The organism is Paralcaligenes ginsengisoli (assembly GCF_054781135.1).
Genome location: NZ_BAAGUZ010000032.1, coordinates 1 through 56789, shown reverse-complemented (window position 1 = coordinate 56789; position 56789 = coordinate 1). Strand labels below are relative to the sequence as shown.

At 57.0% G+C, this 56789-nt stretch carries 54 protein-coding genes and 1 tRNA gene (1 of these 55 running past the window's edge); 21 read left to right on the top strand and 34 right to left on the bottom strand.

Translation table 11 applies throughout. The features are described 5' to 3' along the window. Together ACYVIS_RS16165 and ACYVIS_RS16160 are read left to right on the top strand one after the other, a co-directional pair. Positions 1-5, top strand: the end of a protein-coding gene (locus ACYVIS_RS16165) for a Bug family tripartite tricarboxylate transporter substrate binding protein (RefSeq protein WP_232742721.1). It extends 949 nt beyond the left edge of the window; only the last 5 of its 954 coding nucleotides appear in the window; its start codon lies beyond the left edge, outside the window; it ends in the stop codon at positions 3-5. A 12-nt stretch (positions 6-17) separates the two neighbouring features. After that, positions 18-1019, top strand: coding sequence for an NAD(P)H-quinone oxidoreductase (locus ACYVIS_RS16160; protein WP_460874425.1), 1002 nt, complete (start codon positions 18-20; stop codon positions 1017-1019). Between the two features lie 103 nt (positions 1020-1122). Here ACYVIS_RS16160 and ACYVIS_RS16155 read toward each other — a convergent pair whose 3' ends face one another. Continuing rightward, positions 1123-2136, bottom strand: coding sequence for a class 1 fructose-bisphosphatase (locus tag ACYVIS_RS16155; RefSeq protein WP_460874424.1), 1014 nt, complete (start codon positions 2134-2136; stop codon positions 1123-1125). A 15-nt stretch (positions 2137-2151) separates the two neighbouring features. Continuing rightward, a complete protein-coding gene (gene pepN, locus ACYVIS_RS16150; RefSeq protein WP_232742724.1) occupies positions 2152-4845 on the bottom strand; it encodes an aminopeptidase N in 2694 nt (897 codons plus the stop codon). Positions 4846-5049: 204 nt separating this feature from the next. Between pepN and ACYVIS_RS16145 the strand changes: the two genes are divergently transcribed. Then, entirely contained in the window at positions 5050-5700 is a 651-nt protein-coding gene (locus ACYVIS_RS16145; protein ID WP_232742725.1) for a DUF4136 domain-containing protein, read from the top strand. A gap of 10 nt (positions 5701-5710) precedes the next feature. Here ACYVIS_RS16145 and ACYVIS_RS16140 read toward each other — a convergent pair whose 3' ends face one another. Then, on the bottom strand, positions 5711-6070 hold the full coding sequence (locus tag ACYVIS_RS16140) for an H-NS histone family protein (protein WP_232742726.1): 360 nt from the start codon (positions 6068-6070) through the stop codon (positions 5711-5713). Positions 6071-6435: 365 nt separating this feature from the next. Between ACYVIS_RS16140 and ACYVIS_RS16135 the strand changes: the two genes are divergently transcribed. The 9 genes from ACYVIS_RS16135 (at position 6436) to ACYVIS_RS16095 (ending at position 17612) form a co-directional block, all read left to right on the top strand. Continuing rightward, positions 6436-7248 (top strand): carbon-nitrogen hydrolase family protein, encoded by an 813-nt coding sequence (locus ACYVIS_RS16135; protein ID WP_232742727.1) that lies wholly within the window; start codon positions 6436-6438, stop codon positions 7246-7248. A gap of 31 nt (positions 7249-7279) precedes the next feature. Further along, positions 7280-8737 carry a metalloprotease TldD gene (tldD, locus tag ACYVIS_RS16130; protein ID WP_232742728.1) on the top strand — a complete coding sequence of 486 codons (1458 nt, stop codon included), beginning with the start codon at positions 7280-7282 and terminating at the stop codon, positions 8735-8737. A 254-nt stretch (positions 8738-8991) separates the two neighbouring features. Next, the gene (aroG, locus tag ACYVIS_RS16125) at positions 8992-10071 is read left to right on the top strand and encodes a 3-deoxy-7-phosphoheptulonate synthase AroG (RefSeq protein WP_232742729.1); all 1080 of its coding nucleotides are present in this window, start codon (positions 8992-8994) and stop codon (positions 10069-10071) included. Between the two features lie 45 nt (positions 10072-10116). Continuing rightward, positions 10117-11529: an FAD-binding oxidoreductase gene (locus ACYVIS_RS16120; RefSeq protein WP_460874423.1), complete on the top strand. Its 1413-nt coding sequence runs from the start codon at positions 10117-10119 to the stop codon at positions 11527-11529. A 211-nt stretch (positions 11530-11740) separates the two neighbouring features. Then, the gene (locus ACYVIS_RS16115; RefSeq protein ID WP_460874430.1) at positions 11741-13177 is read left to right on the top strand and encodes an FAD-linked oxidase C-terminal domain-containing protein; all 1437 of its coding nucleotides are present in this window, start codon (positions 11741-11743) and stop codon (positions 13175-13177) included. A 9-nt stretch (positions 13178-13186) separates the two neighbouring features. After that, complete coding sequence (glcE, locus tag ACYVIS_RS16110; RefSeq protein ID WP_460874422.1) at positions 13187-14287, top strand: glycolate oxidase subunit GlcE; 1101 nt, start codon at positions 13187-13189, stop codon at positions 14285-14287. Between the two features lie 9 nt (positions 14288-14296). After that, entirely contained in the window at positions 14297-15538 is a 1242-nt protein-coding gene (gene glcF / locus ACYVIS_RS16105) for a glycolate oxidase subunit GlcF (protein ID WP_232742732.1), read from the top strand. A gap of 42 nt (positions 15539-15580) precedes the next feature. After that, positions 15581-16708: a tRNA 2-thiouridine(34) synthase MnmA gene (mnmA, locus tag ACYVIS_RS16100; protein WP_460874421.1), complete on the top strand. Its 1128-nt coding sequence runs from the start codon at positions 15581-15583 to the stop codon at positions 16706-16708. Positions 16709-16796: 88 nt separating this feature from the next. After that, entirely contained in the window at positions 16797-17612 is an 816-nt protein-coding gene (locus tag ACYVIS_RS16095; protein WP_460874420.1) for a sulfite exporter TauE/SafE family protein, read from the top strand. A 36-nt stretch (positions 17613-17648) separates the two neighbouring features. Here ACYVIS_RS16095 and ACYVIS_RS16090 read toward each other — a convergent pair whose 3' ends face one another. Next, complete coding sequence (locus ACYVIS_RS16090) at positions 17649-18263, bottom strand: glutathione S-transferase N-terminal domain-containing protein (protein WP_232742735.1); 615 nt, start codon at positions 18261-18263, stop codon at positions 17649-17651. 206 nt (positions 18264-18469) lie between these two features. Here ACYVIS_RS16090 and purB point away from each other — a divergent pair, with 206 nt between their 5' ends. Beyond that, positions 18470-19846: an adenylosuccinate lyase gene (gene purB / locus ACYVIS_RS16085; RefSeq protein WP_460874429.1), complete on the top strand. Its 1377-nt coding sequence runs from the start codon at positions 18470-18472 to the stop codon at positions 19844-19846. On the opposite strand, the gene ACYVIS_RS16080 is transcribed toward purB, so the two are convergent. Genes ACYVIS_RS16080 through ACYVIS_RS16070 form a run of 3 tightly spaced genes read right to left on the bottom strand, consistent with a single transcriptional unit; the run spans position 19847 to position 23223 of the window. Then, positions 19847-20482 carry a malonic semialdehyde reductase gene (locus tag ACYVIS_RS16080; protein WP_232742736.1) on the bottom strand — a complete coding sequence of 212 codons (636 nt, stop codon included), beginning with the start codon at positions 20480-20482 and terminating at the stop codon, positions 19847-19849. It lies immediately after the preceding gene. Position 20483: 1 nt separating this feature from the next. Then, positions 20484-22199 carry an N-acyl-D-amino-acid deacylase family protein gene (locus ACYVIS_RS16075; protein WP_232742737.1) on the bottom strand — a complete coding sequence of 572 codons (1716 nt, stop codon included), beginning with the start codon at positions 22197-22199 and terminating at the stop codon, positions 20484-20486. A 19-nt stretch (positions 22200-22218) separates the two neighbouring features. Beyond that, complete coding sequence (locus tag ACYVIS_RS16070; RefSeq protein ID WP_232742738.1) at positions 22219-23223, bottom strand: Bug family tripartite tricarboxylate transporter substrate binding protein; 1005 nt, start codon at positions 23221-23223, stop codon at positions 22219-22221. Positions 23224-23389: 166 nt separating this feature from the next. Between ACYVIS_RS16070 and ACYVIS_RS16065 the strand changes: the two genes are divergently transcribed. The 3 genes from ACYVIS_RS16065 (at position 23390) to ACYVIS_RS16055 (ending at position 25034) form a co-directional block, all read left to right on the top strand. Further along, positions 23390-24376, top strand: a complete 987-nt coding sequence (locus ACYVIS_RS16065; RefSeq protein ID WP_232742739.1) for a LysR family transcriptional regulator — start codon at positions 23390-23392, stop codon at positions 24374-24376. Positions 24377-24416: 40 nt separating this feature from the next. After that, positions 24417-24869: a c-type cytochrome gene (locus ACYVIS_RS16060; RefSeq protein ID WP_232742740.1), complete on the top strand. Its 453-nt coding sequence runs from the start codon at positions 24417-24419 to the stop codon at positions 24867-24869. Positions 24870-24958: 89 nt separating this feature from the next. Beyond that, a tRNA-Lys gene (locus tag ACYVIS_RS16055) sits at positions 24959-25034 on the top strand. A 232-nt stretch (positions 25035-25266) separates the two neighbouring features. On the opposite strand, the gene ACYVIS_RS16050 is transcribed toward ACYVIS_RS16055, so the two are convergent. Next, on the bottom strand, positions 25267-25689 hold the full coding sequence (locus ACYVIS_RS16050) for a RidA family protein (protein WP_232742741.1): 423 nt from the start codon (positions 25687-25689) through the stop codon (positions 25267-25269). Positions 25690-25725: 36 nt separating this feature from the next. Between ACYVIS_RS16050 and ACYVIS_RS16045 the strand changes: the two genes are divergently transcribed. Together ACYVIS_RS16045 and ACYVIS_RS16040 are read left to right on the top strand one after the other, a co-directional pair. After that, positions 25726-25839 (top strand): diguanylate cyclase domain-containing protein, encoded by a 114-nt coding sequence (locus ACYVIS_RS16045; protein ID WP_370635923.1) that lies wholly within the window; start codon positions 25726-25728, stop codon positions 25837-25839. Between the two features lie 127 nt (positions 25840-25966). Beyond that, entirely contained in the window at positions 25967-26131 is a 165-nt protein-coding gene (locus tag ACYVIS_RS16040) for a hypothetical protein (protein WP_232742742.1), read from the top strand. A gap of 101 nt (positions 26132-26232) precedes the next feature. Here the strand turns inward: ACYVIS_RS16040 and ACYVIS_RS16035 are convergent, their stop codons facing one another. Genes ACYVIS_RS16035 through ACYVIS_RS15995 form a run of 9 tightly spaced genes read right to left on the bottom strand, consistent with a single transcriptional unit; the run spans position 26233 to position 37199 of the window. Next, the gene (locus ACYVIS_RS16035) at positions 26233-27156 is read right to left on the bottom strand and encodes a DMT family transporter (RefSeq protein WP_232742743.1); all 924 of its coding nucleotides are present in this window, start codon (positions 27154-27156) and stop codon (positions 26233-26235) included. Positions 27157-27193: 37 nt separating this feature from the next. Next, positions 27194-28102: an IclR family transcriptional regulator gene (locus ACYVIS_RS16030; RefSeq protein WP_232742744.1), complete on the bottom strand. Its 909-nt coding sequence runs from the start codon at positions 28100-28102 to the stop codon at positions 27194-27196. A gap of 2 nt (positions 28103-28104) precedes the next feature. Beyond that, positions 28105-29409, bottom strand: coding sequence for an NAD(P)/FAD-dependent oxidoreductase (locus tag ACYVIS_RS16025; protein WP_232742745.1), 1305 nt, complete (start codon positions 29407-29409; stop codon positions 28105-28107). A 39-nt stretch (positions 29410-29448) separates the two neighbouring features. Beyond that, a complete protein-coding gene (locus ACYVIS_RS16020; protein WP_232742746.1) occupies positions 29449-31161 on the bottom strand; it encodes a hydantoinase B/oxoprolinase family protein in 1713 nt (570 codons plus the stop codon). 17 nt (positions 31162-31178) lie between these two features. Beyond that, positions 31179-33245, bottom strand: coding sequence for a hydantoinase/oxoprolinase family protein (locus ACYVIS_RS16015; RefSeq protein WP_460874419.1), 2067 nt, complete (start codon positions 33243-33245; stop codon positions 31179-31181). Between the two features lie 51 nt (positions 33246-33296). After that, complete coding sequence (locus ACYVIS_RS16010; RefSeq protein ID WP_460874418.1) at positions 33297-34430, bottom strand: ABC transporter ATP-binding protein; 1134 nt, start codon at positions 34428-34430, stop codon at positions 33297-33299. 2 nt (positions 34431-34432) lie between these two features. Then, positions 34433-35239 (bottom strand): ABC transporter permease, encoded by an 807-nt coding sequence (locus tag ACYVIS_RS16005; RefSeq protein WP_232742749.1) that lies wholly within the window; start codon positions 35237-35239, stop codon positions 34433-34435. After that, positions 35236-36123, bottom strand: a complete 888-nt coding sequence (locus ACYVIS_RS16000) for an ABC transporter permease (protein WP_460874417.1) — start codon at positions 36121-36123, stop codon at positions 35236-35238. Before ACYVIS_RS16000 ends, ACYVIS_RS16005 begins: the two co-directional genes overlap by 4 nt. Positions 36124-36155: 32 nt before the next feature. Then, the gene (locus ACYVIS_RS15995) at positions 36156-37199 is read right to left on the bottom strand and encodes an extracellular solute-binding protein (RefSeq protein ID WP_232742751.1); all 1044 of its coding nucleotides are present in this window, start codon (positions 37197-37199) and stop codon (positions 36156-36158) included. Positions 37200-37633: 434 nt separating this feature from the next. Here ACYVIS_RS15995 and ACYVIS_RS15990 point away from each other — a divergent pair, with 434 nt between their 5' ends. Next, positions 37634-38758, top strand: coding sequence for a lactonase family protein (locus tag ACYVIS_RS15990; protein WP_460874416.1), 1125 nt, complete (start codon positions 37634-37636; stop codon positions 38756-38758). Positions 38759-38788: 30 nt separating this feature from the next. Here ACYVIS_RS15990 and ACYVIS_RS15985 read toward each other — a convergent pair whose 3' ends face one another. The 7 genes from ACYVIS_RS15985 to ACYVIS_RS15955 form a co-directional block, all read right to left on the bottom strand. After that, the gene (locus tag ACYVIS_RS15985; protein WP_460874415.1) at positions 38789-39475 is read right to left on the bottom strand and encodes a TetR/AcrR family transcriptional regulator; all 687 of its coding nucleotides are present in this window, start codon (positions 39473-39475) and stop codon (positions 38789-38791) included. Between the two features lie 69 nt (positions 39476-39544). Continuing rightward, positions 39545-40270: a 2-phosphosulfolactate phosphatase gene (locus tag ACYVIS_RS15980; protein ID WP_232742754.1), complete on the bottom strand. Its 726-nt coding sequence runs from the start codon at positions 40268-40270 to the stop codon at positions 39545-39547. Positions 40271-40283: 13 nt separating this feature from the next. After that, positions 40284-41924 carry an AMP-binding protein gene (locus tag ACYVIS_RS15975; protein WP_460874414.1) on the bottom strand — a complete coding sequence of 547 codons (1641 nt, stop codon included), beginning with the start codon at positions 41922-41924 and terminating at the stop codon, positions 40284-40286. 6 nt (positions 41925-41930) lie between these two features. Next, a complete protein-coding gene (locus ACYVIS_RS15970; protein WP_460874413.1) occupies positions 41931-42305 on the bottom strand; it encodes a DUF6285 domain-containing protein in 375 nt (124 codons plus the stop codon). Beyond that, positions 42298-43329, bottom strand: coding sequence for a phosphotransferase family protein (locus ACYVIS_RS15965; protein ID WP_232742757.1), 1032 nt, complete (start codon positions 43327-43329; stop codon positions 42298-42300). The genes ACYVIS_RS15970 and ACYVIS_RS15965 overlap by 8 nt, the downstream gene beginning before the upstream one ends. Before the next feature lie 3 nt (positions 43330-43332). Further along, the gene (locus tag ACYVIS_RS15960; protein ID WP_232742758.1) at positions 43333-44529 is read right to left on the bottom strand and encodes an acyl-CoA dehydrogenase family protein; all 1197 of its coding nucleotides are present in this window, start codon (positions 44527-44529) and stop codon (positions 43333-43335) included. 13 nt (positions 44530-44542) lie between these two features. Then, positions 44543-45310, bottom strand: coding sequence for an SDR family NAD(P)-dependent oxidoreductase (locus ACYVIS_RS15955; RefSeq protein ID WP_460874412.1), 768 nt, complete (start codon positions 45308-45310; stop codon positions 44543-44545). 304 nt (positions 45311-45614) lie between these two features. On the opposite strand from ACYVIS_RS15955, the gene ACYVIS_RS15950 reads away from it, so the two are divergent. Beyond that, positions 45615-46607, top strand: a complete 993-nt coding sequence (locus ACYVIS_RS15950) for an ATP-grasp domain-containing protein (protein WP_460874411.1) — start codon at positions 45615-45617, stop codon at positions 46605-46607. Here ACYVIS_RS15950 and ACYVIS_RS15945 read toward each other — a convergent pair. Continuing rightward, a complete protein-coding gene (locus tag ACYVIS_RS15945; RefSeq protein ID WP_460874409.1) occupies positions 46583-48016 on the bottom strand; it encodes an MFS transporter in 1434 nt (477 codons plus the stop codon). The two genes, ACYVIS_RS15950 and ACYVIS_RS15945, sit on opposite strands and share 25 nt — an antisense overlap. A 129-nt stretch (positions 48017-48145) precedes the next feature. On the opposite strand from ACYVIS_RS15945, the gene ACYVIS_RS15940 reads away from it, so the two are divergent. After that, complete coding sequence (locus tag ACYVIS_RS15940; RefSeq protein WP_460874408.1) at positions 48146-48856, top strand: ArsR/SmtB family transcription factor; 711 nt, start codon at positions 48146-48148, stop codon at positions 48854-48856. 23 nt (positions 48857-48879) lie between these two features. Here ACYVIS_RS15940 and ACYVIS_RS15935 read toward each other — a convergent pair whose 3' ends face one another. From ACYVIS_RS15935 to ACYVIS_RS15895, 9 genes are all read right to left on the bottom strand, one after another. Next, entirely contained in the window at positions 48880-49575 is a 696-nt protein-coding gene (locus tag ACYVIS_RS15935; protein ID WP_232742762.1) for a cytochrome b/b6 domain-containing protein, read from the bottom strand. Between the two features lie 33 nt (positions 49576-49608). Continuing rightward, positions 49609-49947: a hypothetical protein gene (locus ACYVIS_RS15930; RefSeq protein WP_232742763.1), complete on the bottom strand. Its 339-nt coding sequence runs from the start codon at positions 49945-49947 to the stop codon at positions 49609-49611. Positions 49948-49954: 7 nt separating this feature from the next. Then, a complete protein-coding gene (locus ACYVIS_RS15925; protein ID WP_232742764.1) occupies positions 49955-50251 on the bottom strand; it encodes a hypothetical protein in 297 nt (98 codons plus the stop codon). Between the two features lie 135 nt (positions 50252-50386). Next, entirely contained in the window at positions 50387-50881 is a 495-nt protein-coding gene (locus ACYVIS_RS15920; RefSeq protein WP_232742765.1) for a hypothetical protein, read from the bottom strand. A 447-nt stretch (positions 50882-51328) separates the two neighbouring features. After that, positions 51329-52519 (bottom strand): CaiB/BaiF CoA transferase family protein, encoded by a 1191-nt coding sequence (locus tag ACYVIS_RS15915; protein WP_232742766.1) that lies wholly within the window; start codon positions 52517-52519, stop codon positions 51329-51331. 3 nt (positions 52520-52522) lie between these two features. Next, positions 52523-53458, bottom strand: a complete 936-nt coding sequence (locus ACYVIS_RS15910) for a hydroxymethylglutaryl-CoA lyase (protein WP_232742767.1) — start codon at positions 53456-53458, stop codon at positions 52523-52525. Between the two features lie 109 nt (positions 53459-53567). Continuing rightward, positions 53568-54470 carry a LysR family transcriptional regulator gene (locus ACYVIS_RS15905; protein ID WP_232742768.1) on the bottom strand — a complete coding sequence of 301 codons (903 nt, stop codon included), beginning with the start codon at positions 54468-54470 and terminating at the stop codon, positions 53568-53570. A 117-nt stretch (positions 54471-54587) separates the two neighbouring features. Continuing rightward, entirely contained in the window at positions 54588-55571 is a 984-nt protein-coding gene (locus ACYVIS_RS15900; protein ID WP_232742769.1) for a Bug family tripartite tricarboxylate transporter substrate binding protein, read from the bottom strand. A gap of 256 nt (positions 55572-55827) precedes the next feature. Next, complete coding sequence (locus tag ACYVIS_RS15895; RefSeq protein WP_232742770.1) at positions 55828-56109, bottom strand: hypothetical protein; 282 nt, start codon at positions 56107-56109, stop codon at positions 55828-55830. Positions 56110-56789: the final 680 nt, after the last annotated feature.

The window sequence follows — 56789 nt, the reverse complement described above, 5'->3', positions numbered from 1 at the left end:
AATAAGGTTGATCAAATATGGGAAACATTGAATCGATGTCTCAGGATGTCATTGCCATTGCGCGAGCGGGTGGCCCGGAGGTATTGACCATGGCGCGGCGCGACCGGCCGCAACCGGCCTCCGGCCAGGTATTGATTCGCGTGCATTCCGCTGGCATCAACCGGCATGACTGCGGCCAGCGTTCAAGGGGGCCCAATACGCATGAGTCGGACATCCCGGGTCTGGAGGTATCAGGCCATATCGAATCGGTGGGTGGCGACGTCCGCGGTATTGAAGTTGGCTCACCGGTTTGCGCCTTGGTCGACGGCGGCGGGTATGCCCAATATGCGATCGCCGATGCGGCCAATGTATTCCCGGTTCCCGCCCATCTATCCTTGCGCGAAGCGGCCAGCGTGCCCGAGGCGGCCTTCACTTCCTGGTACAACTTCTTTTCGGTTGGCGCGATGCAGCCGGGTGAAACCGCGTTGATTCATGGCGGGACCAGCGGTGTGGGAGTGTTTGCGATCCAGTTGCTGCGAGCTCTGGGGCACGCGGTCTACACGACTTGCGGCAGCGATGAGAAAGTGGCGTTTGCCCGTTCGCTGGGCGCGAACGATGCGTTCAACTATCGGACGGATGACTTCGCGAAACGCATGGCCGAAGCGGGTATCGGGGTCGACGTGGTACTCGATATGTCGGGCGGGCGTTACATCGATCAAAACTTGGCGGTGCTGGCGTACGGCGGCAGGATCGTTCATTTGTCACAGGGCCCGGGCGGCCCTCTTCCGGTGCCTCTGCGAGCAGTGATGCAGAAGGAGGCGCGCATTACGGGGTCGTTGATGCGGCCGCTGGCGCCGGCCAGAAAGAGAAAGGTCGCTGAGGCGCTCAAGGAGCACGTCTGGCCCTTGCTGGGTGAGGCCATCCGACCGGTGATCAGTGAGGTCTACCCGCTTGCCGAGGCGCATAGCGCGCATCGCCGCCTGGAGCAAGGCGACAATATCGGCAAATTGCTGCTTGCTGTCGAATCCATTGCGCAGTGAGGTACAGCAGGAGCGGGCCTTTGTGCCCGCTCTTGGCCAATTCAATGGCCACTGGCGTCTCGGGCGCCCACAAAGGGGCGCCCCCTAGAGATCGGAGAGTCTGCTATTTTGACTCGCGGTGATAGCGCTGCACGCGTTCTACCTCGGCCTTGGATCCAAGGATCACGCCTATGCGCTGATGCAGGGCTGACGGTTTGGCCTCCAGAATGCGCTCGGCGCCGTCGATGGCGGCACCGCCCGCCTGTTCGATGATAAAGCTCATGGGATTGGCTTCGTACATTAGCCTGAGTTTGCCGGCCTTGCCCGACGGGCGCTGGTCGCGCGGGTACATGAATATGCCGCCGCGGGTCAGGATGCGATGCACGTCGGCCACCATCGAGGCGATCCAGCGCATGTTGTAGTCTTTGCCCAGAGGGCCGTCTTTTCCAGCCAGGCAATCGTCGATATAGCGTTTTACCGGAGCTTCCCAATGACGCATATTGGACATATTGATGGCAAATTCGGAAGTTTGCTCGGGGATGGTGATGCTTTCGCTGGTCAGTACCCATGAGCCCATTTCGCGATCCAGGGTAAAGCCGACGACACCCGTGCCGACGGTCAGCACCAGCGAACTTTGGGGGCCGTATACGGCATAGCCTGCGGCAACCTGTTCAGTGCCGGCCTGCAAGAAATCTTCTTCGTCGACCTCGCGTCCGGAAGCATGATGGGGCGCGCGCAATACCGAAAAAATAGTGCCGATCGATACATTGACGTCGATATTCGAAGAGCCATCCAGGGGATCGAACAGCAGAAGGTATTCGCCTTTGGGATAACGATTAGGAATCCGGTGGATGGTTTCCATTTCTTCGGAAGCCATGGCGGCAAGGTGCCCGCCCCATTCATTGGCTTCCAGCAGGATTTCGTTCGATAGCACATCGAGCTTTTTCTGGACTTCACCTTGAACATTTTCGGTTTCCAGGCTGCCCAATACGCCGCCCAGCGCGCCTTTGCCCACGGCGTGTCCGATGGCCTTGCAGGCTCGGGCAACGGTTTCGATCAGCAGGCGCACTTCAGCCGAGACGGCCTGTTTTTTGCGTTGTTGTTCAACCAGGTATTGCGTTAGGGTTTTGCGTTTCAAGATGGGCTCCCGAGATTAGATTTTTAAGGCTTTGGATACGATTTCGCCAACATTGCTCGACAGGGTGGCTTGCCCTTGTATATGTTCGAGCGCCTGTTTGATTGCGCTGCGGCTGGCCGGAACGAAGCGGGCCCAGTTATCGAAAGCGCGTGCCAGGCGTGCCGCGATTTCAGGGTTGATCTGGTCCAGGGCAATGACCTGCTCGGCCCAGAAGGCGTAGCCTTCCGGGGTGTGAACACCTTGCAGATTATTCATGCAAAACTGGAAAATCAGCGAGCGGGCCCGGTTGGGGTTGCGCAAGGTAAAAGCCGGATGCAACATCAGGGCACGTATGGTGTCTACCGTGGTGCTTGGAGCCGCGGCCTGCAATGCAAACCAGCGATCCACAACCAGCGGTTCCTGTTGCCACTGTTCGTAAAAATGGCTCAGGGCCTGCGAACCCGCGGGGGTATCGGAAAAGTTGACCAGGGCCGACAGGCCCCCCATGCGGTCGGTCATGTTCTTGGCGTCGTAATATTGTTTGAGCGCCAGCGTTGCCGCCTGGGGGTGGGCACCTGCCATAAGATAGGACAACGAGAGGTTTTTCAAGGCCCTTCGGCCCGCCGACAACGCATCGGGGCGATAGTCGCCGGCTGGGGTGGTGGCCTGGTGATAGGCATTTAGCCATAATGGCCCCAAGGTGGAGCCCAGTACGCTGCGCAGCTCTGTCCGCGCGGTGGTTACCGCGGCTGGATCCATAGGTGTGGTTTTTTCCAGCAGGATTTTTTCGGCTGGCAAGGTCAATGCCCATGCGCGATAGGCGGGGGTCAGCTGTGGGTCTTCCAACAGGGCGCGCCAGGTTTCGATGAAGTCGGGATGCACGGTCAGCGGCTGTTTGGCCTGGCAGGCCTGGACCATTTCCAGCAGTTGGCGGCTTGCCAATTCCTGGCCGGCTTCCCAGCGCGCAAACGGATCGGTATCGTGCTGCGCGAGCAGGGCAAGCTCGGCATTTGAACGCTGGTATTCGACAATTACCGGCGCTGAAAAATTTCGCAGCAATGAAGGGATGGGCGCTTCAGGAAGCTTATCGAAAACCCAGGTTTGCTGTTCGGCGCACAATTCAAGCAGTATTGTGTCGTGCGTGTGGCCTTGATGATGGATGGGGAGCGGCTTGCCTGCCTGGTCGAGCAAGCCCAGCGCGAATGGAATGTGCAAAGGCGGCTTGACTTGCGGCGGAGTAAGAAGCTTTTCGATGCCTACCGGATCGCAGTGCTGGCTCAGGGTAATGGAGCAGGACTGCTTTTGCTGGTCGTAGTGGAGTTCTACTTTGACGCGCGGCGTACCGGCCTGCGAATACCAGCGTCGAAATATATCGAGGTTTTTGCCAGGGTTCTGCCGGACATAGACTGATTCCATGGCATTGACGAAATCGTCGCACGTAACGGCGGCCCCGTCATGGCGCCGAAAATATTCGTCCATCCCGGCCCTGAATCCGGCTTCGCCCAGCAGCGTGTGCTGCATGCGGATGACTTCAGCGCCTTTTTCGTACACGGTAGCCGTGTAGAAATTGCCGATTTCCTGATAGCTCTCGGGGCGTATGGGATGCGCCATGGGGCCGGCATCCTCGGGAAATTGGGCGACCCTGAGCGTGCTGACGTCGTCGATGCGGTTCACGGCGCGCGCGCTCCTGGCCTCGGCGGGAGCAAGGCCCTGGGACATCATGTCGGCCGAGAATTCCTGGTCGCGAAATACAGTCAACCCTTCTTTCAGGGAAAGCTGGAACCAGTCGCGGCAGGTGACGCGATTACCGGTCCAGTTATGGAAATATTCATGCCCGATGACGGATTCGATAGCCTGGTAGCTGCTGTCGGTGGCCGTGTCCGGGTCGGCCAGCACGTAGGCGGAATTGAAAATATTCAGGCCCTTGTTTTCCATGGCGCCCATATTGAAGTCGCGCGCGGCGACCACCATGAACCGGTCGAGGTCGAGTTCCAGGCCGAAGCGCTGCTCGTCCCATTTGACCGCATGGACCAGTGAGTTGAGCGCCCACTCGGTCTTGGAATGTGAATCGAGATCGCTGTAGACCTGCAGCAGGGCCTGGCGCCCGCTGCGTGTCTGGACGGTTTGCTCTCTGCAACTGAAATGGCCGGCCACCAGGGCAAACAGGTAGCACGGCTTGGGGTGGGGGTCTTCCCAGACGGCAGTGTGCCGGTTATCGGCAAGATCGCTGGTTTCCAGCAGGTTTCCGTTGGAAAGCAGCAGGGGATACAGGGTCTTATCGGCGCATAGCGTTACCCGATAGCGCGACATGACGTCGGGGCGGTCGGGGAACCATACTATGCTTCTGAACCCTTCGGCTTCGCATTGGGTAAACAGGCTATTGCCCGACAGATACAAGCCCATCAGCGTGGAGTTTTCGGCGGGCTTGCACAGACTTACCACATCGACGACAAAAACAGCCGTCGTCGGGAACAGGGTGAGCGATTTTTCGTCAAGGCGGTATTGGTCGGGACGTAGTGCCTGGCCGTCGATGGCCACCGACTCCATCTGTATGTTTTCCCCGTTCAGGACCAGGGGCAGATTGCTTTCCGTGGCGCGTTCCAGATGCAGGCGTGCGCTCACACGGGTCTGCTCGGCATCGAGATCGAAATGCAGTTCTACATTGGGCAGGCGGTATGGATAGGCCTGATAATCGAGGCGGGCAACAGTGGAAGCAATATTGGTATGCATGGCGCAGGCCTGAAAGTATTTTCAATACGCCGTATTGTAGTGTGTGCGGGAGCCGCTGTTTTGATGGGCGTGTGCAACCTTTTTCCGCGGTTCATTGTCTTATCGTATATAAATGGCATTATGCTGTTTTAATGATAGGCGGAGGGTTTTTCTTGCATGGCGGGACATGCATGATTTTCCAGAAGGCACAATGAGGTGAGTATTATGTTGCAGAAAATGACCGAGGGCTGGTTTGCCTCATGGCGACGCTGGGCGCTGCTGTCGTGCACGCTGTTGCTGGCGGGCTGCGCGTCGACCATATCGGCTCGAGTCACGTCGTACCAGCAATGGCCGGCCGGAGTTGCCGGGCAGACGTATCGTCTTGTGCCTGGCCCGACTCAAACCAATAATCTCGAGTTCGATACCTATGCCGATATGATTCGCGCAGCGATCGGCCCTACTGGCCTGGTCGAGGCCATTAAAAACCAGCCCGCCAGATTCGATGTGACCTTCACTTATGGAAATCCAGTTACCCAGACTTGGGTGCAACAATATGCCGACCCGCCTTTTTATAATGGATTCGGACCTGGTTGGGGTGGCTATTATGGCCCCTATAACCGAGGCTGGGGAGGCGGGGTGTATTTTGGCCCGTCCATTGTTAATGTGCCGGTGCAGGTTTACAAGAATTCCCTGACTGTTTCGATCAAGGATCGTCACAATCATGGCGCCGAAGTATATCGTTCCAGTGCTGTGAATTTCAGCGGAGGAGATAATCTTTTGCCTGTAATGCCTTATTTGGCGCGTGCTGTTTTTGACGGTTTCCCGGGGAATAATGGCCAGGTGCGTGAAATCAGGTATGAAAGAAATCCGCGATAAGCAGGTTTAATCAGGAAATCAGGAAGCTTTCACGCTTTTCGCCAGCGGCTTCGGCTGCGGAAATCCAGCGAGGCGCCTTGCCTCGGCCGGTCCAGGATTCGCCAGTTTGAGGATGGCGGTATTTGACAGGCACGGCGCGTTTGACGGCAGGCTTGGTTTCAGACTTGCGCACAGTGGCGGTTTTGCCCGGCCCTTTATTATAGGCTGTGGCGATTTCCTGCGGTGTAATGCCATATTCGCGCATTGAACGGATAATTGATGCAATAACAGGGTTGCGGCGTTTGGCTTGAAGGTCTTGAGCCTTTTTTTGCAGCTTGGCGATTTCTTTTTCGATTTTCAACTTGAGGGTAGAGTAAGTATCTTGTGCCATTGTGCATTCCTGATGAATATGTATGATTACCGTATTTAGGTCAAGAAAACCTGCCGTCTGATATTGTCTGCTTACAAATATCCATGGCCGCGTTATTGCCGATTGCCGTACATAATGAATTTGGGTGCTTGCTGCTGCACATATTGGCTGGCTGCAACTGGAGTTTTGGCGATTTCTTGCAGATGCCTGATTATCGGCGTTGTTAACGCAGGTATTGATGTTTGCGATTGAAATAATAACATCAACTTTTAATGTTTATCCATCGTTGCTGATTAATTTTCTGAATGGCCTGGAGTATTGCATACAAGCTTTGCTATTTTGAAAATCAGAAACTGATATATATTTTATGGCGATAGAAAATCATCATGACCGCAAAAAACTTTCGTGTCGCGGCTATTCAAACCGTTTCGACCACCGACCTGACCGAAAACTTGAAACAGGCCGCCGATTTGATTGGGCAGGCGGCGCGCGCGGGAGCCGAATTAATCACTTTGCCTGAGTATTTTTGTTTAATGGGCCGCCATGATCGCGATAAACTCGATCTGCGTGAAGCTTTGGGGCAAGGCCCCATACAGGATTTCCTCAAGGCGCAGGCCTTGCAGCATGGTATTTGGCTGGTTGGCGGCACGCTACCCCTGGAAAGCCCGGATAATCAACGCATTTATAATACCAGCCTGGTTTTCGATCCGACCGGCGCCCGCATCGGACGCTACGACAAAATCCATTTGTTCGGTTTCAGGAAGGGCGGCGAATCCTACGACGAATCTGTTTCGATTCGGCCCGGCGAAAATACCCCTCAATTATTCGACGCTCCCTGCGGCAAGGTCGGCCTGTCGATTTGTTACGATTTGCGTTTCCCCGAGCTTTATCGGGCCCTGGGCGAAGTCAGCCTGATTATTGTGCCCTCGGCATTTACCTACACCACCGGCTCCGCCCATTGGGAAATTCTGCTGCGTGCCCGCGCCATTGAAAATCAATGTTACGTCCTGGCGGCTGCACAAGGCGGCAAGCATGAAAATGGTCGCCGCACCTGGGGGCATTCTGTTCTAATTGACCCGTGGGGCGATATAGTCGACGAATGCCCCGAAGGGCTTGGTTTCGCAATAGGCGCCGTAGATCAACAACGCCTGGCCGATGTGCGTGAAGCTTTGCCCGCCTTGAAACATCGTACGATGTAATCCTTGTTTAATTATGGTAGCGCCACTTGTCATGAAACTTTCCGACCCTACGATTAATGCATTGGCCACGGCCAAATCCGTCCTGCTCGACCCCTGGGGCTTGAGCGAAGCGGATATGGCACGTGCCCTGGGCGAAATCTTTACGCATAAAGTCGACTATGCCGATCTGTATTTTCAATATACGCGCAGCGAAGGCTGGAGCCTCGAAGAGGGCATAGTCAAAACGGGCAGTTTTTCCATCGGCCAGGGCGTGGGGGTGCGCGCCATCAGTGGCGAGAAAACCGCTTTCGCGTATTCCGATACTTTGTCCGCCGAAGCATTGTTGTCTTCCGCCCGAACCGTGCGCAGCATAGGCCGGCAAGGGGCCGGGCGCCAAAAGGTCGTCACCGGGCAGGCTCGGGTCAACCACGATTTATACCCTGCGATCGATCCCTTGAATACTCTGTCGGCGCCCGACAAAGTGGCTTTGCTCGAGCGCGTCGAAGCCATGGCGCGCGCCGCCGACCCGCATATTATCCAGGTCATGGCCGGCCTGGGCGCCGAATACGATGTGATCCTGGTCGCGGGCAGCGACGGCCGTCTGGTTGCCGACGTGCGCCCCCTGGTGCGGCTTTCTCTTACGGTGATTGCCGAGCGTGGCGGCCGGCGCGAAATGGGGCACGGCGGCGGAGGCGGGCGTACCGGCCTGGCCTATTTCTCCGACGAAATTCTGCGCTCCTACGTCAAGCGCGCAACCCACGAGGCCCTGATCAATCTCGAGGCGCGGCCGGCGCCTGCCGGCGAAATGACAGTGGTGCTGGGTTCGGGTTGGCCCGGTATTTTGCTGCACGAAGCGGTGGGGCACGGCCTGGAGGGCGATTTCAATCGCAAGGGCTCAAGCATTTTTGCCGGCCGCATGGGCGAACGGGTGGCCTCCAAAGGGGTTACTGTGGTCGATGACGGAACCCTGGCCGATCGCCGCGGGTCGCTCAATGTCGACGACGAAGGCAACCCCACCCAGCGCAATGTGCTGATTGAGGACGGCATTTTGCGTGGCTATATGCAAGACTCCATGAATGCACGCCTGATGAAAACGGCAGTTACCGGCAATGGCCGGCGTGAGTCGTTTGCGCATTTGCCCATGCCGCGCATGACCAATACCTATATGCTGGCAGGCAAGGAAGATCCGGCCGGAATTATCGCCTCGGTTAAAAAAGGCCTCTACGCGGTCAATTTTGGCGGTGGCCAGGTCGACATCACCAGCGGCAAGTTTGTTTTTTCGGCGTCCGAGGCCTATGTGATCGAAAACGGCAAAATAAGCTATCCGGTCAAGGGAGCCACCCTGATAGGCAACGGGCCCGACGCCATGAACCGGGTGAGCATGATAGGCAACGATTTGCAACTGGATTCCGGTGTCGGAACCTGCGGCAAAGAGGGGCAAAGCGTTCCTGTTGGAGTTGGGATGCCAACGGTGCGCATGGATGGCCTGACGGTCGGCGGCACTGCCTGAGCCCGGTTTTTTTGCACAGAGTCGCAAATTGCCATTGATTTTATTTGGCATGCCGCCGACTCTGTGCTAGGATTTACAACCATGCACTGCGCAAGCCAATTTTTCTTTTATTTTTATACCTTTCCAAGACCGCTGGTGGAGGAAGGGAAGCGTAGTACGCAGTAAAAAAACCAAATTCCCAAAAAGCCGCCAGCTTAGCTAGGCGGCTTTTTTTGTACCGCTTGCCGAGATGGACATTACCCTGGAGCTGATCCGTGTTACACAATACCGACGATTTACGTATTCGAGAAATTAAAGAGTTGAGCCCGCCCGCTCACGTCATGCGCGAATTTACGTGTACGACCAAGATTTCGAATACGGTGTACCAGGCTCGCCATGCCCTGCACAATATTCTGCAGGGCGCCGATGATCGCCTGGCAGTGGTAATAGGGCCATGCTCGATTCATTACCCGGAGGCCGCGCTGGAATATGCCAAGCGCCTCCAGAAGCAACGCGAGCGCTTCAAGGGCGAGCTTGAAATCATCATGCGGGTTTATTTCGAAAAACCCCGCACTACGGTTGGCTGGAAGGGGCTGATCAACGATCCCATGCTGGATGGCAGTTTCAACATCAATCAGGGTTTGCGCACGGCGCGCGAGCTGCTTATCAATGTCAATGATCTTGGCCTGCCCGCGGGCTGCGAGTTCCTTGACATGATCACCCCGCAGTACATTGCCGACCTGGTGTCCTGGGGAGCTATCGGTGCGCGTACCACTGAAAGCCAGGTGCATCGCGAGCTTGCCTCGGGCCTGTCGTGTCCGGTAGGTTTTAAAAATGGCACCGATGGCAATGTGAAAATCGCCGTTGACGCGATCAAGGCGGCGTCTCAGCCGCATCATTTCCTGTCGGTTACCAAGGGGGGCCATTCGGCGATTGTGTCTACGGTTGGCAATGAAGACTGCCACGCAATCCTGCGAGGCGGGAAAGTGCCTAATTACGACGCCGACAATGTCGAGCAGGCATGCCAGATTCTCTCCAAATCGGGCTTGCGCGCCCGGCTGATGATAGACGCGAGCCACGCCAACAGTAACAAAGACTACAGAAATCAGCCTGCGGTAATTGAAAATATCGCACAGCAGATGGAAAGTGGCGACGAGCGCATTTTCGGCGTCATGGTTGAAAGCCATCTGGTCGGAGGGCGGCAGGACCTCGTCGAAGGCCAGCCTCTTGTGTACGGTCAAAGCATTACCGACGGATGCATCGACTGGGATACCTCGGTGCAGGTTATGGAGCGTCTGGCGCAGGCGGTCAGGCATCGTCGAGAAGTTGCCGCTCAGGCTTCCGCGGTCAGCTAATGGTTGAATGTTGTATCGTAGCTAAATTACTTCCGGAGTTGATCGATGAATGCCCCAGTTTTTCTCGAGAGTGCCCGACGCCCGATTCCGGCAGGTTTTCTGGATGCGTTAAAGGCACAGTTCAAAGAGCGTGTTTCCACCGCTCATGCCGTCTGCGAACATCACGGGCGCGACGAATCGCCGTATCCACCCATGCTGCCCGATGCCGTGGTGTTTGCGTCCAGTACCGACGAGGTCGCCTGGGTGGCCCGGCTCTGCCATCAGCACAAGGTGCCCCTGATTCCCTATGGCGCCGGTTCCTCGATTGAGGGGCATCTATTGGCTGTACATGGTGGTATCAGCCTGGATTTGTCCGGCATGAACCAGATGGTGGCGGTCAATTCCGAAGATCTTACCGCCACCGTGCAGGCAGGGGTAACCCGCAAGCAGCTCAACGAAGAGATCCGCAACACTGGCCTGTTTTTTCCGATCGACCCCGGAGCCGATGCCAGCCTGGGAGGCATGGCCGCCACGCGCGCTTCGGGTACGAATGCGGTGCGCTACGGCACCATGCGCGAAAATGTGATGAATCTGAAAGTGGTCACCGCGGATGGGCGCATTATTGAAACCGCGAATCGCGCCAAGAAATCGTCGGCGGGCTATGACCTGACCCGGATTTTCGTAGGCAGCGAAGGTACGCTGGGCATCATTACCGAAGTAACGGTGCGCTTGTATCCGCAGCCCGAGGCCATTTCGGCCGCGATTTGCAATTTCTCCACGCTTGATGCGGCCGTGCAAAGCGTGATTGAAATCATACAGATGGGGGTTCCGGTGGCGCGGGTCGAATTCATGGATAGCGCCGCCGTCAGGGCGACGAATGCCTACAGCAAGCTCAGCTTGCAGGAATCGCCGCTCTTGCTGTTCGAATTTCATGGCAGCGCGGCGGGGGTCAAAGAACAGGCCGAGACCGTGCAAAGCATTACGCACGATAACGGCGGCATGGATTTCGAATGGGCCGAGCGCCCGGAAGACCGCAGTCGTTTGTGGACGGCCAGGCATAACGCCTACTTTGCAGGTCTGCAACTGCGGCCTGGAGCACGGGCCAGCACTACCGACGTCTGTGTGCCCATTTCACGCCTGGCCGAATGCGTGTCCGAGACCGCCAAAGAGCTGGATCAGGCAAGCTTCCCCTATATGATCGTGGGCCACGTGGGCGACGGCAATTTTCATGTGCTGATGCTGCTTGATCCCGACAGCCAGTCCGACTGGGACGAGTCCGAGCGCCTGAATCATCGCTTGGTCAGGCGGGCCATCGATATGGATGGCACCTGCACCGGCGAACACGGCATCGGCTTGCACAAAATGGAGTTCATGCTGGCTGAACACGGACAGGATGCATTGGATTTGATGCGTAGCCTGAAGCATGCCTTCGACCCCCACAACATCCTGAATCCGGGGAAAATTATTCCCATGAAGTAAGGCCGCATGTTTTCATGATTGTCTTGTTTTTTTAGTTTATGTCATGGCTGCTTACGTATCGCCCGAGTATCGACAAAAGGATGTCTTAGGGTAGTCCCGGTCATGTATTTCCGAGGCATTCGCGTTACATTTATAGCTTGAGGGAAAACTATACATGAACGATAACGCGATGCCATCGGCACAGTCGACCGGGCCGGATTTTGTGGGGCTGATGGCAAGACTTAAAACAAATATCCCGGCACACTGCATTTTGTCCAGAATCGAAGACACCCGGCCTTACGAGTGCGATGGCTTGTCGCTGTACCGGTCTCTGCCGCCGGTGGTGGTATTGCCTGAAAATGAAGAGCAGGTGATTGCCGTCATGCAGGCATGCAAGGCGCTGAATATCCCGATTGTTGCGCGCGGCGCCGGCACAGGCTTGTCAGGCGGAGCCATGCCGCATGCCCAAGGAATTCTGCTGGGCCTGTCCAAGCTCAATCAAATCAAGCGAATCGACTTGCCGTCGGCAACGGCTGTCGTGCAGCCCGGAGTGCGCAATTTGGCCATTTCCGAAGCGGCGGCGGCATACGGTTTGTATTATGCGCCCGATCCTTCCAGCCAGATTGCCTGTTCCATCGGTGGGAACATCGCCGAAAACTCGGGCGGGGTACATTGTCTGAAATATGGCCTTACTGTTCATAATGTTTTGCGGGTTCGCGTTGTCACCATCGACGGCGCCATACTCGAGCTGGGTTCGGAAGCACCCGACAGCCCAGGCCTGAATTTGCTGGCGGCTTTCATAGGTTCGGAGGGCATGCTCGGGGTGGTCACCGAGGTAACGGTCAAGCTGATTCCCAAGCCGGCATGCGCGCGAGTCATCATGGCCAGTTTTGCCAGCGTTGAAGCGGCCAGCAGGGCGGTAACCAATGTGATTGCTGCCGGAATCATTCCGGCAGGCCTCGAAATGATGGACAAGCGCGCCGTGCATATGGTCGAGCCCTTTGTAAAGGCGGGCTACGATCTCGAGGCCGCCGCTATCCTGTTATGCGAGTCGGACGGGACGGCTGCCGAGGTCGATGACGAAATCGAACGCATGGAAGCGGTTTTTCGGGATGCCGGCGCAACCCGCCTGCAGGTGTCGCGTACCGATCACGAACGCCTGACCTTCTGGGCGGGCCGGAAAAATGCATTTCCCGCGGCTGGCCGGGTTTCGCCCGACTACTACTGCATGGATGGCACGATCCCGCGCCGCCACCTGGGCCGCGTGCTCAGTGCCATCGAGCAGATGGAAGATGAATACGGTTTGCGCTGCGCCAATGTTTTTCATGCCGGCGACGGAAATCTGCATCCGCTCATCATGTTCGATTCGAACCAGCCTGCCGAGGTCGAGCGGGCCGAAAAATTCGGGGCTGAAATCCTTGAACTGTGCGTGCAGGTCGGCGGCACGGTCACCGGCGAACATGGCGTGGGCATCGAAAAAATCAATCAAATGTGTGTGCAATTCACACGCGAAGAGCTCGATGCGTTTGCGGCGGTCAAGACCGCCTTCGACCCGTATGGCTTGCTGAATCCCGAAAAAGTCATTCCGACGCTGGCGCGCTGCGCGGAGTACGGCAAGATGCATGTTCATGGCGGCGATATCCGTTTTCCCGAATTACCTCGTTTTTGAGAGTCACAAATGGAGTTTGTTTTATCGGAATTGAGCGAACAGGTCATGACCGCTCGTGCCGCGCAACGTCCCTTGCATATTCGTGGCGGCGCAAGCAAGCGGTTTTATGGCGAAGCCACCGATCTCGAAGATCTCAACAGTCATGTAGTACTCGATTTATCGGGCTACTGCGGCATTGTCAATTACCAGCCTTCCGAATTGGTCATCACGGCTCGGGCGGGAACGCTGCTGTCCGATATCGAACGGACACTCGATGAACAGAACCAGATGCTGGCATTCGAGCCGCCCCGGTTCAGCCCTGCTTCCACGCTGGGTGGGTGCGTGGCTTCCGGCCTGGCGGGCCCGCGGCGCATGGCGGCGGGCAGCCTGCGCGATTTCGTTTTGGGAGCCAAGTTGCTCGATTCATCAGGCATAGTGCTCGAGTTTGGCGGCGAGGTCATGAAAAACGTGGCCGGCTACGATGTATCGCGCCTGCTGGCAGGATCAATGGGTATTTTTGGAGCCTTGGTCGAAGTGTCCCTCAAAGTTGCGCCCAAGCCCTTCCAGGAAAGTACGGTGGTGCTTGCGTGTACGGAAACCGAAGCGCTGGAATCCTTTAATCGTTGGCGTGGCCAGCCTTTACCTATTTCCGCCACGTGCTGGCACGCAACGGGCGACGAAAAAGAAGGCCGGCTTTGGGTGCGAGTATCGGGAAGCACGCCCGCCGTCGCCAGCGGCTTGCAAAAAATCGGCGGCCAGCTTGTTGACCCGCACGAGGCGCAGGCATTCTGGAATAGCCTGCGCGATCAGACGCATTCTTTCTTTCAGGCAGTGCCGTTATGGCGCGTTGCCGTGCCTCCCCAGGTTTCGCCTTTGGGTCTTGGACCCACGCTGATTGAGTGGAATGGCGGCCAGCGCTGGTTATCGAAGGTTGCATCGGGCAACGATCTGCGCGAGCAGGTAGCCGGGCTGGGCGGGCACGCCACTGTGTTTCGCTATGATCCAGCACGGCTCGATGTTCCCGTGTTTCACCCCCTCGATGCCGGCCTGATGAGTGTGTCCCGCCGTCTGAAACAAGAACTCGATCCAATGGGTATTTTCAATCCAAAACGTCTGTTTCCCGAATTTTGAGGTTTAGCTGTGCAAACAAACTTAGCATCATGGGCGCGTGATACCGAACTGGGCAAAGAGGCCGAAGAAATTCTGCGTCGCTGCGTGCATTGCGGCTTCTGTCTGGCAACATGCCCTACGTATCAGATTCTGGGAGACGAACTCGACAGTCCCCGGGGGCGCATCTATCTGATCAAGCAAGTCCTCGAAGGCGTCGAGCCCACTGTGGCGACTCAGCAGCATCTGGATCGCTGCCTGACATGCCGCAATTGCGAAACCACCTGTCCTTCCGGGGTCGAATATGGCGCCCTGATCGATATCGGGCGCAATCTGGTCGATCAGAAGGTTGAGCGCCCCTTGGCCCAAAAGGCCACGCGTGCCGTTTTGCGCCATACACTGAATTCGCCGGTTTTCGAGCCAGCCTACAAATTGGGCCGACTGGTGCGGGGCGTGCTGCCCGAGACGCTGAAAAACAAGATTCCAGAGGCTCGCCCGGCGGGCGTGCTGCCCGATGGCTCCCGGCACGCGCGGCAGGTTCTGATGCTGGCCGGGTGTGTGCAGCCGGCCATGATGCCGACGATCGATGCAGCCACGATACGCGTCCTGGATGCGATCGGGATCGGTACCCAGGTCGTCGCGGGCGCCGGCTGCTGCGGTGCCATCAATTTTCATCTGGACGCACAAGAGGCTGCGCTGGCGCAAATGCGTGCCAACATCGATGCGTGGCTGCCCCTGCTTGATAGCGGCGCCGTCGAGGCGGTAGTCATGAATGCGTCGGGCTGCGGGGCGATGGTCAAAGAATATGCTCATCATTTGCGCTTCGATCCGCATTATGTGGTCAAGGCCTTGCGTGTCGTCGACAAAGTACGGGATATTGCCGAGCTTGTTGCGCCACACGCGGAGGCCTTGAAGCCTGCCATGCTTGGCTTGCCCGAGCGCGTTGCCTTCCATCCCCCCTGCACGCTGCAGCACTGGCAGGGCCTGCGCGGCCTGACCGAGCGCCTGCTTGCGGACCTGGGCTTCGAGCTGCATGCTTTCGCCGAATCGCATTTGTGCTGCGGGTCGGCCGGCACGTATTCCGTGACACAGCCCGAGTTGTCCAAAGCCTTGCGAGATCGCAAGCTGCAGGCCCTGGCCGCGGCCCAGCCCGATTGCATCGTTTCGTCCAATATCGGTTGTATTGGACACTTGCAAAGCGGAACGGCCACGCCTGTGCGGCATTGGGTCGAAGTCGTCGACCAGGCTCTTGCACAGGCGAAAGCCGCGGCATAGGCCGGTGCCCGATATTGGGCCGGATAAGTTTAAAATACCTCGATGGTTAAATTATCTGCATCGAAATCGAAAGGGCGCGTAGTCGTTGGCATGTCGGGAGGGGTCGATTCCTCGGTTACGGCGTGGCTGCTGAAACAGCAAGGCTATGAAGTTCTTGGGCTGTTCATGAAAAACTGGGAGGACGACGACGATTCGGAATACTGTTCGACGCGTCAGGACTGGCTGGATGCGGCCAGTGTTGCCGATTTGATCGGCGTCGATATCGAGGCCGTGAATTTTGCCGCTGAATACAAAGATCGCGTCTTCGCCGATTTCTTGCGCGAATATTCGGCGGGCCGCACGCCCAATCCCGATGTACTCTGCAATGCGGAAATCAAGTTCAAGGCCTTTCTGGACCACGCCATGTCTTTGGGGGCGGACCTGATCGCGACCGGACACTATGCGCGAGTGCGGGGTGTGGAAACGGGCCAGGGCATGCGTTACGAATTGCTCAAGGCCCTGGACTTGACCAAGGATCAAAGCTATTTCCTGCATAGGCTCAATCAGGAGCAATTAGCCCGAACGCTGTTTCCTCTGGGCGAAATGCCCAAAACGGAAGTGCGCAGCGTTGCGCGGTCGCTGCACTTGCCCAATGCCGCAAAAAAGGATTCCACGGGTATCTGCTTCATAGGCGAGCGTCCGTTTCGCGAGTTTCTCAATCGCTACCTACCTACCCAGCCCGGCCCCATCAAGACCGCGGAGGGCGCGACTGTGGGCCAGCATCATGGCCTGTCCTTTTATACCCTTGGCCAGCGCAAAGGCCTGGGCATCGGTGGCGTAAAGGGGCGGCAGCGCGACGACGGAACGGCTGACGCCTGGTATACGGCGCGCAAAGATCTCGAAAACAATACCTTGTATGTTGTGCAGGGGCACGATCACCCCTGGCTGCTGGCGCAGCAGCTTCAAGCGCAGGAAGCGAGCTGGGTGTCGGGGCAGGTTCCCGAACCAGGCGCGTACACGGCCAAGACCCGCTATCGGCAGGCCGATGCGGCCTGTGTGTTGCGGGGGCCTGCCTCGGACAAGTTTGCCTTGAGTTTTAACGACCCGCAGTGGGCCGTGACCCCCGGGCAATCTGCCGTACTATATGCGGGCGATGTGTGTCTGGGCGGCGGTTTTATTGCATCGCCCTAGGCAGGCGCCTGTTTTTCAGGAGCCGCGTCGAATCGCGACTTGAACTGCCGCGCCCCAAACCACGATGTGTTGAATCTTCAGGGTAATTATGGATCTGGTCTTTATTATCAGCTTGCTGTTTCTCGGATGCATTGTCGGTTTTGCGGCAGGGCTGCTGGGAATAGGCGGCGGAATGATGCTGGTGCCTTTTCTGACCATGCTGTTCCCGCTGTTTGGGGTTCCCGATTCGCTGGTCGTGCATGCGGCGATTGCCACTTCCATGACCACGATTATTTTTACCTCGATTTCCAGCGTGCGGGCCCATCACGCCAAGGGGGCAATTCGCTGGGACATCGTGGGGGTCATGGCTCCGGGCATGATCGTGGGCGGCCTGATTTCCGGCGGAGCGGTTTTTTCCTATCTCAGCGGTGCATGGCTGTCCTTGTTTTTTGGCCTGTTTGTGGGCTATTCGGGGCTGCGCATGCTGGTGGCCAAGCCACCCGCCATTCCACGGCAAATGCCTGGCAAGGCGGCGACGGCGGGGGTGGGTGTGGCTATCGGTTTCGCCTCGGGCTTGCTGGGCGCCGGTGGCGGGTTTTTATCGGTACCGTTCATGACCCGCTGCAGTGTGGCGGTGCGTCACGCCGTGGCCACGTCGGCGGCGCTGGGTTTTTTCATTGCAGTGGCCAATAGCCTTGGCTATATTTTTTCCGGTTTCAAGGAAGTGCAGGGCCAGCCTGGCATGCTGGGGTATGTATATTGGCCTGCGCTGCTCGTTTTATCGGCCATGAGCGTGCTGACCGCCCCGTTCGGCGCGCGCTGCGCGCATCGTTGGCCGGTCGCCACCCTGAAACGGGTCTTTGCCTGCCTGTTGTTTTCCCTGGCTGCGTATATGTTGTACGGTGCGTATAGGGCGTTTGAATGATGGCTTTCGGGCTGGAAGGCAGCCCGCACACGCGGGCTATTTTTGAGGCGGTAGCGTACCGGAAAAAGACGGGCGGATTGCCAGTTTTTCTTCCAGGCGGGCCAAGTGTCCGTATTGTTTGCGCCAGTTCAGGTGATCGAAACGCAGGTCCAGGTAACCCAGCGCGCAGCCTACAGAGATATCGGCCAGGCTGAAGTTGACGCCCATGCAGAATGCCTGGGTGTTCAAGCCTTGATCCATGAATTCCAGCGCCGCCGAGATTTTCTTGCTCTGGCGATCGATCCAGTCTTCGCTGCGTAAATTGGCGGCCCGTCGGTTGGTTTCGATATTGATGGCAACCGCCGCGTCGAGCACGCCGTCGGCTATGGCTTCCCAGCACCTGGTAGCGGTGCGGTCGCGGCCGGCCTGGGGAATCAGGCGCCCCACCGGGGAAAGCGTGTCCAGGTATTCGACAATGACGCGGGAGTCAAAAAGGCTGCCGCCGTCGTCCATCAGCAGACAGGGGACTTTGCCCAGTGGGTTGGATTCCTGGATTTTTGTATCTTCCGCCCACACATTTTCCAGCACAAATTCGTAATCGAGCTTTTTTTCGGCCATGACGACGCGCACTTTGCGTACATACGGGCTAGTCAGGGAACCAATCAGTTTCATGGGGACGCGGGGATGGTTATGGGCGAAAAAAGTATAGCAGGATAACGCCGCCAATTTGTGACGGAGCGCGAACTAAGCCGTACGAGGTATGTCAGAAAGTGTCAATGTGTGGTTTATATGCGGTTTGCCGGCAAAGGCTGCGGAAAATCCCATAACTAGGTCGATGTTAAAATTTCCGTTTGATTTTTCCCCTACGCGAGTCCTCGATGCAGATTGCCGAACAACTTAGTCACCTGAACGCCTTGTCCCCCCTGGATGGGCGTTATGCCGCCAAAGGGCAGGCGCTGCGAGGCGTGCTGTCGGAAGCGGCTTTCATGGCTCATCGCGTCGAGGTCGAGGTTGCCTGGCTGATAGGCCTGTCCGACGCCGGTTTGCCCGAGTTGGCGCCATTTTCGGAAGCCGCTCGCGCCGAGCTGCGCGAGCTCGTCGCGAATTTCTCCGAACGCGATGCCGCATTGATCAAAGAGATTGAAAAAACCACCAACCACGACGTCAAGGCGGTCGAGTACTGGCTAAAAGAGCGTGTGGCCGATAACGCCGAACTTGCCGGCGCCAGCGAGTTCATCCACTTCGCCTGCACCTCCGAGGACATCAACAATACCTCGCATGCGCTCATGCTGACGCGGGCCCGCTCCGGCTTTATTGTGCCGCGCCTGAACGACGTGCATGCGCGCCTGAAATCCCTGGCTCGGCAGTTTGCGGATCAACCCATGCTCTCGCGCACGCATGGCCAACCGGCCAGCCCCACCACGCTGGGCAAGGAGTTTGCCAATGTGGCTGCTCGGCTGGAGCGGGCCATTGCCGCTATCCAGGCGGTCGAGCCGCTGGCCAAGCTCAATGGCGCCACGGGCAACTACAACGCTCATTTGTCCGCTTATCCGGAAATCGACTGGCCCGCGTTCAGCGCCAAGACCCTGTCGGGCCTGGGTTTGACGCAAAACGTCTACACCATACAGATTGAACCGCACGACTGGATGGCCGCCCTGTTCGATGCGGTGGCGCGCGCCAATACCATCATGCTCGATCTGGATCGCGATATCTGGGGCTATATTTCGCTGGGCTACTTCAAACAGCGACTGAAAGAAGGCGAGGTGGGTTCGTCCACCATGCCGCACAAAGTCAATCCCATCGATTTCGAGAATTCCGAAGGCAACCTGGGCCTGGCCAATGCTGTCTTGCGCCATCTGTCCGAGAAGCTGCCGGTGTCGCGCTGGCAGCGCGACCTGACCGACTCTACCGTGTTGCGCAATCTGGGTGTGGCGCTCGGCTACTGCGCTGTCGCATGGGATGCATGTATGAAGGGCATGAGCAAGCTCGAGCTGAACGCGGGTGCCATCGATGCCGACATCGATGGCTGCTGGGAGGTTCTGGCAGAGCCTGTGCAAACCGTGATGCGCCGTTACGGGCTGCCTCAGCCTTACGAGCAGCTCAAGGCGCTGACTCGCGGCAAAGGCATCAATGAAGAAGGCTTGCGCGAATTCATCACCGGGCTCGATCTACCGCCCGAGCCCAAGGCGCGCCTGCTGGCCATGACACCGCGTTCTTATGTGGGCCTGGCGGCGGAGCTGGCCAAGCGGGTGTGATCAGACTATGGCACAGGCTTCGTTGAAGGCCAGTCTGGGTAATGGCGGGTGCAGGCGTGCCGGCATGCCGTATCCCAAATTGCATATAAAGTTCACTTCGCAGGGCTTGCCGGGGAAAAATTCCCGTGCTGCCGCCTCTCCATCAAAGCCTCCCATAGGTCCGCAATCCAGGCCCAGGGCCCGGGCGGCCAATATAAGGTAACCGCCTTGCAGGCTGCCGTTGCGCAAGGCTGTTTCGCGCGCCGTAACCGGCGTTGCGCTGAACCACGAGCTGGCTTCCGGCTGATGCGGATATAGTTTGAACAACTGCTCGTAAAACCGCAGGTCATAACCGACAATCGCGGTTACCGGAGCAAGCCTTGTTTGTTCCCGGTTGCCCGCGGCCATTAGCGGCAATAGCCGCTCTTTGGCTTCGGCGCTGCATAGGAAGATGATTCGCGCGGGCAGGCAATTGGCGGAGGTCGGTCCTTGGACCATCAAAGAATACAATTCGTGCAACAGCGGCATGGGTATGCCGCGTTGTTGCCATGCGCGGTGCGTGCGCGCATGGCGGAATAACCGATTCAGGCTTTGATCATCGAGTCGTTCAGAGTTGTGGTCTTGGCTTTCATGCCTGAGGGAATTGGGCGGATTCATGTCAGGCATGCCTCGCCTTTTGGCCTCGAAGCAGGCGGCCCGGCAGCACGCCGGTGGCCTGCCCATTTTCAAATATGGGCTCTCCATTGACGATGGTAGCCACATAGCCATCGGCCCGTTGTACCAGGCGGCGCCCGCCGCCGGGCAGGTCGAAGCGCATTTCGGGGCCATGCAGTTTCAAAGCCCGAGGGTCAATGACGTTGATGTCTGCCTTGTACCCCGGTTGAAGCAAGCCACGGTCGTGCAAGCCATATACGCGCGCCGTGTCGGCGGTTTGGCGCTTGACTACGAACTCAAGCGGCAACTGAGGACCTCGGGTCCGATCCCGGGTCCAGTAGCTGAGCATGAATGTGGGCATGCTGACATCGCAGATATAGCCGCAATGAGCGCCGCCGTCGGATAGGCTATTGACGGTATTGTCATGCTGTAAAAGCTGATGGAGGTGGTCAAGGTGCCCATAGGAATAATTGAATGACGGGTAGTACAGAATCGCTTCGCCGTTATTGTTCAACATCAGATCGTAGATGATCTCGAGTGGAGGGCGTCCGCTACGCTCGGCCATGGCCGCGACACTGTTTTCCGCCAAAGGCTCGTAATCGGGTTCTGTACCGAGAGGGTATATTTTGTGAAAGCTGCTGAATAGCGTTTCGGCTCGGCGATCCCGCAGGCCCGCCTGCTCGTTCATGATTCTCTGACGAACCTCAGGGGTGCGCAGACGAGTCAGAATCTGATCGAACGGCAGGTGCTGCATAGCTTGGTATGTGGGGTGCGACATAAAGGGATGCAGGGTGCTTTGCCAGGAAAACAGAATTCCCAAGGGGCGCCCGCTGATTCCTCCCATTAGCTGGACGCCCTGATCGCGAGCACGGTCCAGCGTATGAAGCAATTGTTTCCAGACATCGGGGGCGGGGTCTGTTTGTTGCAAATTGAACAGGACGGGCAAGCGATTGTGCCGCGCCAGTTGTTCCAGCCAGGGGATTTCCTGCTCCATGGCGGGATGATTGGCCGTCATCTGAAAGACCCCATGGCCAACTTCCCCTAGTACGCTGCCCAGAGCCATGAGCTCTTCTTCCGTCGCAAAAGTACCCGGTGGATATTTACGCTCGTCGTATTTGTGCAAAAAAGTGCGTGCGGTCGAGAACCCCACCGCGCCAGCCTCAAGCCCCTCGCGCACGACTTGTCGCATAGCGACGAGATCGGCCGGCGAAGCTTCGTCGTGATGAATCGCGCGATCCCCCATCACATAGGCTCGTACGGCCGAGTGTGGGATTTGCGCCCCGATATCCAGTGCCTTGGGACGCCGTTCCAGCGCATCAAGGTATTCGGGAAAGGTTTCCCAGTCCCATTGAATGCCTTCCGACAGCACGCTTCCAGGAATATCTTCCACGCCTTCCATGACTTTGATTAGCCATTCGCGCCGTTCCTGCTTGACCGGGGCGAACCCGACACCGCAATTGCCCATGATGGCTGTGGTCACCCCGTGCCAGGTGGAAGGGCTGAGATACGGATCCCAGGTAGCCTGCCCGTCGTAATGGGTATGGATATCGACCCAGCCCGGGGTAACCAGGCAGCCGGTGGCGTCGATTTCCCGTTTGGCTTGCCCGATTTTAGAGCCCGCCTGGACGATGAGTCCGTCATTGACGGCCAGATCGCCGGTGTACGAGGCATTGCCGCTGCCGTCGACCAGGGTGCCTCCGCGAATGGCAAGGTCATGCATGCTAATTTCTCCAGGATGTTCAGTCGAGTGTGATGTTGGCGTGCTTGATGACTTCGCCCCAGCGTTTGTAGTCGTCGTGCACAATTTTGTTGAATTCTTTTGGACCCGCGCCACTGATGTCATTGCCTTGAGATTCGACCATTTTGACGATGGAGGGCGATTTCAAGGCGGTGCGAAACACCGCGGCGATTTTCTCGGCCAATTCAGGAGGCATATTGCCGGGGCCGAACAGGCCCTGCCATCCCACGACATCCAGACCGGGAATGCCTTGCTCGTCAAAGGTAGGTAGATCGGGAAGGACTTTAAGACGGCGAGGGGTTGCCGTCCCCAACAGCTTGACTTTGTGGGCGCGAAAGTTTTCGACGGCGGTGGCGGTGCCGTCGAAATAGACTTGAACTTCGCCGGCAAGAAGGGCGCGGCCGGCATCGGCAGTGCCTTTGTAGGGCACATGAACAATATCGATACCAGCCTGCGTTTTCAGTATCTCACCGTTCAAATGCGAGGTTGAGCCAATACTGTAGGAGCCGAAGTTCAATTTCCCCGGATGTGCCTTGGCGTAGGCGATCATCTCTTTGGTCGTGTTGAAGGGCGCATTCTTGTTCGCTTCCAGAATGGTGGCGGATCGCACGAACTGCTCGATGGGGGTGAAGTCCTTGAAGGGGGAGTACGGCAGTTTTTTGTACAGATGAGGATTTTGCGTATGGGTAACGACGATGGTGTACAGCAGCGTGTAGCCGTCTGGAGCGGCGCGAGCCACATCGGTGGCACCGATGATCGTGCTTGCCCCGGGCTTGTTTTCAACGATAACGGACGATCCCGTCTGTTCCGACACCTTTTGGGCCAGCATGCGCGCCAGTGTGTCTGAACCCGAACCTGCCGGGAACGGCACGATGACTTTGATGGGCCTGCCTGCGGCGGGCCACGATGTTTCTGCTGTTGCCGTTTGCAGGGTCAGGAGGCCCAGGGCGGCCAGGGCACAGCTGATGAAAGTATGTTTTGTCGTATTAAGGAATTTACTATTCATGTCTCCTCCTTGAAGGTAGTAGTGATGCCTGCCGACAGGTCGTGTCATTTTGCATTGTGTCGAGCTGGACAGGTCAGTATCCAACTGATCGGCGAAACAACTTTATTCTTGCGTAAATCTCAAATCAAATGCATATTTATCCTATATTTCATGAGAAAAATACATAATGCTCAGTTTGCGGGCCTTGACACACTTTTCAGCGCTGGTCGAAGAGCGAAATTATTCGCGGGCGGCTTTGCGCCTGCATCTGACGCAATCTGCGCTGAGTCGTAGTATCCAGTCCCTGGAAGATGCACTGGGGCTTAAGCTGGTGGATCGCACATCCAGCGGCATGGCCTTGACCCAAACGGGCCAGATGGTGATGGAATATGCGCGTCGCATTTTGGGAGAGGCCGCCGCGTTGCGACGCGAGGCTGAATTGATCCGCGGCTTTGACACAGGACGTGTGGTGTTTGGAGTCGGCGTTTTTCCTGCGGACGGCTTTCTGTCGCCGCTGCTCATGCAGTTGGCACGCGAGCATCCCGGCCTGAGCGTGCATGTCGAAATCGAAAGCTGGCAGCGATTGCTCGATAAACTGCGGCAAGACAAGCTGGATTTTGTCGTGGCCGTGACGCATAGCCTGCCTCCATCATCCGAGTTCACTGCCAGGCCCCTGCCTCCTCAGCACGGGGGTTTGTTTGTGCGCCGAGGCCATCCGCTGCTCAAGGTGCGCCGAGCTGATTTGCGCGGCATGCTGAACCAGTATCGTCTTGCTGCAACAGATCTGCCGCTGCGCGCGCGCGAGCACCTGGCTCGCTTGTATCGGGTGACAAGCCCTGATCTTTTACCTATAGGTCTGGAGTGCGACAGCGTGGCGACTCTGCGGGATGTGGCGCTGAATAGTGATATGGTGTTATTTTCCACCCACGAAGCCATTCAACACCAGATCGATGCAGGACTGTTGCAGCCATTGCCATTGGCCTATTCCGCGTCCGGCACCTTGACATACAGTATTATTCATCGCGAACGCCGCACCTTGTCTCCGGCCGCGGAAAGAGTCATTGCCTTGATTTATGCTTTGCTGCCGACAGCAGCCGGGCAAAAGGGCGGCGATGCTTCGTCCGAGGAGCTTAGGCAAGCCGTCAAGCATCGGCCCCGCAAGATTATGCAATGATCCATTTTTCCTTTCACTTGTTTGGTATAGGAGATTTCGTATGACACAGAAGCTTGGTTTAATTGCCGTTGCAGCGTTGGTTACAGCCCTATCCACACCTGCCGTGGCGCAATTTTCCAAGAGCAAGGATGCCAGGGAGTATCGCGAATCGGCCATGACATTAATGGGTTCGCATTTCGGGCGCATGGTTCCGGTGGTCAAAGGCCAAATTCCTTACGATAAGCAAAAGATCAAAGAAAATGTGGCCTTGCTGAATATTCTGGTCACTTTGCCCTGGGCGGGGTTTGGTCCCGGCACTGAGGGCGGCGATGCAAAGGACGATATCTGGCTGGATCCCGAAGGTTTCAAGCAGGCGGAAGATAAGCTGCATACCAGTATGAAAAAGCTGACAGCCGCGGCCGATGCGGGAGACTTCGACGCGTTCAGGGTCGCTTTCGGCGATGTGGGTAAAAGCTGCAAGTCCTGCCACGACTCGTATCGCAAGAAAAAATAGCCTGATTTAAAACGATTGCCAGATTTGTAATATAATCTCGGCCTTGACCGGTTTTTATGGTTCTGTAAAGACAGGCATCCGGTCAAATCGGGTTGTTAGCTCAGTTGGTAGAGCAGCGGACTCTTAATCCGTAGGTCGAGCGTTCGAGCCGCTCACAGCCCACCAAGTATCCATGCGGGTTGCGTAGTTTTTACGCAGCCCGCTTTTTCGTCTGTGTGTGACGCGATATGAGATGTTGCCGCATGTCCGGCATTCATCAAGCGCCGATTTTCAGGCGCATGTTGAATAGCCGTCCGGCTATTTGGCCAGTCGCATTGGTAACCACGCCCCGTCAAAACAACACAGCCAGCCCCTCCCGTGAAAAGGCTGGTGGTACTTTTTGCGTTTATGGCTTCTGTCACTGATCGGCGATAACCGCAGTGATATCGACTTCCATTAGCATGCCCGGCCAGGCGAGGCCGTTTACGGCCAATAGTGTATGAGCTGGAATAGTCGGTGAATTCTGAAATGCTTCGCTGCGCGCTCGGTGGTAGTTTGGAAATTCTCGGGTATCCAGCAAATACGCTGTGATCTTGACGACATCCGCCAGTGTTGCTCCATGCTTGGCGAGGACGTGGCTCGCTTTCTCGAAGGCTATCCGCGTCTGACTATACACATCGCCCAGATGCATGATTGTGCCAGCCTTTCCATTACTATCTTCCCCACCAATGCCAGAAAGAAACAATAACTTGCCGGGCCCTTTCACCGTCACGATTTCCGAGAATAGTCCTCGCGACCACTCGGCATAGCTGTAATGTTGCTTTTCAAAGGTTTCGAGCATACTCAGCTCCTTTAATGAAGGTGCAGTTCATCGTCTGTGGCACATGTTGACCCTTCTCAGGGCCACTCATTAGAAACACTGCTGGTGAAAGCCGATCAGGCATTGTATAGAGCCAAAGCGAGTGGGCGTAATTGCGTTGGGTTGGCATAATTGAGGAATCAGTCCCCCATAAATAAACAGATCCCAGGCTTCGAATCGTCTCGTTACCTTTTGCAAGGCATCCGAACGTGTCATTTCGGTAAACTGAAAACAGATAACAACACACAAAGAGGATGTGATGAAACTTTTGCTAATCGCTGTCATGCTGTCGACCTTGTCGGGCTGCGTGGCCTATGAGCGCGGCCATTACCGCGATCATGATGGGTACTATGATCGAAACCCGCACGACAATCGTAATGGCGGTTTCTGTCCCCCGGGGCAGGCCAAAAAAGGGAATTGCTGAGGGTAGCCATTGTTTGGTTTGGACTCTCATCCGAATGCCGCCCGCGAGGCGGCTTTTTTTTTACGTCTAAGGAAATACACGTCGGATGATGAACTTGCTGCTCAGGGCCGGTGCTTTTTGTCCTGGTGTGGCGTTTCGGCGCGTATCGTGACAAATAAACCAATCATGATCAATATCGCGCTGACAATCAATGCGCGGGACATGGTTTCGTTGAGAAAGACTATGCTTAACCAGAACCCGACAAGCGGAGTCAATAACAAGAATTGCCCGGCCGTAGATACCGCCATGACAGATAGAACTCGGTTCCAGCACCACATTGCGAGCGCGGTGGGCACCACCCAGTTATAGGCGACGATAAGCGATAGCCGGGCAGTGATGTTCATTGCCTCGGTGCGCTCCAGAACGAGGCTCAGCACGGCAATAGGTACGGACGCGACAAGAAGCTGCCATAAGGTCTGCGATACGAAACCCGATGACCAGCGCTTGCGGCGATACAGGCACGAGCCGAACGCCCATGACATCGACCCTGCCAGTATCAAACCACTGCCCAGCACGGCGCCACCTCGATGCCAATCGATAACCAAGGGGTTGAAAAAAACCAGCAGACCCATCAAGCCAATTAGTACTCCCAAGAGCCGCAGGAAATTGATTTTCTCGCCGAGCAAGGCTCGTCCGATGGGGACAGCCCAAAGCGACATGGTGTAAACCAGCAATACAGTTCGTCCGGCTGGCACGCTGCCCATTCCCACTATGGTCAAGCCAAGCATGGCCCCAACTTGGAAGAGGCCGACAATGGCAAGCGGCAGACGCTCTCCGCGAATGGGCAGCAATGGCCCCGTCCGTGATACCAGCAACACCGCGGCCAGCACGGCGGAGGCTCCCCATAGTCGTAGTGCGGTGAAGGCCAATGGTGGCATATCGGACAGTGCCAGCTTCATCAAGGGATAATTTGCCCCCCATGCGAAAACCGTTATGGCCAGCAACAGATACGTGGTCCAGGAAGGGATATCGTCAGTCGATTTCACAAAATCGCCGTATCGATAGTGAGCCGGGCAACCGCCATCAGACGGGCTTGTTGCGTTTGGACCTGGGTGGGTCGGATATTCCGTAGCCGCGATGGAATGGCGCCAATGCGCTGCGGGTAGGCGGCGACGTGGAAATCTTTCGTGCGGCTTCGATAAGCATGGGCGCGCCTTTTTCGCGTAAGGTTTCGAGAGTCCAGCGGCTTGAGGCGACCGAGACATTGATCGCCGCGACAGGGCGCCCGGAAGCATCGAGCAATGGCACGGCGATATTCAGGTCGCCGCGATAGTATTCCTGGTTCGCCCACGCATACCCGTTTTCTCGGGCTTCCAGCACCAAAGCCATCAGCTTCTCGACATCGGTCTTGGTCGTGGGCGTGTATTTGATCCGGTCCGAAGCGTCCAGCATGGCTCGTGCCTCGGCGTCGGGAAGGGCCGACATATATGCGCGGCCCGAAGCGGTGCAAAACATGGGCAGCCTTCTGCCCACAGGCATATGGACGATACTGTGCGTGGGGCTGGGGAATCTGGCGGCGAACACCATTTCCAACCCTTCCGGTTCGGACAGATTTACGGTTTCGCGAATTTTCTGATTCAGCTCGAGCAGGTAGGGATTCGCCCGTTCAACCAGGGGGCTTGCCAATAGGTAGCGGTAGGCGAATCCGAGGGATTTGGGCGCGAGCGAGAATCGCTTGGTCTGCGGATCCTTGCGTAAGTATCCCAAGGCCTCGAGCGTGAATGCCAGCCGCTGCGCAGTGCTTTTTGTAATGCCCACGGCACTGGCGATTTCGGGCAAGTTCATAGAGGGATGCTCGGCGCCGAACGCCTGGAGCACGGCGAACCCTTTTTCCAATGATTGATTGAATAGTGCCGATTCTTTCATATCCAAAGCAGTATCCTCTTTTTGATCGCGGCCTTCTTCGGGCGGGATGATTTCAAATGCATTCATAGCTACTGCTCCAGTTTATCCAGCAGCCAATAATATCCGGCTACCGCCTGCATCCCTGGAATGCGCCAACGATGAAATGGGATAGGTTCGAAACGTGCCGAATTCAAGGGGCCGGCAGCTATGGCTTCACCTTGTACCATGCGTGCGAGCAGCTTGCCGAACAGATTCGTAAGCGCCACTCCGCGGCCGCCATACCCGATCGCGTAAAAAATCCGCTCTTCAAGACTGCCGAAATGAGGGAAATCATCTAATGTCACCGCTACCTTTCCCGACCATCGAAACTCGATGTCCGTCTCGGATAAGGACGGGAAAGTCCTGATGAGCGCTTTATGCAGCCCGCGATAGATATCCGGCGATTCCTTGCCGGTGATATCCCCCCGTCCGCCATAGAGCAGGCGGTTGCCGGGAAGCATGCGGAAATAGTTCACCAGATGACGGGTATCGGTTACCAGGCGGCCTCCGGCCAGAATGCGGCTCGCAAGCTCCGGAGCGAGCGGGGCGGTCGCCAGCACCGATGTGGATACAGGAACGATGCGACGGCTGAGATTGACCCCCAATTGCATCAGGTCGGTATACGCATTGGTCGCAATGACAAGTTTCTTGGCGTGAACACGTCCGGCGGGTGTTGTAAGGATTATGCCCGTGGGCTCGCGCCTGATCGAGTCGACCGGGTTTCCCACATAAATCGGAATTCCTTTTTGGCTCAAGCCCGCGGCCAGCCCGCGGGCATAATTAAGCGGATGAATACCCGCAGATCGGGGATCCAGGTACCCTCCCGGATAAACGGAAGTGCCGACCTGTTCGCGCATTTGCTCACGATCGAGCATCGATGCGGCGTTGTCTTTTCTATTCCGACTCAGCCAATCGACATCGGCTTGAAGCATCGCCAGATTCTTGCGTCCGTTGGCTGCCGTGATGTGGCCGTAGCGGGCAAAGTCGCAGTCTATGCCGTATTCGCGAACGATGGATTCAAGAGTGTCGACGGCTTCGAGCACAAGCTGATACAGCCGCATCGCGACCTCGTCGCCGAATTGCGCAACCAGCGTGGAATAGCCATTTTTATAGCGCAGCACCGCCATTCCGCCGTTTCGGCCGCTGGCGCCCCAGCCGACATCGTTGGCCTCGATGACCACGCAATCGACACCGGATTTGGAAAGGTGATGAGCCGTCGAAAGTCCACTGTATCCACCCCCGATAATGGCGACTTCGGTTTCGACATCTCCCTTTAGCAAGGGGAGTTCCGGGCGCCGATTGGCTGTGGCGGCCCAAACCGAGTCGGGGTGGTTGATGAGTTTCGCGGCGTCCAATTATGCTCTCCAGTTTCGGTTGAGACGGTGTCTTTGGGCCTAAGACTGTGTGGCCCGATAGATCTCATCGGCCATGTCCTGGCTGATTTTTCCATCGTTTATATCGGCCTGGACTTTTTGCCGGTCACGGGCCATGGCATCGCCGTATCCACCTCCGCCCGCCGTTTCTATGATCAGCCGGTCGCCTTTGCACAACAGGGTAACCACCTTCGATGGAATGACTTCCTGGCTGCCGTCGGCGCGATGGATTACCGAACGCGCCATTGCGCCATTGCCGCCTCCGTCGATCCCCAAGGGGGCGCTGAAATGTCGTTCGCCGCGGTGCGACAAGGAAATTTCGCCGTCAAGTACTTCATATTCGCGCACGACACCCAATCCTCCGCGGAAAAGCCCGGGTCCGCCGGATCCACTGCGCAGCGCAACCCGATGCACTCGCATTGGAGCTTCCATTTCAATGGCTTCAGCCGGTATGTTCATGCAGTTGGTTGCATCGGTCTCGATTACATCGACTCCGTCGCGATCCATGCAGGCGCCGCTACCTCCCGCTATCGTTTCACCAATGATGAATTTCTCGCCGCTCGGTTTGCGGCCACCGAAGGCCATGACCAGCAGCTCGCCGGCCGAAGCCGCCGGCACCGTCCCGGGCATGACGGGAGCGAGCGCGCCCAGCATGCAGCCGGCAATGCGCTTAATGGTCGCGGTACGTGCATTCACCGGAGCGGGCTCCACCGGGTTGACCAGGCTACCGGGTGGCAGATGCAACGATATTGGCCGAAAACAACCTCCATTGTTCGGTATGGTCGAGTCTGTGAGGGCCCGCACTGCATAGCATGCCGCGGCAAGCGTGCCGGACCGCACGCAGTTCATCGGCCCTTTTACTTGCGGGCTGGTCCCTTCGAAGTCGAATCCGATATTGCCGTCCTTGACGGTAACGGTCACTTCGATGCGAATCTGCTTGTCCAGTTCGATACCGTCGTTGTCGAGGTAGTCGACATAATGGTATGAGCCCGCAGGTATAGCCAGCAAGGCTTTGCGGGTCATGATTTCCGAGCGCGTCAACAAATCGTGGAAAATGCGCTCGAGATGGCCCGCGCCGTAGACGTCGGCGAGCTCGGCGACACGCCGGGCACCCACGTTGCAGGCGGCGATTTCGGCGTTCAGGTCGCCCATGAAGGCATCTGGCGTGCGTACGTTTTGTCGCAGCATTTTCACCAGTGTGTCGTTATAAGCGCCCGCCACGCGCAATTTCAGAGGCGGGATGCGGATTCCTTCCTGATAAATTTCAGTGGCATTGGTCGGAACCGAGCCGGCCGTCATGCCGCCCACATCGCCGTGATGCGTCATGGCGCCGCTCAACGCAATGACGCGGCCGCGATGGAAGACCGGCGCCACAACAGCGATGTCAGGGAGATGGGTTCCGCCACAATAAGGATCGTTGATGATATAACTGTCGTTTTCCTGCATGGTTGCCACCGGATAAGCCTCGATAATGGCGGCGACGGCTGGAATAAGCGTGGCCAGATGAATTGGAATCGCACAGGCCTGGGCGAGCGTCGTGCCGTCCGGAGTGAACAGGCTGGCCGAGGCATCCAGCCCTTCTTTGACAATGGGTGAAAACGAACTCTTCAGTAGCGTCATCTCCATTTCATTGGCAATACCTTCCAGCTTGTTGCGCACGACTTCAACTGTAATGGGGTCCAGGTCCGCGGGACCGGCCGCAGGTATTTCCCGGTGCTTGGCGTTCATATCCATGTCACGCTCCTTGAAAATCAAACTGTAGTGATTAAAAGATTGCCGCCCTCGACCACCCGCGCCTGCCAGCCAGGTTCCACGACGATGGTCGTGTCGGTTTGCTCGATGATGGCGGGACCCTGGATCAGGGCGCCAGGTGCCAGCGCTTCGCGCTCGAATACCTGCGCATCGACATAGCCATCGGTACTCACCATGATTTTGCGGTTGTTCTTGCGGGCTTGCATGCTGTTATGCCGATACGCCGGAGATGGGCTTTCGGCATGGGCAAAAGCCTGATGTATCGTGCGCAGATTGACGATCTGGGCGGGGAAATCGGTGCTGTGACCATAAACCCGGTTGTGTGCCGCGAGAAAGTCTGTACGCAAGCGGCCGATGGGATCCGCGTCATCCGTATCGATTGGTATCTCAAGATAATAAGATTGGCCCACATAGCACACATCGGCAAAATGGAAAATCTTCACCTTGCTGCGCTCTATGCCTTCGGCGGCCATCAGGCCAAGGCATTCCTCATCCAGATTGCGACATGCCGCTTTCATTGGCTCAAGAGCCCGCGCTTCGAGCGGATACGGAAACGAAATGGCCATTTCGTGTTCGACCGGAGCATCGAGCAGCCCTGCCGCCGATAGCACGCCTGGATGCAGCGGCACGATGATGCGGCGCATGCCAAGTTCACGTGCGAGTGCATTGGCGTGTATGGGACCTCCTCCGCCCAGGGGCAGCAGCGCGAACTGGCGCGGGTCGACTCCTCGTCCTACAGATACCAGCCGGATTCCTTCGGCCATATTGGAGTTGACAACGCGGTGGATGCCGAAGGCGGCCTGCTCGACCGACATTCCCAAAGGTTTTGCGATGGATTGTTCGATAACCCGCCAGGCCAGTTCAGGTTCGAGCTTGAGCATGCCTCCTGCGAAATAATCGGGATTCACGTAGCCGAGCACCACCGAGGCGTCCGTCACTGTTGGCTTGTCGCCTCCGCGTCCGTAACAGGCCGGCCCCGGTTCGGATCCCGCCGAGAGGGGGCCGACCTTGAGGCCGCCGGCCCCATCGATCCAGGCTATGCTTCCGCCGCCGGCACCAATCGCATTGACGTCGACCATCGGCACTCGGACTGCGTAAGTATCGATCATGCCCTCGGCGGCGATCATGGGCTTGCCCTGGCTGATCAGCGCGATGTCGGAGCTGGTCCCGCCGATATCGACTGTAATGACATCGTCGATGTGAGCCTCTTGCCCGACCATGCGCCCGCCGATCACGCCTGCGGCCGGCCCGGATAGAAACAAGCGCACCGGACGCCGCCTGGCAACGTGGGATGAGGCTATTCCACCGCGCGATTGCATCAATTGCAGAGGAGCGTTGACTCCGATCTTTATCAGATCGCGTTCCATCTCGGCGAGATAGCGGTCCACTCCCGGCTTGATGTAGGCATCGAATGCCGTGATGCATGTGCGTTCATATTCGCGAAATGCCGGATCCACCTCGCTGGAAATAGAGACCATGATGTCTGGCGCAATTTCATGGATGATTTCGCGGGTGCGCAACTCATGGGCCGGATTCAGGAAGGAAAACAAATAAGAGACGGCAATCGCTTGAACCCCCGCATGCAATAGTTCTTGCACCGCCAGTCGGACCGATTCCTCATCGAGTGCGGTCAATATGTCACCGCTTGCGGTGATTCGTTCACGCACTTCTTTGCGCAATGCTCCCGGAACCAGGAATACTGGCGTTTGCGGCACGAGTGCCAGGTCGTACATGGCGTGCCGGTTCTGCCGGCCAATTTCGATCACGTCCTTGAATCCCTGTGTGGCCAGCAGGCCGAGTTTTGCCCCTTTGCGTTCCAGTACGGCATTGGTCGCGGCGGTCGTACCGTGCACAAAGCGGGCGATTTGCCCGGGCTGCACATCCCATTCCCGAATCATGTATTCGACGGCGTGGCGCACCCCGGCGCTGGGGTTGGCGCGGGTGGTCGGGATCTTGACCAAACGCACTTCCGCATTGGCGCCGCGGCACACCACATCGGTAAATGTGCCTCCGATATCCACTCCGATTTCATAGAAGGCACTGTTCTGTTGTCTGGTGTCGGTCATGATGTACTGTCTCTCTCGTGTTTGCCGATTTTTAAAAGATATCTGCGCTTGTCAGTTTCCAGGTAGGGGGAAAACCAGCATGTCGGCGGCATTCCATCCCATTTTCACGGCGCTGCCGGGCATGGCCTGGATTACGCCTTTGCAACTGCGGTTCTGGGATGCGACAGTGAAGTCTCCGCAGGCGGATTGAAGGAAAACCATGCTTTTCTCTCCGGTGAAAATCACTTCGGACACCCGCCCATCAAGCAGGCCGGTATAGCCGTTGATATGTGATCCCTCCGGTACCAGTTCAATTTTTTCCGGCCTCAGCACCACCAGAACTGGATCTCCCACCTCGATGTCCGGGTTGTCCCTGACCAGGCAGGCCTCTTCGCGGCCTTCGATGCGTATCAGCGCGCAGCCATTCTCGCGTCCGATCATGTTCCCTGACATGCGATTGGTTTTACCGATGAATTCGGCCACAAAAAGCGTTGCCGGTCTGCCATAAATTGCCTGCGGGGTATCGAATTGCTCGACTCGCCCGTTATTCATCACGGCAATCCGGTCGGCCATGGCCATGGCCTCGTGCTGGTCATGCGTCACGAAAATCGTGGTAATCCGCAGGCGCCGCTGCAATTGCCGCAATTCGATCTGCATGGATTCGCGCAGCTTGGCATCCAGAGCGCTGAACGGCTCGTCGAGCAATAATGCGGTCGGGTTGGTGACAATGGCGCGCGCCAGCGCGATGCGTTGTTGCTGGCCGCCGGAAAGTTGGGCAGGAAACCGTTCGGCGAGATGACGCATCTGTACCAGGTCAAGCGCGCCCTCGACCTGAGGCGCTATCTGCCGCTTGGGTGTGCCGTGCATCTTCAAGCCGAATGCAACGTTCTGCCATACGGTCAAGTGAGGAAACAAGGCATAGCTTTGAAACACCATGCCCAGATCGCGTTTATGGATAGCTTGTTTCAAGACCGAGGCATCATCGATACGAATGTCTCCGGCCGAGGGCGTTACCAAGCCGGCTATGCTCCTGAGCACGGTTGTCTTGCCACAGCCGGATGGCCCCAGCAAGGCAACGAATTCGCCAGGCTGCACCTCGAGATTCATATCCGACACAACCGTTTGCGATTGGTAGGATTTTTCCAGCCCGATAATGGCCAGATGCCCCCTGTGCCGCGGTGACTCATGCAGGTTCCGATCAGTCATTTTCATGCCTGGCTTTCTCTGGACGCGAACATCATATTGCCGACCCCGAAAATACGTTCCAGAAGCAGCAGCGCAACAATCACTATGAAAATCTGGACTGTTGAAATGGCCGCTACGGCGGGATCGTAGTTGTAAATGAGATAACTCAAGAGCATGACCGGCAGTGTTGTCGTATCTGTATTCGTCAGCAGCAACGCGACAGCCACCTCGTCGAAGGACATCAGAAATGCGAAGATGGCTCCCGCCAAAATTCCTGGCCGGATCAAAGGCAGGGTTACGTACCAGAAGGTTCGCAATGGCCCCGCGCCGTGTACCGCCGCGGCATATTCGATTTCTTGATTGGCATTGACATAAACGCCAAAAACGGTGCGCATGACATAAGGCACGATGATTACAGTATGTCCCGCCACCAGCGCCGCGAAGGAACTATCCATGCCGATTTTTGGCACAAAAAACAATAGCCCGGTGGCTAGAATAATGGTGGGCAGGCTCAGTGGCGAGAGCAGGAACATCTGGATTTCGCGCAGGCCGCGCATGGGATGGCGCACCATTACTATGGCGGCGGGTACGGCAAGGATTACCGCAAGGAACGTCGAGGCGCAGCCAAGCCGGAAACTGTTCCACAGGGGCAATAGAAACTGCGGATCGGACAATACCTTGTTGAACCAGCGCAAAGACAAGGCAGGCGGAGGGAATGTGACGAAATCGCCGGGGGTGAGCGCCACGGCCACTACAATCAGGACGGGAACCAGCAGAAAGAACACCATGGCGGCGATATAGGCTTTGAGCAGGATGCTGAAATGGCTCATGGCCGGGCCTCGTGCGCCGTGTGCCGCAAACGCGCCTGCAGCCATAAAAGGGCAAGTACAACCGCCAGAAGAATAATTCCGAGCGCGGCCGCCGTCGGCCAATCCGATGCCACCGTCAGACGCTGGTAAATGAGCAGCGGCAGTACCATTGTGGAATTTTTACCAAGCAGCATTACGGTAACGAAGCTGCCTATGGTCAGTGTGAATGTCAGGATGGAACCCGTGATGATGCCCTCCGTGCAGAGCGGCAGCATGACGTGGTAGAACACCCGCGCGCGATGCGCGCCCAGCACCTGGGCCGCTTCTTCGATACTTGCGTCCAGCGTTTCGATGGTGCTTGCAATCGCCAGCACCATGAAGGGCAAAAGGACGTGGACGAGTGCGATCGTGATGCCCGTCCAACTGTACATGAGGTCGATGCCGGGCAGCCCCAGGCCGTGCAAAACGGCATTGATCACGCCGTTGCTGCCCAGTATCACCATCCATCCGAAAGAACGGACGACCACGCTGACAAGCAGCGGGGCCACCAACACGAAGACCAATGCGGCCTTCCAGCCCCCCCTAGCCCGTGCGATGGCATAGGCCAGGGGATACCCCGTAATCAGGCATATGGCAACGACGACGACGCCCAGCATGAGTGTTTGTCCGAGTACTCGCAGATAGTACGGGTCGCTGGCGACTTTTATATAGTAGGCGGCGGTCAGCGTCCCGCTATCGGGCGTCTTCAGGCTCTGCTGAAAATTGATCAGCAACGGGCCGACAAAAAAAACCAGCAGGAACAGCACGGCGGGCGCCAGCAAAACAAGTGGCTTCCACTTGAAGGCGGGCCACATGCTTGCTTGCCCGGAAAAGACGGTGTTCGATACTTTCCGACTTTGGGCCATTGCCGTTCATCCATAATAATGAGGGTTGTGGCTTATTGAATCTCTTTGTTCCAGCGTTCGACCCAGCCGGGAATTTTGTCAATGATTTCGGAATAGGGAGGAATAATGACGCGGTCGGCCGACGTCACCTTGTTCTTGATGTCGGGTGGGTAGACCACGGTCTTGTTTGTAATTCCGTATAGGATGGTTTCGGCATGGCCAAGCTGTCCTTTGGGTGAGAGGGCGCAGTTGAGGTAATCCCAGGCGATATCCGGCGAGTTTTTCACCTTTGAAATCAATACGGATCCTGCAATGGTGTTGGGCTGGGGTATATAGAAACCGGCCCATGGATTGCCTTTGTCGATGAAGCTGTGTGCGCGCCCATCCCAATATAGGACAATGTCGGCGGTCTTGGTTCCAAAGAGATTCAGGGCTTCGACGGGCGTATTCCAGAATTTGACGATATAAGGCTGCATGGCCTTGATTTTCTGGAATGCGGTGTCGATACTGCCCCCATATTGTTGAGCGACAAACCAGATGAATTCAGGTCCCCAGGTGTACGTGCCCGATGGCCAGGCTATTTTTTTGCCATACTTGCCTGCAATGATTCCTTCGATGAGATCCTTCCAGGAGGCGGGGGGATTCTTGATCGCTTCCTTGTTGTACATGACACCCATGGCGCCAAAATTCAGGACGACCGAATAATCATTCCAGGGTTTGTGAAAGGAGTCGGGGATGTCTTTCAGATAAGGCACTTTGGCCTGCGTGATTTTATCGAGCAGCCCTTCGCGGCCGGCGCGAAAACTGTCTGCCTCGGCCAGCGTGATCACATCGATCGGCGGCTTGGATGGATTGGCGCGGATTTTATTCAACCATGCCGCCGATTCGCCCGTCAGCACGTCGACCTTGACGCCGGTCTTCTTTTCAAAACACGAAACAAAATTCTTTTTGACGGAATCGGCCCAGATCCCGCCATAAGCCGTGGCGACTATCTTGTCGGGTTTGTTCTTCGCATTGACAGTTGGTACGGTTAGCGTCAGGCCGGCCAATAGGACGGCTCCCAATATGCCTGAAGAAGCTCTTGAAATTGCTCGCATGTGTTTTCCTTTGGTGATGGGCGTTATCACTCGACGCAGCGCTTTCGGAGCCGCGTAAATGATAAGGTTTGGTGTTTTTGTTGTATCGCATATCGATATGTAAATATCGATATGCTATATCCATACTACCTTTTTGAGATAGCTTGTCAAGGATTTTGTGTACGGCCGCCGACTTGCGCCGACGCTGAAACACATTGCTTGTCTGAACGATTTTGCAGTTCATCGAATTGCTGGATGCAAGGCGCGTTGACGAACTGCAAATCCTTTATTCCCGCGTTCGGGTTTTCCCGGAAATGATGCGGAATGTCTCAACCGCTGGGAAATGCAGTTGCGTTACATGCCCGGGTCTATCGCTACATGGATGGAAAGCTTCTATCGTTTGGCCGATATATCTGCAACGATGCATCGCGGTATGCGACGCCGAAGGAGCTCTCATGAAGTTGTCCATCCCTGCCGCGGCGGGCGCTTTTGCCGCTGGCCTGCTGTCGCTGACGGCCCACGCGGCAACCTTTGTCTATGTTTCCAACGCGGGCGATGGGAATATTTCAGTCTACAGACTGAATGCCGGCAATGGCGCTTTGCAAGCACTGGGCACGGCTCCAGCCGGAATGGCCGCAATGCCCATGGCCATCAGCCCCGATCGTCGCTATCTTTATGCTTCGATCCGGTCCAAGCCCTATTCGGTCATTTCCTATCTGATCGATTCGAAAACCGGAGCCTTGACTCAGCTTGGCAAGTCGGCATTGCCCGATAGCATGGCGTATGTGTCGACCGACAGAAACGGCCGTTACCTGTTCAGCGCCTCGTACGGGGGTGATGTGATTGCGGTGAATCCGATTGGGCCGCAAGGAGTGGTCCAGGGAGAAAGCCTGCAGATTATTAAAACAGGGCCTCATGCCCATTCGATTCTGCCGGACTTGAGCAACCGGTTTGTCTACGTAGCCAATCTTGGGGCAGACAAGGTGCTGCAGTTTTCCTTCGATGAAAAAACCGGGAGGCTTGAGCCCATAGGCCCGGGATACGTGCGAACGCAGCAAGGATCCGGCCCGCGGCATCCGGCGCTATCGCCCAATGGCCGTTTCCTTTATGAAATAAGCGAGTTGATGGGCATAGTCACGACGTATCGTATCGATCCGTCGAGCGGAGCATTGACGCAGGTGAGTTCGATATCAGGGCTGGACCCGAAGTTGAAATTGCCCAATGGATTGACGGGCCCGACGCCGGCCGGCGATACCACCTCTCGTATTTGGGCCGCCGACATGCATATCACGCCCGACGGCCGCTTTGTGTATGTGTCCGAGCGCACCAGCAGTACGATTTCCGCTTTTTCCGCCGACCCGCTGACCGGCAAGCTCGATTACCTGTCCACTACCAAGGTAGAGAAGCAGCCGCGTGGTTTCAATATCGATCCGCGCGGCAACTATATGGTGGTTTCCGGGGAAAAATCGAACAAGGTCGGGGTGTATGCCATCGACCGGAAAACCGGCGGCCTGAACCTGCTAGGACAATACCCGGGCGGCAAGGGCGCCAACTGGGTTGAGATCGTGGAGTACAACTGATCCGGTATGTGGCTTGCCCGGATGCCGCGATCATCTCAGCAAGTAGCTTTCCAGAATGCCCATGACAAATTCGGCGTATTGGGTCACATTGACGGCCTGGTTGCGATATTTGCGCCGCTTCAGGTACCAGTCCTGCATCATGGCCTTGATGACAGAAGAAAGCAGGCGTGCATCGATGGGTTTGAAAGCCTGCGCGGCAACGCCTTGCTCAATGATGTCGAAAATAATATTTTCGATTTCAAGTTCGATCGCGATGGCTTCTTTTTTTTCTTTGGCGGGCAGGCTTTTGGCTTCCATGAATGAAAAGCTGAACCACGCCAGCATAAGTTCGCTGAGGTATAAATGGGTTTTGATTGCCGCAAATAATTTGTCCCGGGCGGCATCGATGCCTTGTGTGTAGGCCAGCATGGTGCGCCGGGTCAGGATGAACCCGTGACTCTGGATCAGATGGATCAGATCGTCCTTGTTCTTGATGTAGGCATACAGGCCGCCAATGCTGAAGCCCGAGTCGGCGCACAGGTCTCGCAGCGACATGGCGTGAAAGCCGTTTGAACTGGCCAGCCGCAAGGTCGATTCAATAATGCGGGCCAGGTTCTTGACCGCTACATATTCCTTTTTAATGCGAATGCGATCCTTGTTTTTACGGTACAGCTCGCGATAGATTTCATCTTTGGAAAGACTCAGTTCGATCTTGAACGATTCAAAATCAGAAATCATGTTTGTCCACTTCTTGTTCGGCGGTAAAAGACAGCCTGTTTGCCCGCGGCCCTGGCTGGCGCTTCCGCTTCATGCGCGAACCACTATGCCATTTGTCAGAACGGGGATAATGGAACAGGTATCCAGGGCGGCGGAATGCTCAATATCGGCCTGCATGCCGCGATCGAGCATGCGCAGCCCGACTTTTGACGACAGCAGTATATCGAGCGGATCGTTTTGCCGAGCCAGACGCATGGCTGCAATGGCCGAATCGCTCAGTGCTATTCGACTCTTTCCTCCCAGTTCGAAAAGCAGGCTGACGAAGTAGCCGGCGGCAAAGAAATCTTCCAGCGAAAAGGTGCCGCGCGAGCCTGCGCATACGAGCAGTATGGTTTCTGTCTGGAAGTGCCGCAGCAAGTGGTCTACCACCGCGCGGGCATTGAGCAGGGCGCCGATGTATACATGCCGGCATGCCTGCGCCTTGCACAATGCGACGGTGCCATTGGTTGTGGAGTAAATAAGATCCTTGCCGGCAAGCAGTGAAGCGCGCATTGCCAGAGGGTTGTAGGCATGAAATCCGGAAAGCGTGTCGGCGTGATATTCGCCGGCAAGGACGAAGCCCTCCGGTTCGCGCACACCGGCCAGCTGCCTGGCCTGGGCCTCGTCCAATGCGGGTACGACCGATCGGGCGCCCTGTTGCAACGCTGTGACAATGGTGCTGGTGGCAAAGATGATATCCAGCACAATGGCCACCTTGCCCGGCGCCCGCTGCGGATCGAGATCGTCTTTGCGGGCAATCACATTTATTTTTTGCACACTATGGTCCTGTTTATGCCGACAGGTCCTGGCCTGTTTGGCTGACTTGGTCCCTGAGCAGGTTCTTGCGGATTTTCCCGGTCGATGTCTTAGGCAGTTCGCCAAAGACAACCCTTTTGGGTACCTTGAATGAGGCCATGCCGGCGCGGCAGAATTCGATGATGTCCTGTTCGTTTACGGCGCCGGCATTTTCTTTCAGGCAGACAAAGGCGCAGGGGACTTCGCCCCAGTGCGGATCGGCCTGCGCAACCACAGCCGCCTCGTACACCATAGGGTGCCGATACAGCACTTCTTCGATTTCCTGGCTGGAAATGTTTTCACCGCCGGAAATAATAATGTCCTTGCTCCGGTCCTTGACTTCAACATAGCCGTCTGGGTGCATCACCGCCAGATCGCCGGTATGGAACCAACCGTTTTTAAAGGCCTCCTGTGTGCTCTTTGCGTTTTTCAGATAGCCTTTCATCAGGGTATTGCCCTTGAGCACGATTTCGCCCAATGTTTTTCCATCGGCAGGCACGGCAATACCCTCGGCAAGGTGCAGGACCTGCACTTCGTCGATCGCGAAATTGGCGACGCCCTGGCGCGCCATTTTCTGAGCAAGCTTGTCGGGCGCCAGGCCTTCCCAGTCGTCCTGCCATACGCACAGGGTTGACGGCCCATAGGTTTCGGTGAGCCCGTACAGATGGGTAATGCTGAATCCGATTTTCTGTGCGCGCTGAATCACCGGGCTGGGCGGCGCGGCGCCGCCCAGCCCGAACTGGACCGGGTTGGCGAACACCGTGCCTCGTTTGTCGAAGTCGCTGAGCAGCAGGTTCAATACCACCGGCGCGCCGCACAGATGCGTGACCCGATGCTGCTCAATATGCGCCAGTACTGTTTCAGCCTGGATTTTTCGCAGACAGACATGCGTGCCGCCGACAGCCGTGATCGCCCAGGGATATCCCCAGCCGTTGCAATGAAACATGGGCAGGGTCCATAAATACACCGTATCGGGATTCATATTGAAAGCCATGGCATTGCTCATGGCTGCCAGATAGGCGCCCCGATGGTGGTACACAACTCCTTTTGGATTGCCTGTGGTGCCCGACGTATAGTTAAGCGATATGGCATTCCATTCGTTATCGACTTTTTGCCAGGAGTATTCGGGGTCGCCTGCCTCAATCATGTCTTCATAGGTCAGCGCGGCAAACCCTGGAGCCGATTTGGCAACGCGTTCGATGCTGGCGAGCAAAGGGGGATTTTCCAGGCCCTTTACAACTTCGGCAACCAGGGCTTCGAATTCAGTATCGTAAAACAGCAGGCGCGCTTCGCCATGCCCGAGAATAAAACGCAGCGTTGCCGCATCGAGCCGGGTATTCAGGGCATTGAGCACTGCGCCGGCCATGGGCACGGAATAGTGGCTTTCCAGGAGCTCGTGGCTGTTGAAACACAGCACTGCCACGGTATCGCCGGCCTTGATGCCGATTTCCTGCAAAGTGCATGCCATGCGACGGCAGCGCTGGTGGAGTTGAAGATAGCTGAGGCGGGTGTCATCGTCTATGACCGCCGTCTTTTCAGGGAATATCTGGGCCGCGCGTTTCAGGAAGCTGATGGGGGTGAGCGCCGAATAGTTCGCCGGACATTGATCGAGGCCGTGCTCATATTTGTTTTCCATGTCTGTCTACCCTTGGTTGCCTGAAAGATATTTCGGGTTGCTGATGGCCAGCTTTGCTGTGGTGAGATCCGTAAGCAGCTCGTGCAGCGGTTCCTGTGCGGCCGGCCCGATGCGGCGTTCTTTGATCAGCGCGGCCAGGGTTTCTTCGGTGGCGGCCCTATGCGGATCCGCGGCAATGCTTTGTAGGAAAACGCGTATCCGCTTGGTGCTCTCCTGCTCCGCCGCGTCCCGCTGTGCCAGTTCGCGTGCGGCAATGGCCATTGCATTGGCTATCATGCGTGTTTCATAGACTTTTTCGGGCGGCAGCAGTGGCAGCAGTTCATCCAGCAGGGTGCGCCGCGCTACATGCAGCAGTTCGGGGCCGTGCGGCAGGTTAATCATGGCTTTTCCCAATTTCATGGATCTGGGCGAGCAGATCGGATTCGATCTCGGGCAGCATGCGTCCGGTCAGCGCAAGTTCAAGCGAGGACTGCTCCCCTGATAAATGGCGTTGCGCCTGCTGCAGGGCGATAATCGCCCAGCGGGTCATCGCCATGATTTCCCAATACAGGACTTTGCCGGTATCGACAGGCTTTCCCGAAAGGCTCGAGTAGCCCTCGAACAGTTCATTTTTGTGGCCCACGCCCCCTACTTGCCGATCATTGACTCCGAATCGCCAGCTTTTCGAGCAGAGCCATCCCAGGTCTTCGTAAGGGTCGCTCCAGGCGGCAAATTCCCAGTCGAGGATTGCGGTCAGCTGTCCATTTTCCGTCATATAGTTGCCGGTACGAAAGTCGCCGTGGCACAAGACGAGCTCGCTGCCGCCCGGGACGTGATCCTGCAGGTAATTAAGCGACCACTCCAGGACGGGATGCGGCTCGGGTATGGAGCCCAGCGCCTGACGATAGGTCTGGATGCGGTGAAGGGCGGGGCTCGCCTGGGGTATGGGCAGAAAATCAAGGCTGGGATGAGGTGGCCTGACTTGATGCAGGCGGGCCAGTTCGACACCCAGTTGCACGGTGAGGGTGTGTGCCTGCGCTTCGTTGAGTGCTCCCCGTAGCAATTGGCGCGGCGAGGCCGAGCCACGAGCCCGGCTCATGATGCAGAATGCCTCGCCGACCAGGGATTCATCTTCGCATAGCCACAAGGGCTGCGGAACGGTTACTCCAGCCCGGTATGCGGCGGCCAGCACATGAAACTCTTGCGGACGACTCAGGCTGGCCGCTATGCGCGACGGGGCGTCGCTGCGCACTACCAGTTCTTTGCGCCCGGGGCTCCGGCCGCCGGCGAGATCTACCGTCAGGGCATAATTGTTTTGTATTGCGCCGCCCGACAAGCGGAAAAACTCGAGCACGCCCACCTTGTCGGCGTGAGTCTGGAGCCTGACAAACTGCGCAAGGGCCTTGGCGGTGTCTTCGAGCTCCATGCCTTATCCCCAGTGCCAGAAATCGCCACCCTCGGCCAGCAGGTTTTTGGACAACACCATTTTGTGGACTTCCGATGCACCATCCACCAGCCGAGCCTGGCGGGCGTACCGGTATATCCATTCGAGAGGCGTATCTTTGGAATAACCCCGGGCGCCGCACAATTGAATGGCGGTATCCACCGATTTGTGCAAGGTTTCCGACACAATGACTTTAGCCATGGAGACTTCCTTGCGGGCAAAATCGCCCTGATCCAGCTTCCAGGCCGCGTGCATGGTCAGCAGACGGCCGATCTGGACATTCATGGCTGCTTCGCCCAGCAACCATTGCACGCCTTCGCGGTCGGCCAGCCTGACGCCGAACGATTCCCGCTGCGATACATATTCGCCGGCGATTTCGAGAGCCCGCTTGGAAAGGCCGAGCCAGCGCATGCAGTGCGTCAGGCGCGCGGTACCCAGGCGTATCTGCGTCAATTTCAGGCCGTCGCCGATTTCCATCAAACGGTTTTCATCGGGAATGCGCAGGCCATCGAAGCGCAATTCGCAATGACCGCCGTGTTCCTCGGGCCCCATGATGGGAATGCGGCGCACCACTTCCCAGCCAGGATCGTCTTTGTGAAACATGAAGGCCGTCAAGCCTTTGCGGCTATCGTCGGACGTGCGGGCGATAAGAATGAAATGCGCCGCGACTCCGGCCCCTGTGATGAAATGCTTGGTTCCGTTGACCACCCAGTGGTCGCCCTTGCGTTCGGCGCGAGTCTGCATCATGGACGGGTCGGACCCGCAGCCGGGAGCGGGCTCTGTCATGGCGAACGATGAACGCACCTGGCCATCGATGATCGGTTGCAGCCAGCGGTCTTTTTGCGCCTGGGTGGCGATCTTGTTCAGTATGATCATATTGCCGTCGTCGGGCGCCGCGGAATTGAACACTACCGGCCCGAAAATCGAACGATTCATTTCTTCGTAGCAGGCCGCCATGTCTGTCACTTGCAGGCCTTGGCCGCCGCGGTCGCGCGGCATCTGCAGACACCACAAGCCGTGCTGTTTTGCCTTGCTTCTTAACGTTTGCAGCAAGGCTTCATCAATGTTCTCGTGTTCATCGTATGACCCGGGGGTCTTTTCCAGCGGGATAAGTTCGCTGTCGACAAATTCCCTGATGCGCTTGCGATAGGCTTCGCCTACATCTGAAAGTGTGAAGTCCATAGTGTTGTATTCCTTATAGAGTGGACTGCAGATGGCCGCCATCCACGACAATCGAGCTGCCCGTCATGTAGGCCGAGGCGTCGGAAGCCAGCAACAGCAATGCGCCATCCAGGTCGGAGGCATTCCCCAGCCGGCGCTGGGGAATGCGCTTGATCAGGGCCTGCCCGGGCTCTGAAGCAAAAAAGTCGCGGTTAAGGTTTGTTTCGATATAGCCGGGCGCCAAGGCATTGACACGGATACCGTAGCGAGCCCACTCCAGCGCCAGGGCCTTGGTCATTTGCTCGAGGCCGGCTTTCGAAACCGTGTAGGGAAGCACATGGCCGGCCACCCGGTGCCCGAGGATGGAAGAGATATGAATGATGGAACCAGGCTGCCCCGCGTCAATCAACCGCCGGGCGGCTTCCTTGCTGACCATCCAGCAGCCTTTTAGGTTGACATCGAGCACCTGGCCCCATTCCTCGGTGGAAAGAGAAAGCGCATTTTTGTTGGCGGTGACCCCGGCCGTACACACGGCAATATTGATCAGGCCGCAAAGCGCCTGTGCCTGTTCGAAGCCGGACCGGATACTGGATTCATCGGTGACGTCGATAGACACTGCATGAGCCTCTATCCCGAATTCTTTCAGCCCGCGTGCCAATTGATTCAGCGGCTCTTGCCGCCGCCCCGCCAGTATCACCTTGGCTCCCGCGCGGCCGAGGGTTTGGGCGAAATGCGCTCCCAAGCCACCTGCCGCTCCTGTGACCAATGCGACTTTTCCAGCCAGGCTGAACTTGTCAGGCATTGATGTCTCCTTTTTGCTGCTTTGATTTGTTTGCTGTCTGAAAAGAATTATAGAACGATCGTTCGATTTTTTCAATAGACGAGGCGTATTCGCAGTTGGCCCCTGGCATGCGGTACCCATGCTCAAAGTCGCCGGGCGGCGCCTTTTGCCGTGATGCCGAGGATCGCATCTTTGAAATTGCATGGACGTGCGGTGGATTCTATATATCATTATTTAATAACGATATGCTCATTCATTCGTTCTCAATAGGGTTCCCTACCGTTAAGCTGACATTAACTAATTACTCTGCATAGGGGTTCGCCCTATGCCTTTGCCAGAAGCAGCCATGCAAAAAATCCATGTGATCCACGAAAATGACGCCTGGGTCGAACCTTTACGCAGCGCATTTGCGGAACTCGACCTGCCTTACGAAGAATGGTTTCTCAGCGAGGGCCTGCTGGATCTGTCCAGCGCTCCGCCGCAAGGCGTGTTCTACAACCGCATGAGTGCGTCTTCGCATACTCGCGATCATCGTTATGCGCCGGAATATACGGCGGGCGTATTGGCGTGGCTTGAATCGCATGGCCGTCGTGTGATCAACAATAGCCGCGCGTTGCAGCTTGAGGTCAGCAAAATCGCCCAATATGCGGCGCTGTCGAATTTCGGCATCCGCACGCCATATACCATCGCCGCGGTGGGGCGCGACAACATTGTTGCGGCAGCCAAAAAAATGAATGGCGCCTTCATTACCAAACATAATCGGGCTGGAAAAGGCCTGGGCGTGCATTTGTTTCATACGGTTGAGGCACTGGAAAGCCATGTCGACAGCGCGGAGTTCGAAGATTCCGTCGATGGCATTACCCTGATTCAAGAATACATCCGTGCCCCTGAACCCTATATCACCCGTGTCGAATTTGTCGGCGGGCAATTCATGTATGCGGTGCGTGTCGATACCTCGCTTGGATTCGAGCTTTGTCCCGCCGATGTTTGCCAGGTAGGCGATGCATTCTGTCCGGTCGGAGAAACGGCACCCGTGGCCGCCGCGCCGCGCTTCCAGATCATCAAGCAATTCAATGACCCGATCATCGATCGCTACAGCCGTTTCATTGCCAATAATGGCATAGGCATTGCAGGCATAGAGTTCATCACGGATGCGCGTGGCGAGATCTACACCTACGACGTCAACACCAATACCAATTACAACAGCGATGCCGAAGCTCAAGCCGGCCTGTTCGGCATGCGTACGATTGCCCGGTATCTGGGAGAAGAATTGGGCAAACTGAATGGAACTCGTCAGGTGCTGTCGGCTGTGGCCTGATTCTTGCCTGATTCAATAGTCGGCCGCGTTGTGTGCCAGGCGGCGACAGCGCAGGCGATTTGAATCGAGCCACCCAACAGCATGGCGAAGTGCAGCCCGGCGACCGGCGTTCCGGCGCTGGCAAACAGGGCGCCCAGGATGGCTACTCCCAGTGTGGCCCCCGCAATTCTGGCGACATTGATCAATGCCGAAGCGGTGCCCGATCGTGCCGCGGAAACGGCGCCCATCGCCATTCCCATCAGCGGCCCGGTGGCCAATCCCATGCCGGCGCCCGCCAGTAGCAGGCCCGACTCGGCGTAGGCCAGAGATGTCCATTCGGCGGTGACGCCCAGGACCAGTAGCCCGCATCCAATCATCGCGACGCCGCCGCAAGCAAGTAGGCGCATGCCTGTTTTTTCGGCAAGCCTGCCAGTAAAAGGCGACATAAGCAGGAAGACCAGAGCCATGGGCATCAGTGCGAGTCCCGCCTGCGTGGCACTAAAAGTGCCCTGGGTTTGCCAGATCAATGGCAGCAGAAACAGGACGCCATACATGCCGAAAGTCATACCCGCGGTGGCGACGATCGCGCCGCGAAACGCGGGCGCGCGAAACATGTCCAACGGAACCATCGCTGTGGCGCCTTTGGCTGTTTCGACCCGGATGAACAGCAGGAGCGACAGGATTGCAATGGCTAGCGCTCCCAGGGCCGCGGTACGGTCGTGATTGGTTTCGATGGCTGCGATGGCGAGACCGCCCAGAGCCAACGCTCCAAGCACTTGGGCCGCCAGATCGAAGTGGCGTTTTTCAGGATCGGACGATTCGGGAATGGCCGGTATGGCCAGTGCCAAGGCGAGCAGGCCGACAGGAACGGCCAGGAAGAAAATGCTGCGCCATCCGAACCATTTGATCGACAGGCCGCCGAGAGTCGGCGCAATGGCAAATGCCAGGCCATTGCAGGCGGCCCAGATCCCCAGAGCCCGGTCACGTTGCTTGCTGTCGGGCCAGACCACTCGCAGGATGGCCAGAGAGGCCGGAGTCATCAGCGCCGCCCCTGCTCCGGCAAGAGTGCGGCCGGCGATCAGCAAGGCAAGGTTTGACGACAAGCCGCACAGAAGCGAGGCTGCCGTGAAAATCGCAATGCCGGTCATGAAGACCCGCTTTCGGCCATACAGATCGGCGAGCAATCCTCCAGTCAGGAGCAAAATAGCGTAAACCAGGTTGTAGCTGTCGACGACCCACTGCATGGCCGCAACGCTTGCCTTGAAATACGTGGCGATAGGGCCCACCGCGAGATTGACGACAGCCGTGTCGATCTGGGCGATCAGCACGGCCATGCATAGTGCTGCGAGAGCCAGCTCCCCGCGATTGTTCAAATGAGCCTTTGGAACGGGCGAGTAAATCGATTTCGAATATGTTTTCCTGTGTTTCATGGCAGCCGTTTATGTCCAGAGGATTGAGTCCTACAGTAACCGGATGCCGCGCTTGAATGCTTCGTTGCGCATCGAAGCATGTACGCCTGTTCGGGCGTAAGATTTAAAGCTCTTCCCGGAGGATCGAAAATGAATTCCCTGCCCAGTATTTCCTCGGTAGCCTTCCTGATTGCCGACCCGACCCGGGCGGCCATGCTGCTGGCCCTGCTGGACGGGTGCGCCCGGCCGGCGGGCGAGTTGGCGTATGCCGCGGGAATTACCGCCCAAACTGCCAGTGCGCATTTGTCCAAGATGCTGGAAGGCGGCCTGCTTTTGTGCGAGCAAGAAGGGCGGCACCGTTACTATCGGCTGGCGGGCTCGCATGTGGCCCAGGCACTTGAAAGTCTGGCGGTGATCAGGCCTTCGATTCGGCGCAAACCCCTGAGCCTGCTTGCCAAAGACCTGCATATGGCCCGTTGTTGTTATGACCACCTGGCCGGCCAGTTAGGGGTGGCTGTGACGCAGGCCTTGGTCCTGCGCGGCTTTCTCATTCCCGCGGAGGAAAAGCGCTATGACGTGACCTCCGCCGGTGCGAGGTGGTTTGAGGCAATGGGAATTGATATGCCGGCGATCAAGCCCACTCGGCGGGGGATTGCCCGGCAATGCCTGGACTGGACGGAGCGTTCCCATCATCTGGCGGGACCGCTGGGTGTTCAATTCATGGCGACCTTGTGCGCGTCAGGGTGGCTGCGGCGTTCGAAATCGTCTCGCCTGATTCGGGTGACGCCGCAAGGATGGGCCGGTTTCAAGGAACAGCTTGGCATAGACTCGCAGTCTGTGGCTTGTTCATCTCCTACCTGATCTGGCTGGTGCCGCACGCCGGCTCAGTATGAAAAATCGGCCGCCGGCGCCAGGGTTTGTATCCACCACACAAGCGCGGCGATGGCCAGCCCCAGCAGAGTTGCACCCAGCCGCACAAGCCACGAGTCGCGCGCGCCCGGAAGGCATGCCTGATGTTCGGCATTGACGGGCGCGTTGCCGTGAATCATGGGGCCCATCAAGTTCTTGCCTTGCCGCCGGTACCAGGCGATGGCGCCGACATGCAGGCTGACCAGGGCTATCATGAGCCATTGATTCATGTCATGCAGCTCGGTCAGGGTGTTGGACCAGGCGTCGCTTAAATACGCGAGCGGCCCGGTGGTCATGACGTCGTCATTGGCAAACAGGCCGCTGAAGGCCTGGAAGCCGAATACAGCGAGCAGGGTCACCACCGAGAGCGCGCCCAGGGGGTTGTGGCCGGCTATGTGCGGTGTTTTGCCCTGCAAGTAGCTCAGGATATAGCGGGGGCCGTGGATGAATTGGGTGAATCGGGCATAACGGGGGCCGCAAAAACCCCAGATAACTCGAAACAGGATCAGGCCGAGGATGCACAGGCCGAAGCGCACATGCCAGTCCATCCATAGGCCACCGAGCTTGACCGTGATAAAAGAGCCGATAACGCACAACACCAGGGCCCAGTGGAACAGGCGGGTAGGAAGATCCCAGACGCGAATCATTGCGGTATGTTTGCTCGTGGACATTCGAATTGATCCCGTCGGCGATGCCGGCTGATGTCAGTGCAAGTGAGTCTTGTTGGAGCGTTTCAGCAAATCCATCAGACAGGCCTTCAGGCCGGAGGAAAAGATCGGCACAAATTGCAGGCGGCCGGTTTCATCAATAATGGATTTTATTTCTATGGACTGCTGAGTAAAAGCCTGAGTTCCCCGGGCGTTTTTCTGGTAGGCCTGCAATAGCTTGTTGGCGGCGGCCTGTGCCTGAAATTGCCGGATTTCGGGGGTGTCGGTTTTTGTCGCGTAATGGGTTACCAAACGCTCCATATCGTCGAGAAACAGGCTCAGTGCAAAATCGCCACGGCATTCGGGGCGTTCATAGCCCCATTGGGGTGTTGTCATGTCGGGCCTAATTAATGGTGTGCGATGCCTGCTGTGTTTGCATGTCGAGAATAAGCTGTTCGAGGTGGGGTGATGTGTGCAAAGCGAGCACCGGTGTCGAACTGGCATCGGAATCGTCGCGTTCCAGGTGCAGGGTAATGCTTTGTCCTTCGAAGGCGGCAGGATTGGCCTGAATTTGCACATACTGGTTCAACAGGCGATCGACGGCTTTTTGGGCTTCGAAAAGTTGAGTCGACAGTGTTGAGGCCGAATGCAGTTCGAATTGCTGTTCGATGGTTTTGGCCAAATCCCAGCTAAAAAACATCAGGGCCTTTTGGCCGAAGCAGTCAGGGTGCAAGAAGCCCCAAGTTTGGTTGGCTGCAGAAGTCAAAATCGTTCTTTAAATAAAAAAGTAAGGGTCTGGAAACTACGACAAGGCCGGATCTGGAGGCGGCCCGGCTTACTGTCTGCCTTGCCTGATGGTTTTGCCATCGTAAACGTAGATATCGATTTTATCCGGCTTTTGGCTGTTGGGTGTGGCAAGCGTGAATTTATGGCCTTTTACCGATACTTTGATCTGGCTCGAGCAGGAACCGAATTCCGCCGACATTTTATATCCGCCCTTGCGCACTGTTATCCATCGGTACACGATGGGGCATATGCTGTTGCCGCTATTAATGGAAACCAGCGCTGCCAGGGCCTTGGGCATGGCGAATGCATAGGGAATATTGAGCAAGCCTTCGATTTTCGGCTGCAGTTCGACGTTATCGAGCATAAGCCGCGATTCATAGATGTAGTCGCTGGCTTTGATGCTGAGCGTGCCATAGGGCGTAGGCAGGGTAAGCCGGGAAGGGGCAATCGGCCAATCGGCCGGTGTTGCCCAGCTGGATCCGCATGCCAGGGAAAGCACGGCGATGTTCAGGAGCCGAGAGAAGGTCACAAGGTAATGACGCATGGCATGCTGTTTATGCTGAAATATTACGTCGATAAACGAGCACTTTGTTACAAATGCCTGGAAAAAAAATACAAAAGGTGTAACTGCTATTACATTTCATTTTTTGCTTTTTAGCAAGGTGAGCCGGCTCGGCCGGTTGGCGGAGACCCCTCTGTCTGCCGCGGAGGAACCTGGCCATTTGGCTGAGCCTGCGCGGAAAGCCTCAAAGCGTGCTCGCCATCAAATAGACCAACACGACAAACAGCAGGGAAAAGTACACTGCAATGCCGATGACAACGCTTTTGAGGGCATTTTTTAGCTGTTGCGGCAATGGCAGGGACCGACCCTGGCGATGACTGATCCAGTACCAGGAGCCGGCCATGGCCAAAAGGCTAACTAAGAATATTCCAGCTTTCATGCCTTATTTTAGCCACCCACCGGTTTTTCCGGAGGAACGAGCGCTGCCGTTCAACCGGGGTGAGTCATTTTTTGTATGTCCTGGGCTTCATATCCCAGGCTTTCCATGATTTCGCGTGTGTGCTCGCCTATGCGTGCAATGGGCGTGCGCGGCTGCAGGCGCTCGCCGTCGAGCGAAATGGGTAGCAGGGGCATGTCGGTGACGGAGCCATCTTCGAGCTCCTGTTTGCCAAGCCCGCCGCTGGCAATCAGGTGAGGGTCGTCGAAGAGCTGTTCGGGCCGGGTTATGGCAGCGAAAGGTATGTTTTTTTGCTCGAATTCCTGCGCCAGTCGAACGCCGTCGAACTGTTTCAGCGTGGCGCGCAGTTCGGGGATGAGCCAGTCGCGCGCAAGGACGCGATCGTTATTGCTGGCGAGCCGGGCATCGGCATGCAGATCGGGGCGGCCGACGATTTCACATAAGGTCTTCCATTGGGCATCGCCCGTGGCGGCGATAAACATCTGTTCGCCGCCGGCCAGCTCGAAGGTGTCGTATATACCCCATGCGCTGATGCGTTCGGGCATGGGGGCGGCGGCCTGACCTGTCACTATGTATTGCTGCATATGCTGGGCCGAAAGCAGCACGCAGTTTTCAAACAGTGCGCTCTGGACTTCTTTGCCCATGCGGGTATTGTTGCGCTGGAACAAGGCCGCCAGGACTCCCAGCGCACCGAACATGCCGCCCATGATGTCGTTGACTGAACTGCCCGCCCGCAGGGGGCGTCCGACCGGCCCCGTCATATAGGCCAGGCCGGCCATCATCTGTACGACTTCATCTAGCGCCAGGCGTTTTTCGTACGGACCGCTCAGGAAACCTTTGTGCGATGCGTAAATCAAGCCAGGGTTATCGAGCTTGAGCGTGGCGTAATCCAGGCCGAGTGCGGCCATGCGCCCCGGTTTGAAGTTCTCCACAAAGACATCCGCGGTATGGATGAGTTTGCGCAGCGCCTCGAGTTGCTGCGGTTTGTTCACATCCAGGGCAACGCTTTTCTTGTTGCGGTTGAAAGTGCGGAAGAAGCCTGCCCCCGCCCCGAGCAAGGTGCGGGTGCGGTCGCCTTGCGGCGGCTCGACTTTGATGACTTCGGCGCCCAAGTCGCCCAGAATCATGCCGCAAGTCGGGCCCATGACCATATGCGTCATTTCGACGACGCGGATCCCCGCCAGCGGGAGAGCGGGAGTTGATGTGGGTTGCGGATGAGTCATGGCTTATTGGACTGGCGACAGGAGATAGGTTTCGGGAATGCCGGCGCGCGCGATAAATCCGTACAGCGGCTCGTTGGGCAGGCCTTCCTGGAGAATATGCCGGCTGGCTATCAGTTTCGCCAGATCTACTCCGGTGGCGTAGCCCATGCTTTCCAGCATGAACACCAGGTCTTCCGTGACCACGTTGCCGGTAGCGCCCGGCGCATGAGGGCAGCCCCCCAGGCCGGCCAGCGAGGCGTCGAATTCCCGGATGCCGTGTTCCAGCGCAACCAGGGTATTGGGCAGGCCCATGCCGCGGGTATCGTGAAAATGCATGGATGTGAATTTCGGCCCGGCAATTTCTTTTACGTCTTCTATGACTTGTCCGACCTGCAGGGGGGTGGCATGGCCGGTCGTGTCTGCCAGGGCTATGACATCGGCACCGGCATCCAGGCATTTCCTGACTATGTCGCACACTGCGCGCACGGTTACAACGCCTTGCAGAGTACAGCCGAACACCGTCGACAAGCCGGCGATCAGTTTTACCGAGCTGTTTTCTCGATCGAGGCATGTGCGTATTCTGGAGAATTCAGCCACCATGTCGTCGGGCGTGCGGCGCACATTGGCCAGGCTGTGGGCCATGCTGACCGAGATCGGCGCAACGATGCGGTCCGCTCCGGCCGCGACGGCATTCACGGCCCCTTTTTCATTGGGCACCAGCGCGGTGACGGCCAGGTCGGCATAGCGCTTGGCATAGGCGACGACCATGGCGGCGTCGGCCATCTGCGGCAGCAGTTTGGGTGGCACGAACGAAGCGATTTCCATGTGTCGTATGCCCGATTGATAGGCGGCATCGATCCACCGGATCTTGTTTTCGGTCGACATGGTTTGGGCCACGCTTTGCAGGCCGTCGCGCAATCCGACCTCCTGGACAATGACCCGAGGGTTTGCTTGAATCATGATGGACTCTATCAATAAGTGGTGCGTGGATTCGAGTCTATAGAAATACGCGGCGCGGCATAATGGCTTGTCCGCGATGGCATCCATCGCGGATGGCGATGGCGCGCGCTCAGGACTCCGGCGGCAGGCGCTCCAGCAGATGATCGAGCAGGCGCTGCGCCGGAATGGACAGGCTGTCGGTCCGGCGCCTGCAGATGATGAAACGCCGAGTGGCCCAGGCGTCCTCCAGCGGGAGCACGCGCAATCCATAGATATGGCTGTAGCGCACCACGGCTTCCAGGGGCAGCACCGCTACGGCCAGGCCGGCCTGGACGAAACGGCAGGCGGCGTCGAAGGTGGTGATGTGAGTCCGATAGCGCAGTTCAACGCCTTTTTCGGCGGCAATGCGGGACATCAGGACATTGATGGCGGCATTGGGCGAAAAGCCGATCTGATCGTAGTGTATGGATTCTTCGAATAACAAAGAGCTTCTGCCGGCCAATGGATGCGTATCGTGGACGACCAGGGCGAAGTGATCTGTCCGGTAGGGAATCGTGAGCAGCTCCCCGGTGGAAATAAAATCGCGGCAAATGCCGATGTCGGCGCTGCCATCCATTACACCGCGCGCCACTTCCGGGCTGATCCGTTCTTCGAGATCGACCCGGATATGCTCGTATTTCTTGAAGAAGGACGTGAGTTCCTCCGGCACGAACTCGGTAATCGAGGAGACGTTGGCAAGCAGCCTCACATGGCCTTTTACGCCACAGGCGTACTCGCTGAGTTCGCTGTGCAGCTTGTTCATGTTGCCGATCAGGTTTCGGGCATGCCGCAACAGGACTAGACCCGCCGCCGTGGGAACGACGCCTTTCTGGCTTCGGGACAACAAGGAGGTGCCTATGGATTTTTCTATATCGGCGATACGCTTGCTGATCGCCGCCGAAGACATGATTTCACGCTCGGCGGCCTGGGCAATGCTGCCTTCTTCGCAAACGGCAATAAACAAGTAAAGCGAGGTCGGATCGACTTTCCACACGTTTGGATCTCCGTACTGCGGCGCCGGGTTTGGATGAATAGCAGTATAGGCGAGAGACGGAGATGTGGTCGACGGTGTGTAAGTGTTTTCCGGCCGACAGCCGCGCAATTTGTTTTGTTAATCGACTGCCTCGACATGCGCGGCCTTGAGCAGATCCGCACTGACTTTTATATCGTTCTGGATGGTGGCCAGCGCGTCGGCCGAACTGCTGCCGGTCGGGACAAAGCCTTGCACGGCAAACTGCTTTTTCACGTCCGGACGATTCAGGATTTCGTGAACCTTGCTTTGCAGCAGCTGGGTAATGGCCGCAGGAAGCTTGGCAGGTCCAAACAGTGCGATCCACGGATCGTAGTCATAGCCGTCCAACCCCGATTCATTCAGGGTAGGTACTTCGGGGAGCGTCGAGGAACGTTTCAGGGTTGTGACGGCCAGGGCGTGCAGCGTGCCCGCCTTGACTTGCGACAATATCGAAGGCGTTCCCAGAAAGGCGAAATCGATTTGACCGGACATCAGGTCGGTAATAAGCGGGTTGCCGCCCTTATAGGGAATATGCACGACGTCGATATTGGCTTTGGACGTGAAAAGCAGTGCGGCCAGGTGCAGGGCCGTACCCGTACCGGCCGAGCCGTAGTTGATTTTACCGGGGTGCGCCTTGGCGGCGGCGATGAGCTGGCCTACCGTCTTGTATGGCGAATTCTTGGGTACCACCAGTACAAGCGGTGTGGTGCCGATGATCGTGATGGGAGTGATGTCTTTGATTGAGTCGTAGGGCAGGTGTTTGTGCAGGCTGGGATTGACGGCGTGGTTGGACGAAATCATGCCTATGGTGTAGCCGTTGGGGGCGGCGATGACCACCTCGCGGGTACCGGTAATATTGGAGGCTCCGGCCTTGTTTTCCACAACAAAGGACTGCTTCAGCTCAGTGCTCAGGGCGGGCGTAAAGGTGCGCGCAACGAGATCCAGTGTGGAGCCGGGCGAGCTCGGCACGATGAGGTGAACTGGATGATCGGGATACGAGTTTGCCGCGTGGCTGGCGGTTCCAAGGGCGATACAGCCGAGTCCAAGGACTGCCTTTAAAAAATGGCGTGTGATGTGACGCATGGAACTGTCTCCGTGATAATTATTGGTGTATGGTTCAGGAGCTAGTCTAGCGGGATCATCGTGGGTTCATAAGTACATCTTGGTTATGGACTCCATCGCGATTTGCGATGGCACTGCGGTGCTTCGAGGCTTTGGCGTTTGCTGTTCACGTATCCTTCACCGGGTTTGGAACAGGAGAAAATACTGAAAGCAAAGGCCAGTCATTGAACCTCATGACTGGCCTGGCCGGAGGGTCTTTTTCAAGACTTGGTGCTGCTTAATAAATAGGGGTGCGGTTAAGGGACAGGAGTATTTCGTTCAGGGCTTGTGCCGTATTGCTGTCCTGGTTTACGGTTTTCAGCGAGGTGTCAAGCGAAGCTTCCAGCGCCGAACTGGTGGGTGCGCGCTGCGATTCCGGCAGGTCGTTAAGGTGTTCGGTAAATTTTGCCGCAAATTCTTCAACCAGGCCGGTCAGATCGGCGAAAGCGACTTGGCCGCTCTCATATTGAGCGGCAAGTCTGAGCGCGTAGGCCGAGTATTTTTCTACGATTTCGTTCATGATGTGATCCTCCTGGATCGATGTCGAGCGGGTCTGTTGACGGCTCGTGGTTCTAGGCAGGTTCAGGGCTTGTGATGGCAGTCCTGTGCGGTATTGACCCTTGATCGATAACGGGCTTGGAACGGTGCCGGGGAGCGGTCGGCTGTGTGCAGCGTGCGGCGAAGTGGTCGGGAACAGGTTGTGGTCCTTGCTCCTGCAGGACAAACCCAGTTTATATGGAGTTTTCTATTTGTTTATATGAGAATTTTGTCTTTGTTTATACGTTTTTTTTACTGCTTTGGCCGGGGGCTCGCGGAGTCCAGATCGATTGCCCGGCGCGCTTAGAATAGCAAACAATTCGCGACAAAAATGTGACAAATTGAACCTCATGGGAGGCCGGATTCCTAACCTGAAGGAGTAGCCGGCAACGGCTTTATTTATTTCGTCCGTGTCGTTTGCAGCTTCCTTTTTAGCGTCAACAGACCCTGGCGTATTTTCGGTTCTAGCGGTTTATGGGGCTGGACGCGTTTCAGTGACTTTTGTTTTGGGCTGTTTTTAGGCTTGAGGTGTGAATTTGAGCTGCCTATACCGGCTGGGGCGATGACTTTGGATTGTGCGTTGCTGTGCGGGCGGTTCGTTCTATAAAGACGCCGCAGGGTGGGCGGTGCTGTGCAGTCCGGCACGTCCAGCGGTCGAGGTGC

Bases quoted from the DNA above. Each gene is read 5' to 3' on its own strand.
- ACYVIS_RS15985 (WP_460874415.1), bottom strand. From the start codon at position 39,475: ATGATTTCTGATTTTGAATCGTTCAAGATCGAACTGAGTCTTTCCAAA.
- ACYVIS_RS16020 (WP_232742746.1), bottom strand. From the start codon at position 31,161: ATGGATATGAACGCCAAGCACCGGGAAATACCTGCGGCCGGTCCCGCG.
- glcE (WP_460874422.1), top strand. From the start codon at position 13,187: ATGGAGTTTGTTTTATCGGAATTGAGCGAACAGGTCATGACCGCTCGT.
- ACYVIS_RS15975 (WP_460874414.1), bottom strand. From the start codon at position 41,924: ATGGAAAACAAATATGAGCACGGCCTCGATCAATGTCCGGCGAACTAT.
- ACYVIS_RS15965 (WP_232742757.1), bottom strand. From the start codon at position 43,329: ATGGAGCTCGAAGACACCGCCAAGGCCCTTGCGCAGTTTGTCAGGCTC.
- ACYVIS_RS15920 (WP_232742765.1), bottom strand. From the start codon at position 50,881: ATGCGTCATTACCTTGTGACCTTCTCTCGGCTCCTGAACATCGCCGTG.
- ACYVIS_RS16120 (WP_460874423.1), top strand. From the start codon at position 10,117: ATGAATGCCCCAGTTTTTCTCGAGAGTGCCCGACGCCCGATTCCGGCA.
- ACYVIS_RS16145 (WP_232742725.1), top strand. From the start codon at position 5,050: ATGTTGCAGAAAATGACCGAGGGCTGGTTTGCCTCATGGCGACGCTGG.
- ACYVIS_RS15945 (WP_460874409.1), bottom strand. From the start codon at position 48,016: ATGAAACACAGGAAAACATATTCGAAATCGATTTACTCGCCCGTTCCA.
- ACYVIS_RS15915 (WP_232742766.1), bottom strand. From the start codon at position 52,519: ATGACTCATCCGCAACCCACATCAACTCCCGCTCTCCCGCTGGCGGGG.
- ACYVIS_RS15935 (WP_232742762.1), bottom strand. From the start codon at position 49,575: ATGTCCACGAGCAAACATACCGCAATGATTCGCGTCTGGGATCTTCCT.
- ACYVIS_RS16040 (WP_232742742.1), top strand. From the start codon at position 25,967: ATGAAACTTTTGCTAATCGCTGTCATGCTGTCGACCTTGTCGGGCTGC.
- ACYVIS_RS16115 (WP_460874430.1), top strand. From the start codon at position 11,741: ATGGCAAGACTTAAAACAAATATCCCGGCACACTGCATTTTGTCCAGA.
- ACYVIS_RS16010 (WP_460874418.1), bottom strand. From the start codon at position 34,430: ATGACTGATCGGAACCTGCATGAGTCACCGCGGCACAGGGGGCATCTG.
- ACYVIS_RS15940 (WP_460874408.1), top strand. From the start codon at position 48,146: ATGAATTCCCTGCCCAGTATTTCCTCGGTAGCCTTCCTGATTGCCGAC.
- ACYVIS_RS15950 (WP_460874411.1), top strand. From the start codon at position 45,615: ATGCCTTTGCCAGAAGCAGCCATGCAAAAAATCCATGTGATCCACGAA.
- ACYVIS_RS15930 (WP_232742763.1), bottom strand. From the start codon at position 49,947: ATGACAACACCCCAATGGGGCTATGAACGCCCCGAATGCCGTGGCGAT.
- ACYVIS_RS15900 (WP_232742769.1), bottom strand. From the start codon at position 55,571: ATGCGTCACATCACACGCCATTTTTTAAAGGCAGTCCTTGGACTCGGC.
- ACYVIS_RS16140 (WP_232742726.1), bottom strand. From the start codon at position 6,070: ATGGCACAAGATACTTACTCTACCCTCAAGTTGAAAATCGAAAAAGAA.
- ACYVIS_RS15960 (WP_232742758.1), bottom strand. From the start codon at position 44,529: ATGGACTTCACACTTTCAGATGTAGGCGAAGCCTATCGCAAGCGCATC.
- ACYVIS_RS15910 (WP_232742767.1), bottom strand. From the start codon at position 53,458: ATGATTCAAGCAAACCCTCGGGTCATTGTCCAGGAGGTCGGATTGCGC.
- pepN (WP_232742724.1), bottom strand. From the start codon at position 4,845: ATGCATACCAATATTGCTTCCACTGTTGCCCGCCTCGATTATCAGGCC.
- ACYVIS_RS16005 (WP_232742749.1), bottom strand. From the start codon at position 35,239: ATGAGCCATTTCAGCATCCTGCTCAAAGCCTATATCGCCGCCATGGTG.
- ACYVIS_RS16090 (WP_232742735.1), bottom strand. From the start codon at position 18,263: ATGAAACTGATTGGTTCCCTGACTAGCCCGTATGTACGCAAAGTGCGC.
- ACYVIS_RS16075 (WP_232742737.1), bottom strand. From the start codon at position 22,199: ATGCATGACCTTGCCATTCGCGGAGGCACCCTGGTCGACGGCAGCGGC.
- ACYVIS_RS16065 (WP_232742739.1), top strand. From the start codon at position 23,390: ATGCTCAGTTTGCGGGCCTTGACACACTTTTCAGCGCTGGTCGAAGAG.
- ACYVIS_RS16000 (WP_460874417.1), bottom strand. From the start codon at position 36,123: ATGGCCCAAAGTCGGAAAGTATCGAACACCGTCTTTTCCGGGCAAGCA.
- ACYVIS_RS15995 (WP_232742751.1), bottom strand. From the start codon at position 37,199: ATGCGAGCAATTTCAAGAGCTTCTTCAGGCATATTGGGAGCCGTCCTA.
- ACYVIS_RS15895 (WP_232742770.1), bottom strand. From the start codon at position 56,109: ATGAACGAAATCGTAGAAAAATACTCGGCCTACGCGCTCAGACTTGCC.
- ACYVIS_RS16160 (WP_460874425.1), top strand. From the start codon at position 18: ATGGGAAACATTGAATCGATGTCTCAGGATGTCATTGCCATTGCGCGA.
- purB (WP_460874429.1), top strand. From the start codon at position 18,470: ATGCAGATTGCCGAACAACTTAGTCACCTGAACGCCTTGTCCCCCCTG.
- ACYVIS_RS16070 (WP_232742738.1), bottom strand. From the start codon at position 23,223: ATGAATAGTAAATTCCTTAATACGACAAAACATACTTTCATCAGCTGT.
- ACYVIS_RS16135 (WP_232742727.1), top strand. From the start codon at position 6,436: ATGACCGCAAAAAACTTTCGTGTCGCGGCTATTCAAACCGTTTCGACC.
- ACYVIS_RS16080 (WP_232742736.1), bottom strand. From the start codon at position 20,482: ATGAATCCGCCCAATTCCCTCAGGCATGAAAGCCAAGACCACAACTCT.
- ACYVIS_RS15925 (WP_232742764.1), bottom strand. From the start codon at position 50,251: ATGTTTTTTAGCTGGGATTTGGCCAAAACCATCGAACAGCAATTCGAA.
- ACYVIS_RS15970 (WP_460874413.1), bottom strand. From the start codon at position 42,305: ATGATTAACCTGCCGCACGGCCCCGAACTGCTGCATGTAGCGCGGCGC.
- ACYVIS_RS15955 (WP_460874412.1), bottom strand. From the start codon at position 45,310: ATGCCTGACAAGTTCAGCCTGGCTGGAAAAGTCGCATTGGTCACAGGA.
- ACYVIS_RS16050 (WP_232742741.1), bottom strand. From the start codon at position 25,689: ATGCTCGAAACCTTTGAAAAGCAACATTACAGCTATGCCGAGTGGTCG.
- ACYVIS_RS15990 (WP_460874416.1), top strand. From the start codon at position 37,634: ATGAAGTTGTCCATCCCTGCCGCGGCGGGCGCTTTTGCCGCTGGCCTG.
- mnmA (WP_460874421.1), top strand. From the start codon at position 15,581: ATGGTTAAATTATCTGCATCGAAATCGAAAGGGCGCGTAGTCGTTGGC.
- ACYVIS_RS16095 (WP_460874420.1), top strand. From the start codon at position 16,797: ATGGATCTGGTCTTTATTATCAGCTTGCTGTTTCTCGGATGCATTGTC.
- ACYVIS_RS16030 (WP_232742744.1), bottom strand. From the start codon at position 28,102: ATGAATGCATTTGAAATCATCCCGCCCGAAGAAGGCCGCGATCAAAAA.
- ACYVIS_RS16060 (WP_232742740.1), top strand. From the start codon at position 24,417: ATGACACAGAAGCTTGGTTTAATTGCCGTTGCAGCGTTGGTTACAGCC.
- ACYVIS_RS16015 (WP_460874419.1), bottom strand. From the start codon at position 33,245: ATGACCGACACCAGACAACAGAACAGTGCCTTCTATGAAATCGGAGTG.
- tldD (WP_232742728.1), top strand. From the start codon at position 7,280: ATGAAACTTTCCGACCCTACGATTAATGCATTGGCCACGGCCAAATCC.